General features: G+C 70.5%; 48 protein-coding genes (2 of these 48 cut by a window edge). 22 read left to right on the top strand and 26 right to left on the bottom strand.

The features are described from left to right. The 4 genes in view from GC203_RS12365 to GC203_RS12350 are tightly spaced (each overlapping or abutting the next) and all read left to right on the top strand, a layout consistent with a single transcriptional unit that may run on beyond the window. On the top strand, positions 1-921 hold the 3' portion of the coding sequence (locus tag GC203_RS12365; protein ID WP_293454736.1) for a VirB4 family type IV secretion/conjugal transfer ATPase. It extends 1,464 nt beyond the left edge of the window; only the last 921 of its 2,385 coding nucleotides appear in the window; its start codon lies beyond the left edge, outside the window; the stop codon is at positions 919-921. Further along, the gene (locus tag GC203_RS12360; protein ID WP_293454735.1) at positions 918-1,619 is read left to right on the top strand and encodes a type IV secretion system protein; all 702 of its coding nucleotides are present in this window, start codon (positions 918-920) and stop codon (positions 1,617-1,619) included. The genes GC203_RS12365 and GC203_RS12360 overlap by 4 nt, the downstream gene beginning before the upstream one ends. After that, entirely contained in the window at positions 1,616-1,834 is a 219-nt protein-coding gene (locus GC203_RS12355) for an EexN family lipoprotein (protein ID WP_293454733.1), read from the top strand. The genes GC203_RS12360 and GC203_RS12355 overlap by 4 nt, the downstream gene beginning before the upstream one ends. Further along, a complete protein-coding gene (locus tag GC203_RS12350; RefSeq protein WP_293454732.1) occupies positions 1,831-2,772 on the top strand; it encodes a type IV secretion system protein in 942 nt (313 codons plus the stop codon). Before GC203_RS12355 ends, GC203_RS12350 begins: the two co-directional genes overlap by 4 nt. A gap of 20 nt (positions 2,773-2,792) precedes the next feature. Here GC203_RS12350 and GC203_RS12345 read toward each other — a convergent pair whose 3' ends face one another. The 8 genes from GC203_RS12345 to GC203_RS12310 all read right to left on the bottom strand — a co-directional run bounded on the left by GC203_RS12345 (position 2,793) and on the right by GC203_RS12310 (position 15,412). Beyond that, positions 2,793-4,013, bottom strand: coding sequence for an aminotransferase class V-fold PLP-dependent enzyme (locus GC203_RS12345; protein WP_293454730.1), 1,221 nt, complete (start codon positions 4,011-4,013; stop codon positions 2,793-2,795). A 3-nt stretch (positions 4,014-4,016) separates the two neighbouring features. Continuing rightward, on the bottom strand, positions 4,017-5,930 hold the full coding sequence (locus GC203_RS12340) for a CocE/NonD family hydrolase (protein ID WP_293454728.1): 1,914 nt from the start codon (positions 5,928-5,930) through the stop codon (positions 4,017-4,019). Continuing rightward, positions 5,927-7,123 (bottom strand): MFS transporter, encoded by a 1,197-nt coding sequence (locus GC203_RS12335; protein WP_293454846.1) that lies wholly within the window; start codon positions 7,121-7,123, stop codon positions 5,927-5,929. Before GC203_RS12335 ends, GC203_RS12340 begins: the two co-directional genes overlap by 4 nt. Before the next feature lie 125 nt (positions 7,124-7,248). Next, a complete protein-coding gene (locus GC203_RS12330; protein WP_293454727.1) occupies positions 7,249-10,467 on the bottom strand; it encodes a TonB-dependent receptor plug domain-containing protein in 3,219 nt (1,072 codons plus the stop codon). Positions 10,468-10,550: 83 nt separating this feature from the next. Further along, positions 10,551-11,624: a FecR domain-containing protein gene (locus tag GC203_RS12325; RefSeq protein ID WP_293454725.1), complete on the bottom strand. Its 1,074-nt coding sequence runs from the start codon at positions 11,622-11,624 to the stop codon at positions 10,551-10,553. Then, a complete protein-coding gene (locus GC203_RS12320; RefSeq protein WP_293454723.1) occupies positions 11,621-12,097 on the bottom strand; it encodes a sigma-70 family RNA polymerase sigma factor in 477 nt (158 codons plus the stop codon). Before GC203_RS12320 ends, GC203_RS12325 begins: the two co-directional genes overlap by 4 nt. A gap of 187 nt (positions 12,098-12,284) precedes the next feature. After that, entirely contained in the window at positions 12,285-13,718 is a 1,434-nt protein-coding gene (locus tag GC203_RS12315) for a CapA family protein (RefSeq protein ID WP_293454722.1), read from the bottom strand. A gap of 11 nt (positions 13,719-13,729) precedes the next feature. Further along, complete coding sequence (locus tag GC203_RS12310) at positions 13,730-15,412, bottom strand: hypothetical protein (protein WP_293454720.1); 1,683 nt, start codon at positions 15,410-15,412, stop codon at positions 13,730-13,732. Between the two features lie 127 nt (positions 15,413-15,539). Here GC203_RS12310 and GC203_RS12305 point away from each other — a divergent pair, with 127 nt between their 5' ends. Next, complete coding sequence (locus GC203_RS12305) at positions 15,540-17,039, top strand: hypothetical protein (protein WP_293454718.1); 1,500 nt, start codon at positions 15,540-15,542, stop codon at positions 17,037-17,039. 28 nt (positions 17,040-17,067) lie between these two features. Here GC203_RS12305 and GC203_RS12300 read toward each other — a convergent pair whose 3' ends face one another. Together GC203_RS12300 and GC203_RS12295 are read right to left on the bottom strand one after the other, a co-directional pair. Further along, on the bottom strand, positions 17,068-18,471 hold the full coding sequence (locus GC203_RS12300; RefSeq protein WP_293454716.1) for a CapA family protein: 1,404 nt from the start codon (positions 18,469-18,471) through the stop codon (positions 17,068-17,070). Next, positions 18,468-20,123 carry a hypothetical protein gene (locus tag GC203_RS12295; RefSeq protein ID WP_293454715.1) on the bottom strand — a complete coding sequence of 552 codons (1,656 nt, stop codon included), beginning with the start codon at positions 20,121-20,123 and terminating at the stop codon, positions 18,468-18,470. Before GC203_RS12295 ends, GC203_RS12300 begins: the two co-directional genes overlap by 4 nt. Before the next feature lie 313 nt (positions 20,124-20,436). Between GC203_RS12295 and GC203_RS12290 the strand changes: the two genes are divergently transcribed. From GC203_RS12290 to GC203_RS12255, 8 genes are all read left to right on the top strand, one after another. Then, positions 20,437-20,646: a hypothetical protein gene (locus GC203_RS12290; protein ID WP_293454713.1), complete on the top strand. Its 210-nt coding sequence runs from the start codon at positions 20,437-20,439 to the stop codon at positions 20,644-20,646. Next, positions 20,643-21,323 (top strand): VirB8/TrbF family protein, encoded by a 681-nt coding sequence (locus tag GC203_RS12285; RefSeq protein WP_293454712.1) that lies wholly within the window; start codon positions 20,643-20,645, stop codon positions 21,321-21,323. The genes GC203_RS12290 and GC203_RS12285 overlap by 4 nt, the downstream gene beginning before the upstream one ends. Beyond that, entirely contained in the window at positions 21,320-22,168 is an 849-nt protein-coding gene (locus GC203_RS12280) for a TrbG/VirB9 family P-type conjugative transfer protein (RefSeq protein WP_293454710.1), read from the top strand. Before GC203_RS12285 ends, GC203_RS12280 begins: the two co-directional genes overlap by 4 nt. Further along, positions 22,165-23,331, top strand: a complete 1,167-nt coding sequence (locus GC203_RS12275; protein WP_293454708.1) for a TrbI/VirB10 family protein — start codon at positions 22,165-22,167, stop codon at positions 23,329-23,331. The genes GC203_RS12280 and GC203_RS12275 overlap by 4 nt, the downstream gene beginning before the upstream one ends. Further along, positions 23,328-24,329, top strand: a complete 1,002-nt coding sequence (virB11, locus tag GC203_RS12270; protein WP_293454706.1) for a P-type DNA transfer ATPase VirB11 — start codon at positions 23,328-23,330, stop codon at positions 24,327-24,329. The genes GC203_RS12275 and virB11 overlap by 4 nt, the downstream gene beginning before the upstream one ends. Then, the gene (locus tag GC203_RS12265) at positions 24,295-26,163 is read left to right on the top strand and encodes a type IV secretory system conjugative DNA transfer family protein (protein WP_293454704.1); all 1,869 of its coding nucleotides are present in this window, start codon (positions 24,295-24,297) and stop codon (positions 26,161-26,163) included. The genes virB11 and GC203_RS12265 overlap by 35 nt, the downstream gene beginning before the upstream one ends. Beyond that, positions 26,156-26,719, top strand: coding sequence for an LPD7 domain-containing protein (locus GC203_RS12260; protein ID WP_293454702.1), 564 nt, complete (start codon positions 26,156-26,158; stop codon positions 26,717-26,719). The genes GC203_RS12265 and GC203_RS12260 overlap by 8 nt, the downstream gene beginning before the upstream one ends. Before the next feature lie 267 nt (positions 26,720-26,986). Next, complete coding sequence (locus GC203_RS12255; RefSeq protein WP_293454699.1) at positions 26,987-27,973, top strand: hypothetical protein; 987 nt, start codon at positions 26,987-26,989, stop codon at positions 27,971-27,973. 110 nt (positions 27,974-28,083) lie between these two features. Here GC203_RS12255 and GC203_RS12250 read toward each other — a convergent pair whose 3' ends face one another. Next, positions 28,084-29,118: an alpha/beta hydrolase fold domain-containing protein gene (locus GC203_RS12250; RefSeq protein WP_293454697.1), complete on the bottom strand. Its 1,035-nt coding sequence runs from the start codon at positions 29,116-29,118 to the stop codon at positions 28,084-28,086. 42 nt (positions 29,119-29,160) lie between these two features. Continuing rightward, complete coding sequence (locus tag GC203_RS12245) at positions 29,161-31,407, bottom strand: TonB-dependent receptor plug domain-containing protein (RefSeq protein ID WP_293454695.1); 2,247 nt, start codon at positions 31,405-31,407, stop codon at positions 29,161-29,163. 429 nt (positions 31,408-31,836) lie between these two features. Here GC203_RS12245 and GC203_RS12240 point away from each other — a divergent pair, with 429 nt between their 5' ends. From GC203_RS12240 to GC203_RS12230, 3 genes are read left to right on the top strand one after another with little or no spacing between them, the layout of a single operon-like run. Continuing rightward, on the top strand, positions 31,837-33,018 hold the full coding sequence (locus GC203_RS12240) for a Gfo/Idh/MocA family oxidoreductase (protein ID WP_293454693.1): 1,182 nt from the start codon (positions 31,837-31,839) through the stop codon (positions 33,016-33,018). After that, positions 33,015-33,893: a BadF/BadG/BcrA/BcrD ATPase family protein gene (locus GC203_RS12235; RefSeq protein ID WP_293454691.1), complete on the top strand. Its 879-nt coding sequence runs from the start codon at positions 33,015-33,017 to the stop codon at positions 33,891-33,893. Before GC203_RS12240 ends, GC203_RS12235 begins: the two co-directional genes overlap by 4 nt. Next, entirely contained in the window at positions 33,883-35,334 is a 1,452-nt protein-coding gene (locus GC203_RS12230) for an MFS transporter (protein ID WP_293454689.1), read from the top strand. The genes GC203_RS12235 and GC203_RS12230 overlap by 11 nt, the downstream gene beginning before the upstream one ends. A 15-nt stretch (positions 35,335-35,349) precedes the next feature. On the opposite strand, the gene nagA is transcribed toward GC203_RS12230, so the two are convergent. The 7 genes from nagA to GC203_RS12195 are packed head-to-tail and all read right to left on the bottom strand — an operon-like array spanning position 35,350 to position 43,722. Beyond that, positions 35,350-36,459, bottom strand: coding sequence for an N-acetylglucosamine-6-phosphate deacetylase (gene nagA / locus GC203_RS12225; protein WP_293454687.1), 1,110 nt, complete (start codon positions 36,457-36,459; stop codon positions 35,350-35,352). Then, a complete protein-coding gene (locus GC203_RS12220) occupies positions 36,456-37,502 on the bottom strand; it encodes an SIS domain-containing protein (protein ID WP_366501753.1) in 1,047 nt (348 codons plus the stop codon). Before GC203_RS12220 ends, nagA begins: the two co-directional genes overlap by 4 nt. After that, positions 37,499-39,187 (bottom strand): carboxylesterase family protein, encoded by a 1,689-nt coding sequence (locus GC203_RS12215; RefSeq protein WP_293454685.1) that lies wholly within the window; start codon positions 39,185-39,187, stop codon positions 37,499-37,501. The genes GC203_RS12220 and GC203_RS12215 overlap by 4 nt, the downstream gene beginning before the upstream one ends. Beyond that, positions 39,184-40,767: a tannase/feruloyl esterase family alpha/beta hydrolase gene (locus tag GC203_RS12210; RefSeq protein ID WP_293454682.1), complete on the bottom strand. Its 1,584-nt coding sequence runs from the start codon at positions 40,765-40,767 to the stop codon at positions 39,184-39,186. Before GC203_RS12210 ends, GC203_RS12215 begins: the two co-directional genes overlap by 4 nt. Further along, positions 40,767-41,102 carry a hypothetical protein gene (locus GC203_RS12205; RefSeq protein WP_293454680.1) on the bottom strand — a complete coding sequence of 112 codons (336 nt, stop codon included), beginning with the start codon at positions 41,100-41,102 and terminating at the stop codon, positions 40,767-40,769. Before GC203_RS12205 ends, GC203_RS12210 begins: the two co-directional genes overlap by 1 nt. Beyond that, positions 41,099-42,442, bottom strand: coding sequence for an acyclic terpene utilization AtuA family protein (locus GC203_RS12200; RefSeq protein ID WP_293454678.1), 1,344 nt, complete (start codon positions 42,440-42,442; stop codon positions 41,099-41,101). Before GC203_RS12200 ends, GC203_RS12205 begins: the two co-directional genes overlap by 4 nt. Further along, positions 42,439-43,722, bottom strand: coding sequence for a citrate:proton symporter (locus tag GC203_RS12195; protein WP_293454676.1), 1,284 nt, complete (start codon positions 43,720-43,722; stop codon positions 42,439-42,441). The genes GC203_RS12200 and GC203_RS12195 overlap by 4 nt, the downstream gene beginning before the upstream one ends. 93 nt (positions 43,723-43,815) lie before the next feature. Between GC203_RS12195 and GC203_RS12190 the strand changes: the two genes are divergently transcribed. Next, a complete protein-coding gene (locus GC203_RS12190; protein WP_293454674.1) occupies positions 43,816-44,745 on the top strand; it encodes a LysR family transcriptional regulator in 930 nt (309 codons plus the stop codon). Positions 44,746-44,942: 197 nt separating this feature from the next. On the opposite strand, the gene GC203_RS12185 is transcribed toward GC203_RS12190, so the two are convergent. Beyond that, on the bottom strand, positions 44,943-46,922 hold the full coding sequence (locus GC203_RS12185) for a PQQ-binding-like beta-propeller repeat protein (RefSeq protein WP_293454671.1): 1,980 nt from the start codon (positions 46,920-46,922) through the stop codon (positions 44,943-44,945). Between the two features lie 248 nt (positions 46,923-47,170). On the opposite strand from GC203_RS12185, the gene GC203_RS12180 reads away from it, so the two are divergent. Then, complete coding sequence (locus GC203_RS12180; protein WP_293454669.1) at positions 47,171-49,474, top strand: TonB-dependent receptor; 2,304 nt, start codon at positions 47,171-47,173, stop codon at positions 49,472-49,474. A gap of 34 nt (positions 49,475-49,508) precedes the next feature. Here GC203_RS12180 and GC203_RS12175 read toward each other — a convergent pair whose 3' ends face one another. Next, a complete protein-coding gene (locus tag GC203_RS12175) occupies positions 49,509-50,192 on the bottom strand; it encodes a TetR/AcrR family transcriptional regulator (protein WP_293454666.1) in 684 nt (227 codons plus the stop codon). A gap of 113 nt (positions 50,193-50,305) precedes the next feature. Here GC203_RS12175 and GC203_RS12170 point away from each other — a divergent pair, with 113 nt between their 5' ends. From GC203_RS12170 to GC203_RS12160, 3 genes are all read left to right on the top strand, one after another. Further along, on the top strand, positions 50,306-51,142 hold the full coding sequence (locus tag GC203_RS12170) for a phytanoyl-CoA dioxygenase family protein (RefSeq protein WP_293454664.1): 837 nt from the start codon (positions 50,306-50,308) through the stop codon (positions 51,140-51,142). Positions 51,143-51,156: 14 nt separating this feature from the next. Next, a complete protein-coding gene (locus tag GC203_RS12165) occupies positions 51,157-51,570 on the top strand; it encodes a RidA family protein (RefSeq protein ID WP_293454662.1) in 414 nt (137 codons plus the stop codon). 109 nt (positions 51,571-51,679) lie between these two features. Then, positions 51,680-52,636, top strand: a complete 957-nt coding sequence (locus GC203_RS12160) for a fatty acid desaturase (RefSeq protein ID WP_293454661.1) — start codon at positions 51,680-51,682, stop codon at positions 52,634-52,636. Positions 52,637-52,812: 176 nt separating this feature from the next. On the opposite strand, the gene GC203_RS12155 is transcribed toward GC203_RS12160, so the two are convergent. Further along, positions 52,813-53,427: a TIGR00730 family Rossman fold protein gene (locus tag GC203_RS12155; protein ID WP_293454659.1), complete on the bottom strand. Its 615-nt coding sequence runs from the start codon at positions 53,425-53,427 to the stop codon at positions 52,813-52,815. 359 nt (positions 53,428-53,786) lie between these two features. On the opposite strand from GC203_RS12155, the gene GC203_RS12150 reads away from it, so the two are divergent. Further along, entirely contained in the window at positions 53,787-54,386 is a 600-nt protein-coding gene (locus tag GC203_RS12150; protein WP_293454656.1) for a TMEM175 family protein, read from the top strand. Positions 54,387-54,443: 57 nt separating this feature from the next. On the opposite strand, the gene GC203_RS12145 is transcribed toward GC203_RS12150, so the two are convergent. The 4 genes in view from GC203_RS12145 to GC203_RS12130 are tightly spaced (at most 17 nt apart) and all read right to left on the bottom strand, a layout consistent with a single transcriptional unit that may run on beyond the window. Continuing rightward, positions 54,444-55,133 (bottom strand): response regulator transcription factor, encoded by a 690-nt coding sequence (locus GC203_RS12145; RefSeq protein WP_293454654.1) that lies wholly within the window; start codon positions 55,131-55,133, stop codon positions 54,444-54,446. A 17-nt stretch (positions 55,134-55,150) separates the two neighbouring features. After that, complete coding sequence (locus GC203_RS12140) at positions 55,151-55,519, bottom strand: response regulator (RefSeq protein WP_293454652.1); 369 nt, start codon at positions 55,517-55,519, stop codon at positions 55,151-55,153. Beyond that, on the bottom strand, positions 55,516-56,160 hold the full coding sequence (locus GC203_RS12135) for a response regulator (RefSeq protein ID WP_293454650.1): 645 nt from the start codon (positions 56,158-56,160) through the stop codon (positions 55,516-55,518). The genes GC203_RS12140 and GC203_RS12135 overlap by 4 nt, the downstream gene beginning before the upstream one ends. After that, a protein-coding gene (locus tag GC203_RS12130; RefSeq protein ID WP_293454647.1) for a PAS domain-containing protein crosses the window boundary here: on the bottom strand, positions 56,157-57,054 show its 3' end. 1,748 nt of this gene lie beyond the right edge of the window; the window shows 898 of its 2,646 coding nt (coding positions 1,749-2,646); the start codon falls outside the window, past its right edge — the gene reads right to left on this strand; it ends in the stop codon at positions 56,157-56,159. The genes GC203_RS12135 and GC203_RS12130 overlap by 4 nt, the downstream gene beginning before the upstream one ends.

Genomic DNA, 57,054 nt, shown 5'->3' with positions numbered 1-57,054 from the left:
CTCGCCCTCGCTCCCGGACAGCCCACGGGCTTCGCGCCGCTGAAGGCGCTGGCCGACACGCCGGCGGATCGCGCCTTCCTCGGCGCCCTCGTCCGCCAGATGGTGCGCCACGGTGAGGTCCCGCCGAACCCCCGGGACGAGGCGGCGATCGACGGGGCGGTCGCCGCGCTCCTGCCGCTGCCGCCGGCGCACCGGTCCGTGGCCGCGCTGCGCGCGCTGCTGGGCCAGCGCGACTCCGGCGGCGTCGGCGCCCGGCTCGACCGGTGGCGCGCCGGCCAGGCGCTCGGATGGGCGCTGGACGGGGAAGCCGACATCCTGCCGCTCGACGCGCGGCTCCTGGGAGTCGACATGACCCACGTCCTGGATGCGCCTCAGGTGCGCACGCCGCTGATGATGTACCTGTTCCATCGGCTGCAGGGCCTGGTCGACGGGCGCCGGCTGGTCGTCGACGTCGACGAGTTCTGGAAGGCGCTGGGCGACGAGGCCTTCCGCGGGCTCGCGCAGGACGGGCTGAAGACCTTCCGCAAGCAGAACGCGCTGCTGGTGCTCGGCACCCAGTCGCCGGCCGACGTCCTGGGCTCGCCGATCGCCCACACCATCGTCGAGCAATGCGCGACGAAGATCTTCCTGCCGAACCCACAGGCGGCGGAACGCGACTATGTGGACGGCTTCGGACTCTCGGCGCGGGAGTTCGCGCTCGTCCGCGAGGAGCTGGCGTCCGGCCGGCGCCGCTTCCTGGTCAAGCAGGGGCTCGATTCCGTGGTCGCCGAGCTCGATCTCTCCGGGCTCGACGACGCGCTCGCCGTGCTCTCGGGCCGCGCCGAGACGGTGGCGCTCCTCGACCGGCTCCGCGCCCGGCACGGCGACGATCCCGCCGGCTGGATGGCGCCCTTTCAATCCGCCCGGAGGCTGCTCCCATGAAACCCCTCGTCGCCCTCGCCGTCGCCGGCGCGCTCGCCTTCGCCCCGCCGGCGACCGCCCAGATCATGGTCCACGACGTGGCCAGCTACGGCAGCCTGCTGCGGCAGGCGACCACGGCCCTCGACCAGCTCCGGGAGCTGCAGGCGCAGGTGGTCGAAGCCCGGCGGCTCTACGACGGCTTCAACACCGCCTCCGGCGCCGGGGCGCTCGCCGGCCTCCTGCAGGCCCCGGAGCTGCGCGCCCTGGCGCCCGACATCGACAGCTATCTCGCCGCCGCCCGGGGCGACTTCACCGCCCTGGGCGAGCTCGGACGCGCGGCGAGCGCCATCCGCGCGGAGGCGCGGCTCTACACGGCGCCGCCGGACGACCTCCCGGGCCAGGATCTCGAACGGGCCGGCGACCGCGCGGCCCGGGACCTGGCGCTCGGCCGGGCGGTGGCCGACGCCGGCGCCCGGCGGCTGGGCGGCCTGAACGAGCTCCTCGCCGCGCTCGACGCGGCGCCGAACGCCCGCGCGGTCATGGACCTGCAGGCCCGGATCGCCGCCGAACAGGCGCTGGCGGCCAACGACCGGATGCGGCTGCAGGGGTTCGCGATGGCGCAGGACGCCGAGGCCCGCCTGCAGGCCCAGCGGGACCGGGAACGCGCCGCGGCGCGGGCCGACGCCCGCCTCGCGCTCTTCCGTCGCGCCTTCCCATGACCTGGCTGCTGGCGGTCGCCCTGGCGCTGGCGGCGTGCCGCCCCGAGCCGCGGTCCGCCGCCTTCTTCGAGGCCCATCCCGAGGTCGCCAGGCGGGTGGCGGACGCTTGCCGAGGCGGGGCGCGTCGCGACGCCGAATGCCAGCCCGCCGAGGCCGGACTCGCGGCGCGCCAGGCGGCCGACCGGTTGGCGCTCTTCAAGAAGAGCCTTCGATGATGGACGGCGATTTCGGTGTCTTCTCGGCGGCCTATCTGTTCATCGACGGTAGGCTCGACGGGTTCCTCGACGCCGGCGCCGACCGGATGCTGGCCGAGGTCGCGGGTCCGCTCCGGATCGCGCTCGTGCTCTACGTCCTCCTCTACGGCTTCGCGATCCTGCGGGGCGCGATCGCCGAACCGATGATGGACTTCGCCCTCCGCGCGACGAAGCTGGCGCTCATCACCCTGCTCGCGACCACGACGGGCTACGGCGAATGGGTCGCCCAGCCGCTCTTCCATGTCCTGCCCGAGACCCTGGCCCGGGGGATATCCGGGGCGTCGTCGGGCGACGCGGGCGCGGCCTTCGACCAGTTCTTCGCGCGCGCCGCCTACCTCGGCCAGAAGACCGCGATGGAAACCTCGCCGATGAACTGGCTCCCCCTGCTCATCGGCGCCTGTGTCTTCGTGATCGGGGCGCTCGCCGCGGCCCTGGGGTTCGGGATCACCGTGCTGAGCCAGGCGGCCCTGGCGCTGCTGATCGCGCTCGGCCCCGCCTTCATCGGCTGCGCCCTCTTCGAAGCCACGCGCCGCTATTTCTTCGGCTGGCTCGGGCAGGCGGTGAACTATCTGGTCCTCTACGCCCTGATGCTGGCGATCTTCCAGCTCGTGCTGGCCCTGGTGGGCGACCAGTGGGCGCGGATCGACGGGCAGGACCCCGTGGTGGGCAGCCTGATCTTCATCGCCCTCAGTCTGCTCGGCGCGATCTTCTTCCTCCAGGCCCCCGCGATCGCGGCCGGCGTCGCCGGCGGCGCCAGCATCGGCCTGGCCGACTTCGGCCACGCCGCCCGCGTGGGACTGCGCATCCAACGCTCCGAACCGCAATCCGGCGCACAAGGCGGTCGAACGCGGGCGCCGCCGCCCGGAGGCATGATCGCGCCCACGCGAACACCGACCTGATCCACCGGTGTCAGGCGGGATCAGAGCTCGGTGGCAAGCAGCTCCACCAGATGCGCGACGTCCTCGGCGGTGTTGTAGACGGACGGCGAAACGCGGATTCGATGTTCGAAGGTCGAGATCGTGACCCCGGCCGCCTTCAGCTTGGCGTCGAAGCGCCTGGCGGCGTCCCGCGCGGCGAAGGCCACGATCGGTCCTGCGGAATCCCTGGGCGTCAGAGGCTGCAATCCCAGGTCCGTCAGCGCCGCCTGGAGATACTCAATCAGCGGCTGGCGTTGACGCGCGATGTCTTCGACGCCCCGGGCGAGAATTGCGTCGAGCGATGCCTGCGCGACCGCCAGCGCGCCCCACGCCGGCGTGCTGACCTCGAATAGGCCCTCCGCGCCGCCGGCCAGTTCATACGCTCCCAGCGCCGGTCCTGGAGACTCGAACGGCAGGACGTGACTCTCCTGGCGCGTCACTTGTCGCCATCCCACTTCGACGCGCCGCAGGCGATCGACCCGATCCGGGCGCACATAGAGAAACGCCGTACCGAAATCGCCCATCAGCCACTTGTAGGTCCCGCAAGCGGCGAAATCGACGCCGGCCGCCTTGACGTCGACGGGCATGGCGCCCGCCGCCTGGATGATGTCGGCGTAGACCAGCGCCCCACGCGCGTGAGCCACCTCGCACAGTTCGGCGAGGTCGTAGGTGAAGCCGGTCACGCCGGACACCAGGGACACCGCGACCAGGCGGGTCTGCGGGGTGATCGCGGCCCGCACGTCGGCCAGGTCGATGCGGTTGTCGCGCGGCCGCACCACCGCGACCGGGGCGCCGCGACGGCGCAACTCGCCATAGAGCGCCAGCGCCCCATCGTAGTGCAGGGCGTCGGTCACGACGCCTGCGCCGGGCCCGGTCCCCAGAGCCGCGTTCAGCAGGTTCTCGCCGACCAGCGTGCTGGGCACGACCGCAACGTCAGCAGGCTCGGCGTTGATCAGGCGCGCGAACCTCTCCACGGCCCCGCGCCTCGGATTGCCGCGCGGCCCCACGGCCTGAGGGTCGCGCCGCCGCGCCTCGACGTAGCGGTCCGCAGCCTCCTGCGCGAAACGTCCCACGGGGTGGGTGAAGGCCGCATCCAGGTAGACGCCCCGGACCGTGAAGCCGTCTCGACCTGAAAGCGCGGGCTCGCTCCCCTCCGCGACCCCCGCCACGGGAAGCAGGCTGCCCGCGCCCCCGATGAGGCCCCGCCGCGACAGCCCGCGCACCGCCTATTCGCCCGCGATCGGAAGGCGGACCATGCTGGCCTGGGTGGGGGTGTGCATCACGCTCATGGTCGCCTTCCGATAGTCGTCGGGGCTCGCGTCGAAGATGCTGGGCGCGAAGGTCTGCGGGTTTCGATCGTAGACGGGAAACCAGGTGGACTGCACCTGGACCATGATCCGATGCCCCTTGGCCACGAGGTGGTCCGCCATGGGCAGGGCAAAGCGCCACGTCTCGACCTCGCCGGGCGTCAGCCGCGTCGGGCGATCGGAGGCGTGAAGGTAGCGACCGCGGAAGATCTCCATGGCGATCGGCTGCTGGTAGCCGGCCATGGCCAGGTCCTCGGCCTCGTCCGGCCAGACGTCGATCAGTTTGACGACGAGGTCGGCATCCTCGCCGGTCGTGGCGAACCGGATTTCGGCTTGCGCATGGCCGAAGATATGGACCGGCCGCTCGAGCGGCGGGGTCGCATAGGTCAGCACGTCTGGCCGACGGCCGGCGAAGCGCTGATCGGCGACCAGCGAGGTTCGCCAGCTGTCCGAACGGCTGGTGAAGAGGAAGGCGCCCGGCAGCACACCGACCGGCTTGGCCGGATCCGACACATAGTCGTCGCGCGCCGCCTCGCCGGCTGTCGGAGGCGTCCAGGCCAGGCGCCCGCCGGCGCGCAGGTACAGCGCGGCAGACGGTTCAGGGATGCCGTCCGCGGTGCGCCAGCCTCCGCCCGGCCCGACCGAATAGCTGGTCACCGGCGGCGGCGTGAACGACGGCGCTCCGTCTTTCAGACGAGCATCGAGGAAGGGCTTGATGACGTCGCGTCGCGCGCGGGCCGCGGTGTCCTCTCCGAACTTCAGCGCGCCCAGCGAAGACCCGTCGCCGAAGACGCCCATGTGCGCCCAGGGCCCGACCAGCAGCGAGACCAGGTGGTTCGCGTCGCGCGCATGCAGGGCGCTGAACACGGCGGGCGCGCCGTACTGGTCTTGCTCGTCATAGAGCCCGGCCACCAGCAGCAAAGGCGTGGTGATGGGGCGTTCGGCCAGCAGCCTGTCCAGGGCCTGGCCCTGCCACCAGGCGTCATACGCCGGATGCTGGACGAAGCGTCTGGCGGCCGCGAACTGGTCGAGGCCGTAGCGGCGCATGTATCCGCCGGCCGAACCCGCCTCCAGCATGCGCGCATAGAGGTCGACCGCCCCGGTCGGCGGCGGGACCCCGCCGGATTTCCCGGACATGATGATCGGCAGCACGTTCAGGGTGATCTGCCGGAAGGCCCCGTTGTGGAACCAGTCGTCGCCCTTCCAGACGTCGACCATCGGATTGACCGCCACGACCGCCTTCAGCGCCGGATGGCCGCTGGCCGAGGCCATCAGTGCGGTGAAGCCGTCGTAGGACCCGCCGATGACGCCGACCTTGCCATTCGACTCCGGGATGTTCTTCACCAGCCATTCGAGGGTGTCGTAGGTGTCGGTGGCATGGTCGAGGCCGGTCGGATTCAGCGGCCCGCTGAGCGGCCTGTTGGTGACGTAGGTTCCCTCCGAGCGATTGCGGCCGCGCACGTCCTCCCACACCCGGATGTAGCCATCCTCGAGGATGGCCGCCTCGGCGGGCGACACCAGCTGCGACAGGTGTTGACTCCCGCGGCCCAGCGCGCCATCGGCGCCGTAGGGCGTCCGCTCGAGCAGGATCGGGGCATGATCCAGGCCCTTCTTCATGACGACGAGCGCATAGAGCCGCACGCCGTCGCGCATCGGGATCATCACTCCGCGCCGAACGTAGTCGGCTTCGGCGTCGACGGGCCGGTAGGCGGGCGTCAGGTCGGACGGAAGGGTGTCTACGGGCGGCGCGGCCCAGCCCGCGGACGCGACCGCCAGGCCGGCCAGCGCCAGGGCCGCCGCCACGCCGAGGATCGTGCGGCGCGCCCGGCTCATGCCGCGGGCGGATGTTCGTGCGCCGCCGGCGGGCGACAAGCGACGGCCAGGGCCGCGACCCCCGCGAGCACGGCGCAGGGCGTCGCCGCCAACAGGACGCCGGCCGGCGCAAGCCCCAGGGCCATCAGCCTACCCGCCGCCAGGGGGCCCGCGATCCCGCCAAGGCGGCCGAACGAAACCGCCGCCCCCACCCCCGTGGCGCGGCTGAGCGTCGGGTAGTAGGCCGGCGCAAGCGTGTAGAGCACCAGTTGTCCGCCGATGGCGAAGAAGCCGACGACGATCCCTGCGCCCACCACCGGCCAGAAGCCCTGCGCCGCGCCAAGTCCCGCCAGGGAGAGGGCGATGGCCATATAGCTGACGGCCAGCACGGCCCTGAGCCATCCGCGATCGGCCACCATCGCCAGGACGATGCAGCCGGCGGCCGCGCCCGCATTCTCGAAGGCCGAGATCAGCCCGCTCTGCGACGGAGAAAACCCCTTGGCCACCATCAGCGTGGGGAGCCAGTTGTTGATCAAGTAGACCACAACCTGGGTGAAACCGTAGCTCGTCCAAAGCAAGCCGGTGACCGCCGCCCGCCCTTCGCCGAACAATGCGACGGCCACGGGTGCGCGGACCGCGGAAGGCGCGTGCTGGGCCTCGCGGAAGGCGCGGGATTCCGGAAGCGCGAACGCCAGCAGGGGCAGGAGCAGGAGTGGCAGCACGCCGCCGAGGTGGAAGATGGTCCGCCAGTCCAGCCCCCCGCCCTGGCTGGCCACGAACAGGCCGAGCGACGACCCGCCGACAGGCTGGCCGCAGAACATCAGCCCGACCCCCGTGCTGCGACGCTCCGGCGGCGAGGCTTCCGACGCCAGGGCGATCAGATTGGGGAACGCCGCGCCAAGGCCGAGGCCGCACAGCAGCCGCACGACGATGAACTGGTCCAGGTCCGTGGCAAGCGAGGTCAGCAGCGAGAACACGGCCAGCGTCAGGAAGGCGACCAGCAGCACGCGTTTGCGGCCGAAGTGGTCCCCGGCCCGGCCACCGACCACAGCGCCGGCCATCAAGCCGACGATGGTGGCCGTCAGGATGTAGGACATCTGTTCGGGCCGGAACCCGAACTGCCCGGCGACCGAGGGGGCCGCCAAGCCCATCGAAACGATGTCCGCACCTTCCAGCAGCGCTGCAAGGAAGCAGATGAAGACCGTCACGACGATGTCCGAAGGGCTAGGAGCACGTTCGGATCAGGCGACGTCACCTGATCCCTGAACCGTGCCCGTCCATCAACGGCCTGAAACGGGCTGCGGGCGGAAGGCCGCATCACACCTTTCCCCGACCCGCTCTAGTAACGCGCCGTCACGCCCAGGAAATACCGTCGCCCGTAGAGGTCGCCGTAGATCCGCGAGTTGAAGGAAGGCCCTTCGTCGGTGAGGTTCACCACGCCGCCGCGAATGGTGATGTTGTTGCCGAGGTCATACTGGGCCGAGATCGTATGCTGGTAGTTCGCCTTGATCACCGGCACCGGCGTGGACTCGATCGTCGCGGTGGCGTTCGCCCGCACCGACGGCAGATAGTACAACGAATAAAACAGCTTCAGCGGACCTTTGGAGTACCGCAGGTCGTAGCGGATCCGCCAATCGGGGGCGGACGGCGTGTCCTGGCTCCTCGTCAGATCGAAGCCGGTGACCGAGGTCTCCTGACGTGAGGTGTGCGTCGCTTCGGCGGCCACCTCAAGCGAGCCGAGGTCGGCGTCGCCGAAGAAGCGGCCGATCGGGAAGCGGTAGCTGAAATTGTAGATCTCGCCACGATACAGCACCGACCCGGCGTTGAAGGTCGTCTCGCGTCCCGTTTGCAGGAAGCCGCGGGAATCGCGGGTGAAGGTGTCGCAGAACGACGTCTGCTGCGGCTGGGTGTCGTAGCAGACGCTGAGGAAGTTGTTGATCGTGAAGGACGAAAGGCCGTTGGTCAGGTCGATCTCGATGCGGTCGGCGCTGAGCGTCAGGCCGGGCACGTACCGCGGCGCATACACGAGGCCGTACGTCCAGGTCTTCGACACTTCGTTCTTCAGGTTGGGGTTTCCCCCGACGGTCAGAGCGACGAGACCGGTGTTGATCGCCGGGTCGTTGAACGAAGCGAGCGGACCGTACTCCGGGTGCGCCGCAAACAGCGCCTGGCAGTTCGCCAGGCGGACCGCCGGATTGGGCCCGCCGTTGATCAGCGTCCGGTCGCAGGGGTCCTGGGCCGGGTTGCCGGGGTTGACGCTGGTCGGTGCGAACTGCTGGCCCAAGGTGGGCGCACTGAAGTTGCGGCTGCGCGAAACACGCAGGCCGAGGCCCCAGCCGATCGTCCAGTTGCCGCCGACGCCCCAGACTTCTTCCTTGCCCGCCAGCGAATTGTCGACGTGGCGGTAGGAGCCGCTGACGTCGAGGGCCTCGATGAGCGGCAGGGTGAAGTCCCCGCCGACGAGGGGGACCAGCAGTTCGCCGGAGAACTCGTCGGTGTTGTACTTGCCGCGCTCGGCGAAGCTCTGCCCTTGTCCGGTGATCCCGGACAGGTTGGCCGCCGACGGGTCGAACCGGGCGCTCTCGGCGCGATGCTCGTAGGCGACGGAGAACTTCGCCTTGCCCGCGGGAAGCGTGACGATGTCGCCGCCGAGGGTGAGCAGGATGTCGTCCTGCTTGTTGCGGGTCGAGCCGCCGACCGGCACCGCGAAATAGGCGACGGCCGCGTCATTGCCCCCGTTGATGAACGGATTGAACGGCACGCAGGCCGGATCGTCGTTGGTGGTGATGGCGTCGGCGTTGACCGCGCAGACGATCTGGCCGGCGGCGTTCCTCGCCGCGCTGAACGACTTGGCCGACTTGGCGAGGTCGAAATCCAGCACCGTCTGGTGTGACTTGGTCTCGCCGTGGCTGGCCGAGACGCTCCAGTAGAAGTCGCGATCCGCCAGCGTGAAGTCGCCGTCCAGAGCGCCCACCAAGCGCCAGACGTCGGTCTTGGTGGTCCGGTTCTGCGGAATGACGTTGTACATCTTCGACAGGACCAGAGGCCCTCCGGCGGCGAATGTGGGGCTCGCCGCGCTGAGGGTCGCGATCTGGGCGGGCGTCAGGAACGGGTTGGTCCGCGTGAAGGATACGGGCCCCTGCCCGCCCGGCGCGAAGCCGCCCACGAACTTGACCATGCCCTGCGTGCCGATCTCGTCGTCGCCGACCTCACGCGAGTAGAGGAACTCGCTCGAGGCCCGGATGCGATCGGTCAGGTCGTAGTGGCCCACCAGCGTGCCGGTGTAGCGTTTCACGCCCGTCGCCAGGGTGGACAGACGGCGTGCGTCGAGCCCATCGCCGCCCGAAGCCGAGCTGGAATTCGGTCCGATCACCCCGGTATCGTAGGGAATGACCGACGACCCGTCGGGCGAGAACTGCAGCGCCTGGCCGGCGCCGTCGCGCAGCAGCCCGGTCGGCGAGGTGGTGTTGGTGGTGAAGATGACGCCGTTGCTGTTGTAGCGCCACAGGTGCCCGTTGAGGATCAGCGCCGTCGGCGGCTGGCCATCCGTGAGCGAGGTATTGGCCAGGTTGGTGACGCTGCGCACGCCGGACTTGAAGAACTCTCGATCGGCCTCGAGCAGCGGATCGGTCTTGGAGTACTCGATGTCGGCCGCGATGTTGCCGCGTCCGCCCGCGAAGTTCTTGCCGAAGGTCACGCGAGCCGCGGGCCGCGGATCGTCGCCGTGCGAGCTGATGCCGTATTGGACGTCGGCCGTGAGCCCTTCGAAGTGGTCCTTCAGGATGTAGTTGACGACCCCGCCGATGGCGTCGGAGCCATAGACCGCCGCGCCGCCGGCCTGCACCACGTCGATCCGCTCGATCAGCCCCGCGGGGATGATGTTCACGTCGACGCCCCGAGAGCCGAAGTTGTCGCTGGAGGTGGCGACCATCCGTCGGCCGTTGATCAGCGTCAGGGTGCGCCCCGCGCCGAGGTTCAGCAGGTTTGGGAAGGTCTGGCCCGAGCCGGCCGGGATGCCGGAGAACGGCGGTTGGGCGAACGACGGGGTGTTGGAGGTCAGCTGGTTCAGCATGTCGCCGACCTGGGTGAAGCCGCGTTCGGTCAGGTCGTCGGCGGTCACCATGGTGACGGGCGAGGCGCTAGAGGTGTCCGTTCGGCGAATCCGCGAACCCGTCACCTGGACCTCGGTCAGATCGCTGGAGGCCGGGGCGCCCGAGGCGGTCGCGCTCGGGGCCGGCTCTCGCCCCACATAGAGCACTCCGGCGGCGGTGCGGCGGACCGACAGGCCGCTGCCCGCCAGAAGGCGGTTCAAGCCCTCATCGGCGGTGAACGATCCCTGCAGGGCGGGGCTCGTCTTTCCGCGAACGTCGTCCTCCGCGAAGATGATCTGCTGTCGCGACGTCTGCCCGAACGCCCGCAGGGCGCCGCCCAGGCTCTGGGCCGGCAGGTCGAACTTGAATGTCTGAGTCTGCGCCTGCGCCGCGACCGGCGCCGCCATCATCATCAGCGCAGCCGCCGCCGTCGAACCCCAAAGGCCCGCCACCCGAAGTCCCGTCATTTCAAGAGCCCCCTCTTTTGGATCGGCGAACCCGAATCCGCCGTCTGGAGGGTGATACGCACGAGCTTCGGAAAGCCGAATGCTCAGGCTGGAGGATCGGCCGTTTCACCCCTGAAAAGCACGATCCCGTTGGCCCCCGCGCGGGCCTGGACGTCGAACGCGGCCGTCAGGCCCTGGACGAGGGCGTCGGTGTCGCCAGCCCGGAACACGCCGGAGACCCGGAGCCTCGCCGCCCCGGCGTCGCCGATCAGCAAGGGCCGTTCGGCGTAGCGGTTCATCCGCTCGACGACCGCCGCCAGACTCTCGTCCTCGAAGACCAGCTGGCCCCCTTCCCAAGACAGCGAACGCACCGGATCGGACGGGGTCACCACCGCCGGCACGACGGCCGCCTGAGTCGGAAGGTGCGCGGGGATGATCAGTTCGCGGCCGGGGGCCAGGAGCTGATCGGCGGGTAGCGTCCTTTCGCCGACCGCCACGGTCCGCCGCGCACCATCGCCGGTGCGGTCCAGAAGCATCACATGGCCTTCGTAGAGCACCACGTGGACCTGCTTCTGCAGCAGTTCGACGCTGAAGGCGGTGCCGGTGGCCACCACCACCTCGTCACCGGCGGTCACCGAGAACGGCCGTAGCGGGTTTTTGGCCACCTCGAAGCGCGCGCGGCCGCGCTCCAACCAGAGCTTCCGGTTGTCATGGGTGTAGGCGACCTTCACGATGGTGTCGGCGTCCAGCGACAGCTTGGAGCCATCGCTCAGGGCCACCACCTGCCGCTCGCCGACCCCCGTCTGATAGGTCCTCGGCGTCAGCCAGATCCAGGCGCCCGCGCCTGCCATCGACACCACGAGCAACAGGGCCGCCGCGGCAGCCCAGACGACCCGCAATCGCGGCCAGCGGCCAGTGCGCCTATGCATTGTGCGACGGGCCGACGCCAGGGACGCTTCGCGCAGCGCCATGACCTCGGCGCTGGTCGCATAGTGCTCAACCTCTTCCCAGGCCCCGATGATCTCACGCAACGCCGGCGCGTTGGCCGGATCGGCCTCGAGCCAGGCCTGGAATTCCTGCTGTTGGCCCGGCGACAGCGGGCCGTCTCCCAGGCGCGCGGCCCAGATGGCGGCGCGTTCCACGCGTTCGTGGCCGAAGGACAGCGGCGCGCGCATCATCGCTCGTCTCCGAAGCAATCGCGCAGGTGCAGGCTGGCGCGCACCACGTGCTGCTCGACGGTGCGGACCGACAGGCCCAGCATGTCGGCGATCTCCCGCTGCTTCATGTGCTCCAGACGGAACAGCACGAAGATCGTGCGCGTCCGCTCCGGAAGCTGGCGCAACGCCTCGAGCACCGTGGTCAGCGATTGCTTGGCCTGCAGCACGCGATCCGGATCGCGCTCCTCGACCCGATTGGCTTCGGCCCCCAGCGCGGCCTGATAGGCGTTGCGCACGCTCTGGCGGCGACCGCGGTCGCGCAGCAGGTTGGCGGCGATCTGGAACACGTAGGCGTCGGGGCGAGAGGCGTCGATCGTCGCGCCCTTCTGCGTCACGCGCAGCAGCACCTCCTGGGTCAGATCCTCGGCCTCCGCGGCATTGCGAATGCGCCGCGTGAAGAACGCGATAAGCGCCGGGCGAAATCGCTCGCTCATCGCGCTGACGGCCGCGTTCGCCTCAGATCGCACCGGGTCTGCTCCAGTCCATCGGCCAGGACTCCACCGCCGGTAATACGCGCGACACGCGGATTTCCCTTCTGAACAATCTGCGATCACCCTAACCGATCGACGCGACTTGTCTGCGACAGGCCTGTCATACGGCGCCGAACGCCGCCGCCGCGCTTCAAGGAATGCGGATCACGCCCACATCGCCGTCGATCTCGATCTTCGTGCCGAAGGGCGCGGAATCCTCCTGCAGGTCGGCCAGGATCCGGCGCGCGTTGGCCGGGTCCGCGAAATGCGGAATGCCGCGACGCGAGCGATCGTAGGTGTTGCCCAGGTCCAGCGGATAGAGGCGCACGGCCGTGGCCTTGGGCCCGTCGAATTCGGTGATCGCGACCACGCCATCGTACCAGCTTGCCGGATTGCCGCCCGGGCGCACCGAGCGTTCCTCGGGCTTCGGCGGCGGCGCGTGGCCGGTGGCGTCGGGGAACACGCGCAGCGCGCTCTCCTGCAGCCCTTTGATCTCGCCGTTGATGAAGAAGACGCCCATTCCGTAGAGCACGACCTTGCCCTTGTAGATCTCGACGCCCCGCAGCGAATGCGGCCCGCCGCCCAGGATGACGTCGGCGCCGGCGTCGACACAGTCGTGGAACAGCTTCACGAGGAAGTCCGGGGGGGCCGGCGTATCGTCGTCCACGCCCGTCGGGCTTTCGTGGGCGTGGATGGTGAAGACCACGAGGTCGGCGTTGTCCTTCGCCTCTCGCACCGCCTTCAGCAGGCCCGCATGGTCGTACAGCTCCATCTCGTATTTGAGGCCGGGCTTGTCGGCGGGCCGGTAGGTCTCGCCCTCGTAGACGATCTCGGTGGCGTCGACCGCCGGCGCGGGCTTGAGCGGCGAGGCAAGCTCGGTCGCCAGGGTCCGGATCGTGGCGAACTGAGCCGCCGTCACGAGATGGATGGTGCGGGTGCGCAGGAGGCTGATGCCCGGCCGCGCTCCCACCTCGCCGAACGCGTCGTTGGCGCCCGCATTGGCCTTGAACGTCGAGGCCGTGGAGACCAGGGCGACCCGGCCTTTGGGCGTCGCGAGTATGCCGGCCCGCCGCGCGGCCTGCAGGTTGGCGCCCCCGCCGGCGGTGACCACGCCGGCCTGCTCGTGCAGCCGGATGGTCTCCAGCATCCCCTCGCCGCCCCAATCGGTGGAGTGGTTGTTGGCGATGGAGACCATGTCGATCCCCATGGCCTTCTCGTCCTGGGCCAGCGAGGGCTCGGCCCACAGCAGGCCATCGCCGTAGCCGGTGCGACGGCCGTCGCTGATGTCGAGCGTCGGGCCCTCGCGGTTGGCGATCGTCACGTCGCCCGAACGGATCAGCTCGATCACCTTCTGCAACGCCGGGTCGTCCCGCTCGGCCATCGGATGCGAGTAGAGCAGGTCGCCGACCGTCACGAGGCTGAAGCGGCCTTTCAGGCTCGCCGGCTTCGGCGGCGCCTTGAGGAAATCCTCCGGCTCATTCGAGGGCTTGGCAGGCAGGGACTGAGCCGTCGCCGAGGCCGCGGCGGCCAAGAGCAGGGCTGTCAGGGCGCCGGCGGCGGTGCGGCGCAGGTGGGCGCGGTTCATGCTCACGTTCCTCAGAAGACCTTGCAGCTCGCATCGTCGGGCGCGCCGGGTTTGCGCTCCCACTGATAGGCGTCCACCGCGGCGCCGCGCGGGACGTAGCTGAGCGGGAACGTCTTGCCGTCCCGCGTGACCGTCAGCTCCAGCTTGCGGTCGAGGTCGCCCTGGACGGCGTCGAGCGCCACCGCGTAGGCGATCACGTCGCCGTCCCGCAGCCCGGCCCGCGCCGCCTCGGAATCGGGTTTGAGGCCCTTGATCACCTTGGGGTCGGAGGTGATCGACGCATTGTCGAAGCCCAGGTCGAACTGGCGCATCTTCTTCGTCACCCGCTGGAAGCAGGGCCCGAAGTCGTCGGACTCAGGAAGGACCAGCCCGCCGGACATCATGTTGCGATGGGCCGCCGGCCCCTCGGGCCCGATCTCCTTCTGCAGCAGGTCGACCCAGGTCTGCTCGCTGAGCGGTTCGCCCCTCCTCGCCTTGTCGATCATGATCAGCACCAGATCGTCGATCCCGCGCTTTCCGCCCGACTCGCGGCGCAACATGCCGTTGAGCCTCGCGAAGTACATGGCGCCGCGGTCGTAGGGCAGCACGCGGATCCGCGTGTCCTCCCAGAAGCGCGGCGCGACCTGGGCCTCCGGAACGTCGCGCAGGGCGTTGGTGAAATAGCGGTACGCGGTGCCGTTCAGGTCTTCGAGGTATTTGTCGGTGCTGATCAGGCCGGCGCGCCAGGGGATCAGGGCCTGATAGTAGACGGCGTCGCCCTCGTCGTACCAGTTGCCGATGTCGTTGGCGGTCCAGGTGTGGGTCATTTCATGACCCAGGATGCTCTTGAAGTTCTCGCCGGTGACGCCCTTGCCATAGGTGATGATGAAGGAATGTGTCAGCGCCGCGCCGCCGCCGGCGTTCATCGGATTGAAGCGCATGAACACGCGATAGGGCGGCTCGGTCCTGTCCTTGAAATAGGCGCTCATCCTGCGGTGAAGGTCGGCCGTCCACTTCATCGGCGGTCGCGGATCGAACGGGGGCTGGCCCTCGGCCCAGACCGCCGAGAACGCCCCGTCGGTTTCGTGACCCAGATGGCCCGCCATATAGACCGCGCGCCCCAGGCGGCCGACAGGCCCCGCCGGCAAGGTGACGTCGCCGTCGCCCCAGCTGGAGACGCCCTCCGCCCCCGCGCCCATCGCCGAAACGTCCCACTTCAGCGCGATCCGATAGTCGCCGGTCACGGCCGGCGAAATCAGCATGGCGTCGCCCACCGCCGAGACCGCGTCGCCATCGACCCTCAGGGCCGTCGGGGGACCGCCCCGGAGCGCCGGGATGTTCTCCGCCAGCAGGCGGTAGGTGACGGTGACCGCGCCGGCGACCGCGCGGTCCGGCGCCCATCGGTGCGCCCCGCCCACGCCCACGGTGGGGGTGAGCGGAACCGGCCCCGAGGCGTCGGCGACCGCAAGCGCCTCCATGACCTGCGGGTGCGCCAGTCCCGGCGTGAACAAGCCCATGGAGAGCAGCGGCTCCCCGCGCGCCGCGCGGACGCTCGGGATGGTCATCACGACGTCGATGTGGCCGCGGGAGGTGGCGGTGTCGACCTTGCCGGGCCGGATCAGCACGGTCATCAGCGGCGCCTGATCGGCGGCGCTGGCAGCGCCCGATGTCGCCAGGATCAGGGCCGCCGCGCCCGCGCCAAAGACCGACCTCATGAAAACCTCCCGCACCCGCCGCCTGTCCAGTAGTACGCCTGACCCCGCGGAATCCCGGCGCCGCGACGGCGGGTCGCGCGCGGCCGCGCGTATTACGGGTGAACAGCCGGGTTGTGGGGGGCGCGCCATGCGGAACATCGGACGCAGGACCTTGACGGGGGCGCTGGCCGCCGCGCTCCTGGCCATCGCCGCGCCGGCCTCGGCGGCGGACCCGGAGCCGGCCGCCGTCATCACGCGCCAGCAGGTGGACCTGGGCGATCGTGTGCTGGCCTATACGGCCGAGGCCGGCCGGCTTCCGATCCGCGACGTCACGACCGGCGAAGCCCTCGCCCACATCTTCTATGTCGCCTACCGCGCGCCGGCCGCGCCGGGCGCCGTACGGCCGATCATCTTCATCTGGAACGGCGGCCCCGGCCTGCCCGCGGCCTCCCTGCATTTCGAGGGCGCCGGGCCCAAGCGGGTCGAGGGCGACCGGCTGGGCGACAACCCCGACACCTGGCTCACCGACGCCGACCTCGTCTTCGTCGATCCCGTCGCGACGGGTTTCTCGCGCGCCGTCACCCCCGCCGCGGAGCAGGCTTTCACCAGCTGGGTCGGCGACGTCATGGCCACCACCGAGTTCGTCCGCGGCTGGGTGCTCACCCACGGCGCCGAGGACGCCCCGCTGGTGATCGCCGGACAGAGCTACGGCTCGGGCCGGGCCGGCAGCGTCGCCTATCAGTTGCTGAAACGGGGCATGAAGGTGCGCGGCCTGGCCCTGATCTCCAACACCACCGGCCTGCCCGACTATCCCGATCGGCCGACGATCGCCCTCGCGATCCACACGGCCGACTACGCGGTGGCGGCCCAGCGGCTGGGGCGGTTGTCGCCCGAATTCGGCGCCACGCCAGATCAGGCCCGCGCCATCGCCGAGCGCTGGGCCCGCGAGACCTACCTGCCCGCCCTCAGGCGCATCGACCGCCTGCCGGCAGCCGAGCGGGCACGGCTGGCCGCGGACCTCGCCCGCCACATCGGCCTGCAGCCCGCCGACATCGATACGAAGACCCTTCGGATCACCCAGGGCGACTTCCTGGAACGCATCGGCGACGGCCGGCGGCTCTACTATTCCGACTATCGCGCCGAAGCGCCCTACGTCGCCCCGCCCCTGCAACGCGGGGTCCGCTATCTGCGCCACGACCTGGGGTATGCGACCGATCTGCCCTATTTCGGCGTCGAGCCGATCACCGACGGCTTCGCCCCCGATGGCGTCTATCCGCAGCCCGTGAACCGGCGGTGGACCCATGCCACCGTCTATGGGGCGAGCGCCGAACAGATCGCCCAGGCCCAGGCCGACTACGAAAAGACCGGCGCCATCGGCATGGGCCATTTCGGCCCCAACCTTCCCGGCGCGGCCGACGCCATGGCGTTGAGCCCCCAGCTCAAGGTGCTCGTCGCGCATGGGGCCTACGATCCGCTGGGGGGCTGTTCGATGGACGCCGAACTCGGTCGGCGTCTCGCCGCGCCGTATCGAAGCCGGATCACGTTCCGCTGCTACCTCGCCGGCCACGCCATCTATCGTGACGCCCAGCCGCGCGCCCAGTTCGCCGACGACATGCGGGCGCTGGCGCGCGCCGCGGCCGAACCCTGACGACGGCGGCGTCGCCCAGGCGCCGCGCTTAGCGCACCTCGATCACGCCAACGCCGTCCTCGATCGCGATCTTCGTTCCGAGCGGCGCCGAGTCGCTCTGGAGGCGCGCCAAGATCTCGGCCGCGCGGGCGCCGGTGGCGAAGTGCGGCAAGCCTCGGGCGGGCTGGGCGTTCGCCAGGTCGATGGGATAGAGCCGCACCTGCTTCAGGCGGGCGCCGTCGAACTCGCTGACCGCCAGCACGCTGTCGTACCAGGCTCGAGGATTGCCGGGACGTGGATCGGGCGGCGGGGGATAGCCGTCGTCGGGCCACTTGCGCGGCCCGCTTTCCGCCGCGCCCATGAGTTGGGGTTTGAAGAAGAACAGCCCCAGCCCGTAGAAGATCGGCTTGCCGTGATAGATCTCGACACCGCGCAGGGAATGAGGTCCGCCTCCCATCACCACATCGGCCCCGGCGTCGACCGCATCGTGGAACAGTTTCACCAGGAAGTCCGGCGGCTCCGGCGTATCGTCGTCCACCCCGGTCGGGGTCTCGTGCGCGTGGATGTGAAAGACCAGCAGATCGGCCGCGGACTTGCCGTCGCGCACGGCCTTCAGCAGGGCCGCGTGGTCGATCTGGTCCATCTGGTAGGACAGTCCGTCCCGGTCGGCGACGCGATAGATCTGGTCGTCGAAGCGAACTTCGCGGGCGTCGGCCGCCGGCGCGGGCTTGAGCGGCGAAGCCAATTCGGTCGCCAGCCGCCTCAGCATCGCGAACTGGCCCGGCGTCACGAGATTGAGGGTCCGGGTGCGGAGCGTACTGATGCCGGATTGGTCGGGCGCCAGCGGGCCTGCGTCGCCGGCCCTCGCATTGGCCTTGAACGTCGACGCCGTGGCGACCAGGCCCACGCGTCCCTTCGGCGTCTCGGCGAAGCCCGCGCGCCGGGCCTCGGCCATGCTGACGCCGCCGCCGGCATAGGCGACACCCGCGTCGTCCAGCAGTTTCAGCGCCGCCAGCAGCCCTACGCCGCCCCAGTCGGTGGAGTGGTTGTTCGCCACCGACATCAGGTCGAAGCCCATGGCCTTGTAGTCGGCCGCCATCCCCGGCTCGCCGATCAGGCCGCCGAACATGCCGAACGTGCCCCGTGGCAGGGCCTTGAGGTCCAGCGCCGGACCCTCCTGGTTGCCGATCGCCACGTCTGCGGCGCGGATCGCATCGAGGACCTTGCGCAGTTCGGGATCGTCGGTCGCGGCCTGGGGACGCGCGAGCATGACGTCGCCCACCGAGACCACGCGGAAGCGGCCCCGCACCCCCGCCGGCCTCGGCGGCGCGGCGAGCAAGGCCGCGGGATCGCTCGGCGGCCGGGCCACGCCAGCCGGCTGCGCCCACGCCGTCTCGGCCGCCCCGAGCAGCAGCGCCGCGGCCAGCGCCGGAACCGCGCGACGGCCCCTCATGGGCGGCCCGGCGCCGGCGGGCGGCACGCGCTGTCGGGTACCCCGGGCGCCCGCTCCCATTGCCAGGCGTCGAACACGGTCCCGGTGCGTGGAAGCCAGGTCACGTCGAAGGTCTTGCCCTCGCGGCTCACCGAGGCGGTCAGGGTCCGTAGCGGATCGCGCTTCACGCCCTCGGTCGTGATCACCGGCATGGTCAGCACGTCGCCGTTCCTCAGGCCCGCCTTCTCGGCCTCCGACCCCGCGACCAGTCCCGTCACCTCGGCTCGCCGATCCGGCAGCGTCCGGGGCGTGAAGCCAAGCTCGTAGCGCCGGATCTTCGCCGGGATTCGCCGGAAGCACGGCCCATAGTCGCCGGACGCCGGTACGATCACCCCACCCGCCATCATCCTGCGATGCAGGGCCACCCCATCCTCGCCGATCTCGCGCCGCACCAGTTGGAGCCAGGCGGCCTCGGTGAGGGTTTCGCCGCCGCGGTCGCGCCGCACCATCTCGCGGATCAGATCGTCGACCGAACGCTTGCCGCCCGACGCGCGCCGGATCTTCCCGTTCAGGATGGCGAAATAGAGCGCCCCGCGATCGTAGCCCAGGGTGTTGAGCCAGGTGTCCTTGAAGAAGTTCGGGATGATCCTGTCTTCGGGCGCGTCGATCTCGGCGTTGGTGTAGTAGCGCGCCGCCGTCAGATTGATGTCCCGCAGGTAGACCTCGGTGGAGACCGTCCCGGCCCGCCATGGCAGCTGCACCTGATAGTAGACGGCGTTGCCCTCGTCGTACCATTTCCCCAGGTCGTGCGCGGTGAAGGTGTGGACCATCTCGTGGCCCAGGATCCCCTTCATGCTTTCACCGGTCACGCCGGGACCGTAGGTGGCGAAAAACGAGTTCGGGAACGCCACCCCGCCCCCTGGATTTCGTCCGCCGTTCGCCCGCAGGAACACCCGGTACGCGGGGTCCCCGGGCGTGTCGAAGAACCGGACCATCCAGGCGTGCAGTGCGCCGGTCCATTGCATGGCGGGCCGCGGGTCGAAGCCGGGCTCTCCCGACCAGGCCGCCGAAAATTTCCCTGCGATCGCCTCCGAAGGCTCACGGCTCAGAATCCCGGCCATGAAGATCGTGCGACCGAGCTTCGAAATCGGCAGCGCCGCAACCTCTACGTCGCCGTCACCGAAACTCGACACCGCCGCAGCCCCGGGTCCCATAGCCGTGAGATCCCAGGTCAGGCGCACGCGATACGGCGTCTTCGCCTCCGGTAGGGCCAGCATGGTCATCCCGGTGGCCGAAAAGGCCCGCCCATCGATGCGCGGCCAGATCGGGGTGGTGCCGCCGCTTTCCGGCGCGTTCTCGACCACGAGGCGATACCGGACGTTCAGGCCGCCTGCGATCGCCCGACCCGGCGCGAATCCGCCATCGCGCAAGACACCTGGCACCGGTCCCTGAGCGTCGGCCACCTCCAGATCGACTCCAGGCGATCGGAAGAGAAGCGCCCCGGCAGGCCATGCGAACGCCGGAATGGTCTCCTCGATGCGGAGTTCGCCACGCCCGATCGCTTCGTCCATGGCGCCCGGCGCGATGCGCACGGTCATGATCGGGGCGTCGGCGGCGAAGGCGGACGGGACCATCAAAACGGACGACGCCGCCACCAGCCAAGCCTGTCTCATCGCCCACTCCCGCCGTCACATCAGTAAGTACGGCCAAGGGCAACAAGCCCACATGACAGGAGGCGTGTTTCGAGCCGCCTCGACGACGCGACCGAGCGGCGCGATCGGTGGCGGCGACCCGCCGCCGATGGGAAGGCGCTCCAGACGCCGCGCCTTCGCGGGCCGGACCTGGCGCGGAAGCCGCAGGCGCAGGATGCGCGCCGGCGCAATTCGGGTCGGCACATACCGTGAATGCGAGGGTTCGCGGGAAGGGTGAGGTTACGTCCTCCCGTCCCGGCGGCGGGACGATCAGGCTGGCGACAAGGAGTTCGCCATGTCGCCGCCGCCACCCCCGATCCGCCAAGCGCTCGTGTGCGTCCTCGCCGCGATCCTGATCCCGGCTTGCGCCTCGTCCGCGGACGACGACGCGCCGGGCTGCTCGGGCGCCCGCCGCCCGGCCAACCCCCAGGGCTCGCTGCTCGCGCCCGGGGCCGCCCCACCGGACGCGCCGCCCGCCGGCGCCTGCCGGGCCGTGCGGCCGTGAACGTCACCGAGCCCAAGGACCTGAAGGCCTACTTCGCCGAGGCGCGGGGCTGGGATCGCGATCGGCTGGCCGCGGCCTACCGCTCGCGGCGCCTGGCCTGGAGCGTGGCCGCCGTCGCCGCCGCCCTTGCCGGCGCGGCGGTCGCCGGCGTGGCGGCGCTGACCCCCCTCAAGACCGTCGAGCCGTACGTGGTCCGCGTCGAACGCACGACGGGCGCCGTCGAGGTGCTGCGCGGCCTCTCCAAGGCCGGGCCGGTCGCCTACGACGAAGCGGTCACCAAGTCCTTCCTGGCCACCTATGTGCGCGCGCGGGAGGGCTGGCTGCCGCAGGCCGCTGAAGCCAACTTCCGGCAGGTGTCGATCATGTCGACGCCGGAGGAGCAGCAACGCTGGGCGAGCGCCTATCGCCCCGCCAACCCGGCCAGTCCGCAGGTGACCTATGGTCCGGACGCCGACGTGCAGGTGGGCGTGCGCGCGATCACCTTCGTGGCCCCGGGCGTGGCCAATGTGCGCTTCCATCGCACGGTCCGCCACGGCGCCCGGGCCGAGGACAGCGATTGGATCGCCACGGCGGCCTTCGCCTACACCCGGGCGCCGATGGGCGAAGGCGACCGGCTGCGCAATCCGCTCGGCTTCCAGGTGTCGTCCTACCGCGCGGACCCGGAGGTGGTCCGATGAGACGTCAGATCGCCCTGCCGCTGGCCGCCCTGGCGCTCTTCGCGGCCGCGCCCGCCCTCGCCGTCGAGACGCCCCGCCCCGGACCTTCGGACCCGCGTATCAGGACCGTCGACTACGACCCGATGCAGGTGGTGCGCATCGTGGGCGTCCTGCGCACCGCCACCCAGATCCGCTTCTCGCCGGACGAGACCATCCTGCACGTGGCCCTCGGCGACAGCTCGGGCTGGGAGGTCGCGGCCGAGACCAGCCTCCTCTTCGCCAAGCCGACCGCGCCGGGCGCGCCCACCAACCTGATCGTGACCACGCGCGCCGCTGGCGGCGAGACCCGGCACTACGCCTTCGAGCTGGCGACGCGCGGGGCGCGGGCGGCGGCGACGGCCGTCTTCGTCCTGCAGTTCCGCTACCCGGCGGCCGAAAAGCGCAGGCTGCAGGCCGACTTGTCGGCGCAAGCTCAGGCGTTGGAGGCGCGCGTGGCGCGGCTCAAGCTGGAACGCGCGGTGCTGGAGGGCCCGCGCAACCTCGCCTACGAGCTGCAGGGCTCCTTCGCCATCGCCCCGTCGGAAGTCAGCGACAACGGACGCTTCACGGTCCTGCGCTTCCCCGGCGCCCAGGCGCTGCCGGCGGTCTACGCCGTCTCGCCCGACGGGACCGAGGCGCTGGTCCCGTTCGACGTGCGCGGCGAGTTCCTGGTCGTCCACCGGACCGCCGCGCAGCTGCGGCTGCGCAAGGGCCGCGAAGCGCTCTGCATCTTCAATCTCGCCTACGCGCCGGCCGGCCGGCCCAGCGGCACGGCGACGGTCGCGCCGGACGTGGACCGCACGCTGCGCCTGGGCGCCCCGAAATGACCGCGGTCCCGCCCCGCCCCGAGGCCGAGGAGGACCCGCCGCTCGACCGGACGATCTCGCCGATCGCGGGGCCGCTGGCCGTCGCCGGCCGGGGCAAGGCCTTGGCCTTCGCCGGCCTCCTGGCGGGTTGCGCCGCCGTGGCGCTCGCCACCTGGAGCGCCGACCGGCCCCGGCCGGCGAAGCCGCGCGAGACGCCGGCGCGGCAGGTGGTGGCGTTCGAGCCGGCCCCTGCCCCGCCGCCCCCCGCGCCGAGCCCCCCCGGCCGGGCGGCGGCCGGCGTCGATGGGCCAGGCGCCTCCGGCTTGCCCGCCGGCGAGGACGTCCCGGCCCTGGATCCCGGCTACGGCCAGGGCGCAGCCCCGGGCGCGGCGTCCCCCGCCCTGCGCCAGGGCCCGCGGGGCTCGCCGCTGATGGCCTATTCGCGGGGCGAGCCCCCCTCCGCCGCGGGGCCGACCGCGCGCGCCACTTCGGCCCGTCCAACTTCGGCAGGCCCATCTTCCGCAGGCCCATCTTCCGCAGGCCCATCTTCCGCAGGCGGGGGCGCGGGCGAGCTCGACGCTCTGCGCCAGGGTTCTGCCATCGGCCGCGCCATGGCCGCGCCGGTGGGCGACCGCAATTTCCTGATCCTGGCCGGGACGACCATTCCCTGCGTGCTGCAGACGGCCATCGACACCGCCACGGCGGGATATGTGACCTGCCTGGTGGACCGCGACGTCTATTCCGACAACGGCGCGGTGGTGCTGCTCGAGAAGGGCGCGCGGGTGCTGGGCGAGTACCGAAGCGGCCTGCGGCAGGGCCGGGACCGGGTGTTCGTCCTGTGGACCCGGGCCGTGACCCCGAACGGCGTGGCGATCTCGCTCGCCTCCCCGGCCAGCGACGCCCTGGGCCGCGCCGGCTTCGGCGGCCGCCTCGACACCCGGTTCTGGGACCGTTTCGGCGCCGCCATCCTGCTCTCGGTGATCGACGCGGGCGCGGCGGCCGCGGGCGACCGCGACGGCGCCGCGGGGGTCGTGCGCCAGCCCTCGGACGCCGCCGGTCTCGCCGTCCGGCAGGGCGCGGACATCGGCCCGACCCTGCGCAAGGCGCAGGGCGGCGAGGTCGCGATCCAGGTCGCCCAGGACCTCGACTTCTCGTCGGTCTACGGGCTGCGGCCGCGGCCATGACCTACGACGCGGCGATCCTCACCCACTACCTGGCGCCGATCCGCGCCGCGCTCGACGCGCCCGGCGTCACCGAGGTGGTGGTGAACCGCCCCGGCGAGATCGGGGTCGAGACCGACTCGGGCTGGCGCTGGATCGAGGCGCCGGAGCTGACCGCGGAGACCCTGGTCCGCATCGCCGTGGCCGCGGCGGCGGCCACGGCGCAGGACGTGGGCGCCGAACAACCGCTCTGCGCGACGGTGCTGCCCACGGGCGAGCGGTGCCAGGTGGTCCTGCCGCCGGCGGCCGAGCAGGTGTCGCTGACCTTCCGGAAGCCCTCGCCGAGCGTGCTGACGCTGGAGGATCTGGCCCGGGCCGGCTTCTTCGACGCCGCCGCGCCGACCGCCGGACCGGCCTTGCGGCCGGGGGCCGGGCCCGAGGCCCCGGACCGGCCCGGCGATTGGCCGGGTTTCCTCCGCGCCGCCGTCGAGGGCCGGCGCAACATCCTGGTGTCGGGGGCGACCGGCTCGGGCAAGACCACCTTCGCCAAGGCGCTGGTCCGGCTGATCCCGCCGACGGAGCGGCTGATCACCATCGAGGACGCCCGCGAGCTGGTCGTGCCGCATCGCAACGCCGTCCACCTGCTCTACGCCAAGGACGGCCAGGGCCTGGCGCGGGTCGGGCCGCGGGAGCTGCTGGAAAGCGCGCTGCGCATGCGGCCCGACCGCATCCTGCTGCAGGAGCTCCGCGACGCCTCGGCCTTCTTCTACCTGCGCAACGTCAATACCGGCCACCCCGGCGCGATCACCACGGTCCACGCCAATTCCGCGGAGCTCGCCTTCGAGCAGCTCACCCTGCTGGTGAAGGAGAGCGTGGCCGGCCGCGACCTGCACCGCGACGACATCCGCCAGCTCCTGATGCGGCTGGTGGACATCGTCGTCCAGGTCGAGCGCCGCGACGGCCGCTTCCGGCTGACGGAGATTTGGCATGAACCGCTTCGCCGCCGCGCCCTGGCCGCTTAGGGCCGCGCTCGTAGCGGCCGCCCTGGCGCTGGCCGCGAGCCTGCTGGCCGCGCTGGCCGCGGCCATCGCCCTGGCCGGCTTGCGACAGCTCCCCGGCGAGCTCGACCCCGCGGCGGTCCTGGCCTGGTTCTGGCGCCACCGGCACGACCCGCAGGTGCGGCGCTGGGCGCAGGTGGGCGGGCTCGCCGCCGCCGGCCTCGGCCTGATCGTGCTCCTGGGCGTCGCCGGCCAGCTGCGCCGCCCCCTGCACGGCGCGGCCCGGTGGGCCGGCGAGGCCGAGATCCGGCGCGCCGGCCTTCGGGCCGCCGTCGGCATCCTCCTGGGGCGCAAGGGCGGTCGGCTCCTAGTCTTCGGCGGCCAGGAGCATGTGATGCTCTACGCCCCCACCCGCGCCGGCAAGGGCGTGGGCGTGGTGATCCCCAACCTCCTGGCCTGGCCGGACTCCGTCGTGGTGCTCGACGTCAAGCGCGAGAACTGGGAGGCCACCGCCGGCTTCCGCGCCGCGCACGGCCAGGCGGCGCACCTCTTCGATCCCCTGGCCCCCGACGGGCGCACGTCCCGCTACAACCCGCTCGGACACATCGACCGGACAGACCCCGCCGGCGTGCTGGACGAGCTGCAGCGCATCGCCGCCATGCTCTTTCCCCACCCGCCGAACGCCGACCCGTTCTGGGCGGAGTCGGCCCGCACGGGCTTCGTGGGGGTGGGCGCCTATCTCGCCGAAACGCCGGAGCGTCCGCTCACCTTCGGCGCGCTCTACGCCGAGCTCACCGCGGGCGACCCCCGCGTCCGCTTCCCCGCCCTGATCGCCCGGCGGCGCCGCGACGGCCGGCCCCTGTCGGCCGGCTGCGTCCGCGCGCTCACCGACTTCACGAGCGCGTCGGAGAACACCTTCGCCTCGGTCCGGCAGAGCCTGACCGCCAAGCTGAACCTCTGGCTGAACCCGCGCGTCTGCGCCGCCACCGACGCCAGCGACTTCGACCTCTCGACCCTGCGCAGCCGGCGCGCCTCGATCTACCTGGCCGCCTCCCCCGACAACCTGATCCGCGTCGCGCCCCTGTACGCCCTGCTGTTCCAGCAGCTCATCGACCGGTCGTGCCGCGAACGGCCGGACCCCGCCCGCCATCCGCACCAGGTGCTGGTGCTGCTGGACGAGTTCGCGCGGCTGGGCCACGCCGAGGTCCTCGCCCGGGCCTTCGCCTATGTCGCCGGCTACGGCCTGCGTCTCCTGCCGGTGCTGCAGTCCCCCGCCCAGTTGCGCGCCGAGTACGGGCCGGACGTGACCGAAGAGATCCTCGCCAACTGCGCCGTGGAGATCGCCTTCGCGCCGAAGGAGCTGCGGCTCGCCCGCGAGCTTTCCGAGCGCCTCGGCGACACCACCGTGCGCAGCCCGTCGCGCAGCCGGCCCACCGGGCTCAGCCGCGGCCACCGCAGCGTCAGCGAGTCCGAGCAGCGCCGCCCGCTGCTGCTGCCCCAGGAGCTCAGCCGGATGCCGGACCAGGACCTCATCGTGCTGAAGGCGGGCATGGCCCCGATCCGCGGACGGAAGCTGCGCTACTACCGCGAGCCGGCCTTTCGTCGCCGCCTGCGACCGCCGCCCCCCGTCGCGCCCCTGGACGCCGTCGCGGCGCAGGCGGCGGAGCCGGACCCGTCCATCCTCTCCGCCGAGTCCGGCGATCCGCTGACCCTGGAGGCCATCGTCCCGATGCTCGCCGCGGCGGACCTGGAGCCGCTGCCCGCCGGGGGCGTCCCTCCGGCCGAGATCGAGGCCTGGGTGGACCGCTTCCTCGACGCCACCGACCCCGCGCCGCGCCAGGAGCCCCGCCATGGCTGAGGACCTCAACATCGTCACGCCCGAAGGCCGTCCGAAGTCGGCGATCGCCGGAGACGTCCCCGAGGGCGTCCGACGCCGCTACCTCACCGAACGCCGCGGCGGACCCGGGCTCGGCTACTACGCCGACGCCCGCACCGGCGCGGCCGCCTTCCGCGACCAGGGCCGGCGGCTCACCACGGACCGCAACGACCCCCACGTGGTGCGCGACCTGGTGGCCATCGCCCAGCATCGCGGCTGGAACGCCCTCACCGTCCGCGGCCACACGGAGTTCCGCCGCGAGGTCTGGCTCATGGCCCGGGCCGCGGGCCTCGAGGTCCGCGGGTATCGCCCGACCGAGCGGGACCTTCAGCAGGCGGACCGCCGCCGAGGCCCGCCGGCGGCCCGCGCGACGGCGCTCGACGGCCGCGACCGGCTCCGCGTCGTGGAGGCGGTCGTGCGCAACCGCGTGGTCGAACCCGCCGAACAGGCCCGCATCCTCGCCGCAGCCCGCGCCCGCCTGGCCCGATGGCTGGAACGCGGGGCGTCCAGGAACCGGCCCGGCGAACGTTCGCGCTGACCCGGACGCCCGGGCCCCCGAGCCGGAACCGGACGTTCATCGGATCGACGCCGCACTGGCCGCGGGCCTGCGCCTGGGCGCGGCGAATGGCGATCAGGCCACCACGGCGCCCGCGGCTTGCGCGCGGCGGACGCCTCGCTAGGGTCCGGGACATTCGTCAGGGACCACGCCCCCCCGGGAATGGGCCTGTCGCGACGGGCGGGATGCGGCCCCCGACGGCGGCGCGGCGGTTGGCCTGGCCAGCGGGGGAGAAATCGGGTGAAGCCAATGACGCGCCTGGCGACCACGGCGGACCTACCGCAACTGACGAACCTGCTGCTTCGGGGAAGTGAAGAGCGGCGCTCGCGCGATTCAGCGCTGTGGTCTGTCGCACTCGACGCGAGGGTTCAGGTCGAGACGGCGCTCGCGGGCAAGCTTGCGGCGACCGCACCGGCTTCGATGGAATTCTGGATGGTGATGGAAGACGCTGGCCGACTTCTCGGCGCGGTCCACGCCATGCTGGTTCCCGCCCCACCGATCTACGCCGCCCCCGGCCATGCGGGCCTTCTGCAGAACGACGCGGTGATGTCGCCACAGGCGCCTCCCCCAACGCTGCGGACGCTCCTGACGGCGACGGAGCGGGAGTTGCGACAGCGTGGGGCCTCAATCCTGATCGCCGCCTGCAATGAGGGAGATCCATCGAGATCGGCGCTTGCCGCGGCGGACTACCGGCCGGTGACAACCTACCTCGCCAAGGCTGGCTTCGCCGAGCGGGCGTGGCCCGCATCCGTGCGACGTGCGGACGCCCACGACGTGCCGGAAATCGTGCGACTGAGCGCGTGTCACAGATCCACATTGCGGGACCTCAACCCGCGCTTCTGGGCGACCCATCCGGAGGCGGACGATCGCTTCGAACGTTGGATGCGGTACAGTCTCGAGCTCGCCGATCGCGACATGATCGTGGTCGCGCGGGGCGGCGAGGTCGCCGGCTATGCGATCGCCCAGCCGGTGAGTCACCTCCACATGCCGGTCGGTCACAACCTGTCGCAAGTCGGGATCATCGACGACTTCTACGCCGCTGACTTCGCGGAGGCGCCGGCGCCAGCCGTCGACGCGCGCGACGCCGCCGATCTCCTGACTGTGGCGGAGGACCTCTTCGCCCGGCGTGGCGTCACCGCAGCCTTCGCGGTCTGTCCCGCGGCCTGGTCGTCCAAGCTCGCGACACTCGAGCGAAACGGCTATCGGCCCGCCCTGTCCTGGTTGTTGAAAGCTTAGGCGCCTCCGGCGACGCAGGGGCGACAGCTCCAGAAGGCGTCGCGCTCCCAAGCAAGCTCGGCTTCCGCTTGCGCCAAATGCGAGGCCCGTTGGCGTGCGCCTGTGGCCCGTCACTTAAGCGCCTCGGCAAAGAACGTTGAGATGTCGTTCAGGGCGGTTGCGGTTTCCGGCGCCTCGACGCCGGCCAGATAGGCGCTGTGACTTTGTCCTTCGTATACGATCAGTTCGCTGCGACGCCCTGCGTCCCTCAGTTTCCGGTCCACTCTCACGGTGTTCGACAGAAAGATGTCCCGCGTCCCGGCCAGCAGCAAGGTTGGCGGAAAGCCGGCGAAACTGCCGTAGACGGGCGAGAGCCGCGAATCCTTCAGATCGAGGCCGTCCGCGTACTGGGCGGCGGCGACGCTGAGCATCCCTTGGTAGACGATCGGATCGGCGTATCGGTTGGTGAAATAGCTGTCGCCTGTCTCGGAAAGGTCGGACCATGGCGTCCCCGCCATGATCGCGTCGGGAACCCGCAGGCCGGCCGCGATTGCGCGCTGGGTCAAGGCTAGTACCATGCCGCCGCCCGACGATGTGCCGAAGACGCCCAGCCGATACGCTGGATATCGCTGGCCGAGCCACGTCCAGACAGCCGTCGCGTCGTCCATCGCCGCCGGGAACGGGTGCGACGGAGCCATCCGGTAGTCGACGGACACCGTTTCGATGCGGGCGGTCCCCGCCACCAGCACCGCTTCGAGGAGTCCGCTTTGGCCCGCACCGCCGACGTGGGCGCCGCCGTGCAGGTGCACCAGCAGCCGTCCCGGCTGCGCGGGCCGCTCCGAGGGCGTGATCCGGTAGCAATGCACGCCGGCGATCGTCTCTTCCGCCATCGCGAGCCGATACGTCGCCAGCAGCCGCGCAATCCTCGCCTGGGTCGCGGCGGGATCGGGATCGAAGAAGCGCGCCCATCCCGCATTGGTGGCCGGCATGGCCGGCGGCGCCGCGGACGGCGGCGCATTCGCCATGCGGGCCTGAAGTTCGGGACTCACGGTCGATGGCGTCGGCAGGTCGTAGGCCGGCACATGGCGGGCCGTGTCCGGCAACGCCACGCCCGGGACGGCCATCGTCGCAACCAGGACGCCGACGACCCATCGCCGCAAGATCATCGTTCGGGTCTCCTCTGCCCGCGACCCTGGCTCCGGCCGGTCCTAGAACACGGCGTCGAGCCTGACGCCCACCGTCCGTGGGCGCGCCAAGGCGACCTGGCCAGCTCCGGTCACGGCCACGTCGGTGGCGAGCGCGGAGATCTGTGCGCGGCTGTCGCCGATGTTGTTGATGAAGACGGTCGCCGTGTAGCGGTCGTTCTGCACCCCGGCGCGGACATCGGCGAGGACGTAGGACGGCAGCCGGTAGTTCGGCAGCCCCTTCGCCGCGGCGTTCGGGAACGACACGTTGCGCGCGCTGTTGGCGCGGGCGGTCCCCCCTACGAAGCCGCTCCACTCGCCGCTCAGCGGGAAGACGTAGCTGCCGAACACCGCGCCGCTCCATTTGGCCGAAAGCGGCAGCGGATCGCCGGCCTCGCCCCCCACCGAGGGGACGTCCTCGTCGAGCTTCGCTTTCGCGTAGGCGATGTTCCCGCCGAGGGTGAGCCCCGGGATCGGGCGGAAGGTGGTCTGGGCTTCGGCGCCGCGGCTGGAGGCCGCCCCGCCATTGGTTTCGCCGGTGATGCCGTTCACCGAGGCGCGGAGCTGGATGTCGTCCCACTTGATGTAGAACACGTTGGCGTCGAACTGCAGGCGGCCGTCCAGGAAGGCGCCCTTGTAGCCCGCCTCGTAGTCGGTCAGCCGGTCGGCCTTGAAGCTGGCGGGAAGGCCCACGACCACGACGTTCGGGCCGCCTGGGCGAAAGCCGTCGGCGACGCGGGCGTAGAGGTTGCTGCGCGGCGTGAGCGCGAAGCGCGCGTTGACCAGGTAGTTCGTCTCGTGCTGCGTCCCCGAGATCTTTCCGGTCGTGCCCAGGATGCGGAGCGCGAGCAGCCCGGCGCGGTAGGGGCCGGCAAGCGTCTGCTGGAATGTCTGGTCGATGCTCGTGTAGCGCAGGCCGCCGGTCACGGTCAGGCGATCCCACGTGTAGCTCGCCTGTGCGTAGCCCGCGTACTCCTTGTAGACCGACGGGATGCCGGCATCGACGCCCGGGTTCATGTTGGCGAGCGGCGTGCCGCCGGCGTCCGTTCCGATGAAGAGCGAGTTGCCGTCGCTCTTCTCGTGCGCCGTGTAGAACCCGGCCACGTACTGCAGCGGTCCATCGCCATTCGAGGTGACCTTCAGCTCCTCCGTCAGCTTGCTCGTGTGGTTGCGGAAGTTGAACAGCACGTTGGTGGCCGGAGGCCCGGCGACGCCGACCAGGGCCAGGAACCCCGGCGACGTGAACAGCGGCGCGGTCGTGGTGTCGGTGAAATAGGTGATGCGGTCGTTCTTCAGGTACTGGTAGCTGCTCGTCGAGGTCAGCGTCACCGGCCCGAAGTCGTACGACATGTTGAGGGCGGCGAGGTCGTAGACGAACTTGGCCGGGTCCAGCAGCGAGTGCAGTTGGTCGAGCGACCCGCGCACCGGCTTCTGGGTGGTCGCGAGGTAGGCGGCCGCGTCGCTCGCCTCGCGCCGGTTCAATTGGTAGATTCCGATCAGGCTGGCCTCGAAGCGGTCGTTCGGCCGCCAGAGCAGGTTGCCCCGGACGCCTTCCGAGGTCCGCCGGTTGATATCCTTCTCGCCGCGCGTCGGATCGTCGAGATAGCCGCCCTCCCGATCTCCGAAGGCGGTGACGCGAAGCGCGAGCTGGTCCTCGACGATCGGGACATTGACCAGTCCCCGCACCACGTAGGTGGCCTCGCCATGCTCGGTCGCGGCCGCCTCGGCCTCGAGGGCGCCCCCGAAGCTGCGAAGGTCCGGCTTGTTGTAGATGAATGAAATGAGGCCGCTCATACCCGATGCGCCGTAAAGCGTGCCCTGCGGTCCGCGCAGCACTTCGACGCGATCCACGTCCCACAGGCTGGAGTCGAGGGCGCTGGCGCCGCCGAGCGCATAGGTCGAGGACGAGCCGACCGGAATGCCGTCGATGATCTCGCCGACGAGCGCCGAGTCGGTCTGGACGCCGGTCGCGAGGCCGCGCAGCACCAGCTGCTGCCCGACGCCGCCGCCCTGGCTGGCGAACTGCAGGCCGGGCACCAGGGCGGCGTAGTCCGCCAAGGTCTTTGCGCCGATTTCCTGCAGCGCATCGCCCTGCAGGGCCGTCACGGCCGCCGGCACGTCGACCAGCCGTTCCTCCCGCTTCTGCGCGGTGACGATCAGTTCGTCCACGGTGGAGACCGACCCTCCGTTGGCGGCGGTCTGGGCGTCGGCGCCGGTGGCGACTCCAAGGGCGATCGCGGAGACCGCGCCCAGCCAGATCATCTTGTGCATTTTGAGTTTCCCCTCGACCGTTCTTGTCTTCTGCGGCGCGAACCGGTTGCCGAAGATCGCCGCGCCTGTGCCTTCCGCCCGGCGAGATCGGCGAGCCCGCCGACACCCCTTCCGGACGCCATCGATGTCTTTTTGGCGGCCCGACGCGCCGTCCAGCGCGCCGCCACCTTGGCAATGTGGCCGAGGGTCTGTTCGATCAGAAATACAATTATCGGATCGACTTATCAGCTTGGAGAATAGATTGGCGCGGGAGACTTTTGCGCAGATCGCATAAGTCTATCCGATCATTGTCTTTGTGCGGCATTCGCCGCGCTCACATAGTTCGAGGAAGCGGCGTGCGCTGAAAACCTGCGCGACCCGCGCTGCGGACGCGTCGCGCCGTCGCTGGCCCAGACGGGGCCGGGCGCCCATCGAGAAGGATCGAAACTCATGACCCGCCATCGGATCGGCGTGATCGGCCTTGGCCAGCGCAGCGCCCGGATCCTCGTGGCCATGCGGGAGATCGGCTGGGACTTCGAGGTCACGGGCTTCGTCGACGACGCGCCGGCCGGCGCCCCGACGCTGGAGGCGGCGGGCGTGGCCCTTGGGCGGCCGCACGCCTTCGTGGAAGACCTGCTGGCCAGCGGCCCCTATGACCTCGTGATCGTCGGCTCGCCCAATCACCTGCATCTCGAGCATCTGAAGGCGACGCTGCCCGCCGGCTATCCGATCCTCTGCGAGAAGCCCGTCGTGCGGACGCAGGCCGAGAGCCTCGAGCTGGCGCGGCTGCTGGCCGCGCGCCCGCAGGGCGCCGCGCCGCTGTTCGTCGGCCTGGTGCTGCGCTCGGCGCCGATCGTGCGCGCCGTGGTCGAGCGCGTGGACTCCGGGGCCCTGGGCAAGCTCGTCTCGATCGACGCGACCGAACACCTTTCCCCGGAGCACGGCGCCTACATCGCGCGCAACTGGCGCCGGCGCGCCATGTGGGGCGGCTCCTATCTCCTCGACAAGACCTGCCACGACTTCGATATGTTCAACCGGCTGATCGGCGCGCGCGCCGCGAAGGTCGCGAGCTTCGGCGGCCAGGCCATTTTCTCGACCAGCGCGCCGAAGGCCACCCCCACCTACGACGATGGCGCGCCGGCCTACCAGGCGGTGGGTGCCGGCTGGCAGGGCGCCAGCGACCCGTTCCAGCCCGACATGGACTTGGCAGACCACCAGCTTGCGCTGATCGAATACGCCAATGGCGTGCGACTGTCGTTCCACTCCAACAGCCATGCGGCGATGACGGAGCGTCGCTGGAACATCATCGGCACGCAGGGCCAGCTCACGGCCGACCTGTCCAAGAACCGCATCCTGTTTCGGCCCGCCCTCAGCCGGGGCGAGGCCGAGGAGATCGACTTCGGCGGCCTCTCCGCGGAGTCGCACAACGGAGCGGACCACGCGATGGCGCGCGACCTGCTCGCGGCGCTCCGCGGCGCCGACGCCTTCCGGGTCACGCCCTGGGAAGGCCTCGAAGCAGGCCTGACCGTCATGGCCGTCGATCAGGCGATGGCCCGCGGTGCAATGGTCGACTGCCGGCCCATGTGGGCCGAATACGACGCGGCGCGCCGACCGCACCCCGCCATGGCATGAGCCAGCTCCTGCTGCTGGGCGTGGACGCGGGCGGCACGCGATGCCGGGCGCGCCTGGCGGACGCCGCCGGGCGGGTCCTGGCCGAAGGCCACGGCGGTCCCGCCAACCTCCTGAGCGATCCGACGGGCGCCTGGTCCTCGATCGAGCGCGCGATCGCCGGGGCGCTTGACAGTGCAGGACTGACGGGCGCCTCCCCCGACCGGATCGCCGCGGTGATGGGGCTGGCCGGCCTTGATCCGGCGCGGCCGCAGGCGCCCGCGGACTGGCCGCTGGCCCGCTTCCAGGCCTGCCGGGTCGAAACCGACGCCTATGTCGCGCAGGTGGGCGCCTTTGGCGGCGGCGACGGCGCCATCCTGATCGTCGGCACGGGCTCGGTCGGTCTGCTGGTCCTCCGCGGCCAGCAGACCTCCGTTGGGGGCTATGGCGCGGCGGTCTCCGACGAGGGCAGCGGCGCCTGGATCGGGCTCGAAGCGGTGCGGCGCGCCCTGTGGGCGTTCGACCGCCGCCGTCCGGGCTCGCACATGACGGCGCAGGTCCTTGCGGCCGTCGGGTCGCCGCCAATCACCCAGGCGTGGGCCAACGCCGCGCGGCCCGCGGATTTCGCCGCCCTGGCGCCCCTCGTCGTCGCCGCCGCCGAAGCGGGAGATCGGCAGGCCGCCGACATCCTCGAGGAGGCGGCCTGCCACCTTGACCGCATCCTGGCGCGCCTGGCCGACGCCGGCGCGCGCCAGGTCGTCCTTGCGGGCGGCCTGGCGGAGGCCTTGCGGCCACGGCTGAAGACCGAGGCCCTCGAGTTCGTCGAGCCCCAGGGCGCGGCGCTCGACGGCGCGCTCCGGCTGGCCCAGGGCCTGATGGAAACGCAGCATGACGGATGATCGGGGCCGGGCCCGGCTGGACCTCGGCGCGGTCTCCTGGTCGCTCTACCAAGGCGCCCGCGACCCGTACGTGAACCTCATCGTCATCTACGTCTTCTTCCCCTACTTCGCGACGACGGTGGTGGGCGACCCCGTCAGGGGGCAGGCGCTGGTGGCGGACATCGCCACGGCCTGCGGGGTCGCCGTGGCGCTGACGGCGCCGCTCCTCGGCGCATCGATCGATCGGATCGGCCGCCGCAAGCCGCTGCTGCTGCTGGTGACGGCGCTGATGCTGCCGCTGCTGGCCGGCCTGTGGTTCATCCGGCCCGGCCTGCACGGCCCCGGCCTCGCCCTCGCCTCGGCCATGCTGGGTCTGCAGGGCCTGCTGTTCGCCTACTCGGAGGTCCTGCACAACTCGATGCTGGGCCGCGCGGCGAGCCCGCGCCAGGCGCCCTACGCCTCGGGGCTGGCGCTGTCGCTCGGCAACTTCTTCTCCGTCTTCATGCTGGTGTTCGTGCTTTGGGCGTTCGCCCTGCCCGGCAAGGTCGCGACGCCCTTCGTTCCCAGCCAGCCGCTCTTCGGCCTCGATCCCGCCGCCCACGAGACAGACCGCATCGTCGGGCCACTGGTCGCGGCATGCTTCGCGATCCTGGCGGTCCCGCTCTTCCTGTTCACCCCCGACGCGGCGCCGGGCGGGACCCGCGCCCTCGCCGCCCTGTGGCAGGGCTGGACCGGGCTCAAGGCGACCGTGAGAAGCCTCAAGGGCCATACCTCGGCCGCCGTCTTCCTGGGCTCGCGCATGCTCTACACCGACGGCATGAGCGCGCTCCTGGTCTTCATGGGGGTCTTCGCCGCGGGCGTGATGCGCTGGGGGCTGCTGGAGCTCCTGGCCTACGGGGTGCTGCTTTCGGTCTTCGCCGTCCTCGGCGGGCAGGTCGGCGCGATCCTCGACGCCCGGCTCGGGTCGCGCCGCGCCGTGCAGGTCTCGATCCTCGCCGCCGCCTGCGGTCTGGTCGTCCTGCTGGGCGCGGGCGCCGACCGTATCCTGTTCATGTCCTACGATCCCGCCGCCCACCCGCCGCTGTGGGACGGTCCGATCTACCGCACCCTGCCGGAGGCCGTCTTCCTGGGGATCGGATGCTGGAACGCCGTCTTCATCACGGCGCAGATCTCCTCCAGCCGCACGTTCATGATGCGGCTCGCCCCGCCCGGACAGTCCGCCGCGTTCTTCGGCCTCTATGCGCTTTCCGGCACCGTGACGACCTGGCTGGGCTCGGCGCTGGTGCGCATCTTCACGGGACTGTTCAACAGCCAGCAGGCCGGCTTCGTGCCCGTCGCCGGACTTCTGGTCCTGGGCTTCGTCGGCCTGCTCTTCGTCAGGCACGACGGCCGCGAGGCCAAGGGGCTTCCTGGCGCGACGGCGCGGCCAGACGTGCTCGGGCCTCGGCCACGGACCGAATAGCGCGGCGACCCGCCCTCAGACGACCCGTCGGCCTCCGATCCACACGCCCCGCACATGGCGCGCGGCGTCGAGCCAGACGAGGTCGGCGCGCGCGCCGGGGGCCAGCACGCCGCGATCAGCCAGTCCGAGGAATGCGGCTGGCGCCGCCGAGGCCATGACCGACGCCTCCTCCAGGGTGACGCCAGCCATCGCCACCATGTTCCGCAGCGCCGTGGCCATGTCGAGGTTCGATCCGGCGAGGACGCCGTCGTCGTCCACGCAGACGCCGTCGAGAACCCGGATCTGCCTGCCCTGCAGCGTGAAGCTCTTGCTGGCCGAGCCGACGCCGGGCATGGCGTCCGTCACCAGCATGAAGCGGTCCCGCGGCCGCGCATTGACCGCGACCCGCAAGGCCGCCGGATCGACGTGGCGGCCGTCTGCGATCAGGCCGCAATAGACCGACCGGTTCTCCAGGGCCGCGCCCGCCACGCCGGGCGCGCGATGCGAAAAGGGCGACATCGCGTTGAACAGGTGGGTGACGCCGGTGACGCCACCGGCGAAGGCTTCGACGGCTTGGCGATAGGTCGCATCGGTATGGCCGGCCGCGACGACGACGCCGGCCCGGACCAACGCGGCGATGTCCGCGGCCTCGCACGTCTCCGGCGCCAAGGTCACCAGGGTCTTGCCGACCCTCAGGCTGGACAGCAGCGCGATGGCGGCGGCGTCGAGGCGCCGGAACTTGGACGCGTCGTGAGCCCCCCGGCGGGGCGCATTGAGGAAGGGGCCTTCCAGATGGATTCCGACGACGCCCGGCGCGCCCGCCTCGATGGCCGCCTCGACGGCCCGCATCGCCATATCCACGCGATCCAGGTCGTCGGAGATCAGAGTGGGGAGGAACGCCGTCGTGCCGAACCGGCGATGCGCCGCGCCGATCGCCACGATCGCCTCGACCGTGGGATCGTCGTTGAAGAGGACGCCGCCGCCGCCGTTCACCTGCGTGTCGATGAAACCCGGCAGCAGGAAGCCGCCTTCGAGGTCGAACGTCGGCGCGTCCCGGCCGGACGGCGCGGCGACGCGACCGTCGACGATGAGCAGGCCCTCGCCGCCGCCCACCACCACGCCGCCCACGAAGCGGAGGCTCGTCATGTGGTCGTCGTAACCTTCCTCAGATGAGGCGGCGCATCCGGATCGAACCCCCGGGCGATGGAGAGCGCGTTGACCAGCCGGTAGAAGCCCTGGATCTGGACGATCGGCTCCAGCATCGGGCGTACGGGCGACGCCGGCAAAAGGCCGCCGACGTCGGAGACCGCCACCCGCGCGCCCCGTCCGCGGAACTCGTCGGCCACCGCGCGGACGTCGTCGCCGGCCGGGTCCGACGAGGCGAAGGCGAGGACGGGAAAGTCCGGCCCGACGAGCGCCATCGGGCCGTGCCGCACCTCGGCGCTCGAGAACGCCTCCGCGTGCAGGCCGCAGGCCTCCTTCAACTTCAGCGCCGCTTCCTGCGCGGCCGCCAAGCCGTAGCCGCGCCCCAGGACGAACGCGCTGGCGGCGGGCCGCAGCATCTCGCGCACCTCGGGCCAGTCGCGGGCGAAGGCCTGCCGCAGCGCGTCAGGCAGCGCCTGCAGGCCGCGCTGGAGATCCGGACGATCCGACCAGGCCGCAAGGAGCGCGGCGAGCAGCGCCAAGGACGCGATGAAGGACTTTGTGGCGGCGACCGAGCGCTCGGGCGCCGCCTCCATCGCCAGCAGCTCGTCCGCCAGGTCCGCGAGTGGCGAGGCCGTGTCGTTGACCAGGGCCACCACATAGCCGCCGGCGTCCTTGTGCGCCTGCACGCTCCGCAGCAGATCGGGGCTGCGGCCCGATTGCGAGATCGCCAGGCAGAGCCGGTGGGCCGGCCGGACCGGCGCCGAATAGACCGACGCCACCGACGGCGCGGCCGAAGAGGTTGGCGCGCCGATCAAGGTCTCCACCAGGTATTTGGCGTAGGTGGCGGCGGCGTCCGACGATCCCCGGGCGCAGGTCGTCACCGACAGGGGCGAATGCGAACGCAGGCGCCCGGCGATGCGCGCGAGCGTCGGCGCGTTGCGCTCGAGCGCACGCGCGACCGCATCCGCGGCTTCGCCGGCCTCCACGTACATGCGGGTGGCCTCTGCGGACCGGTCGGCCGGTGCTGCGCCGGCGCCGCTCACGGCGCCGGATCGCGCGCGGCGGATGTCGCCTCGGCGCCGTTCGCCCCCGACCGTTGCGCGCAGGCCTCGATCGGCGGCGGCAGGGGTAAGGACCCCGCGCCGGTGTTCACGATCCAGGATTGGTCGCCCGCCGCACGCCGGCGGCACATGGCTTCTTCGTGGAGCGGGTACGCCCCCCGCAGGGCGTCGGCGATGGAGACCGGTCCGGCGTCGAATTCCAGCGCTTCGCGCCCGGGGCCAAAGCGCGGCCAGGCGACGCCTCTGCTGGCTCCGGGCGCGCCGTCGCGGGCGAACTGGGTCCAGTAGTCGAGCATGGCCCCCTGAAGGTCGCGCTCGGCAGGCGTGTCGGGCGCGGCGGGCCATGCGGCTGGAACCTGCTTGCCGACGCGGCCGAAGACGTACGGAACCTCGATGCCGTGAAACGCTCCGTAGGGCGCCGCGGCCGGATAGGTGTGCCGGAAGACATAGAGATAGGCGGGAACGCCCGCGGCGGCCTGCTTGGCGGCCAGCCGCACCATGCCCCATCCGAAGGTCCCGTCGCGCATCGCGTCCTGGGTGCTCGAGTCCAGATCGCTCGCAGGGTACAGTCGCAGGAAGGCCTCGGCGAGATCGCCGTATCGCCCGCGGATAGCCGCCTCGTAGGTCCTGGCGTCCGGCGGGACCGGGACCTTGAACAAGGCGCGAATCTCGTCGCCGTTGAAGCCGGCCAGGGTGGGCACGCGGGCCTGCTCCCCGCGATCGAAGGTGTCGACCGTCTGGCGCTTCAGCACCCAGCCGTCCACCGTCGACCAGACTTGGTAGTGGGCCGCATACGCAGCCTTGGTGAGCGTCTCGGGGTCCATCGCGCGCAGGGCCGCCAAGCCGTCCGCCTTCGCCGCCGCAGCCACCGCCAGTCCCATGCCTTCGGCTGACGGAAGGCCATGCGCGGCCGCCTTCAGCTCAGGCAGGGTCGGCATGCCGCCGCTCTCGGCGATCGCGCGCTGGAACAGGCCGCGGGCCAGGGGACTGGCCAGCATCTGCACGACACTCATGGCGCCCGCCGACTCGCCGAAGATGGTCACGTTCGTCGGGTCGCCGCCAAACGCCGCTATGTTCCGCCGAACCCATCGCAGCGCCTCAATCTGGTCGAGCAGTCCGTAGTTGCCCGAAACCCCCCGCGGCGACTCGGCGCTCAACTCGGGATGCGCGAGGTAGCCGAGCACGCCCAGCCGATAGTTGACGGTCACCACAACCACGCCTCGCGCGGCGAGTGTGGCGCCGTCGTAGAGCGGGCTTCCCGTGTAGCCGAAGGTCTGCGACCCGCCGTGGATCCAGACCATCACCGGCGCCTTCCGCGCGTCCTTGGGCCGCCACACGTTCAGGGACAGACAGTCCTCGCTCATCCGGGGCGGCGGGTCCGCATAGAGGCTGTCGGCCGGGAGGCTGGGCTGCACGCAGCCGGGGCCGAACGCCGTGGCGTCGCGCACGCCCCGCCACGCCGCGGCCGGCTTGGGCGGACGCCATCGATCGGGCCCGACGGGCGGACGCGCATAGGGCACGCCCTTGAATGCCTCCACGCCATCGGCCGTCACGGCGCCGCGCAGGGCGCCCTGATCGATCGTCACCCTGGGCGCCGGCGCCGCGCCTGCCCCCAGCGCGGTCGCCGCGGCCCAGATCCACGACACTGCGGCAAGCACTGGCTTCATGGCCGTCCTCCTCGGGACGCGCCCGTCCCGCGGACGCATCTGAAACTCGACGGGTCGGCGGGCGAGCCAGCGCCCACGTAGCGGGCCAGCCCGGGATAGGCGCAGATCGGCCGCACCTCGGGCGTCGTCCCGCTCGCCGACGGCCGCGACGCCAGGAGCCGGTCCGGCGCGCGGCCGGTCTCAACCCACGCCTGCACGGCCGAAAGGGCGTCGAAGTCCGCAAACCCCGGCCCTCCGGCGCAATGCCCCATCCCCGGCGCCATGAACACCCGCATGAAGCCGTCCACCGCAGCCTCCGCATGTCCGCGTCCGCCCGTTTCCGCGAAGGCGTCGATCACCCGGCGCCGATATTCGATCGGCAGGTCCTGGCCGTTGAACTGGTCGCCCCAGCCCTGGTGGATCAGCAGCTTGCCGCCGCGGGCCCGGAAGCGCTCGAGATCGGGGCTGAGGGCCGTGATGTCGCCGCCCACCCGGCGATCGACCTCGGCCACGTCGCGATCCCAGTCGAACGTGCGCCAGTCCCAATCCGGATCGCCATAGACCATCGTCCGCAGCAACGGGATCGCGAAGTACTGCGCCAGCGGCCCCTGGATCGCGCCCCAACCGTAGGCGGCCAGCGACGCGCCGGCGGCCGCGTCGGCCTCGGAACCGTACGCGAAGCCGGGATAGATCGAAGCGCCCGTACGGCGGTTCCTGGGGCCCGAGTAGATCAGCCGCGCGGTCCGCGCCTCGGCCGGCGTGAGACAGGCGTTCCTCGCCGCATCCTCGGGACCGCAGATGATCGACGCCACGTCGAAGCGGCACGTCTCGGGGTCCGAGATCAGGCCGTCCCGCAGTCCATCGTCGTGGTCACAGGCCGCCAGCACCGCAGCATGCAGCACCTGGAGTTTGTCGGGCGGGATCGGCGCGCCTGGGGGTTCGGTAGCCTTGAGCCCCCAGAGAAAGCTCAGCATCAGGTGGGCGTAGGACATCCCGGGCGCGCCCGCGACGAGGCCGTCGTAGTCGTCGGGATAGGCCTGCGCCTCGGTCATCGCCTGCGCCCCGCCGGTGGAGCAGCCTTCGAAGTACGCCCAACGCGCCGGCGCGCCATAGTAGGCCGCGACCAGGGCCTTGGAGGGCGCCGTGACGAGGTGGGTCGCGCTGTGTCCCCAAAGCCTGACCTTGACCGGATCCCGCATCCAGGACGGGTCCGCGCCCTGGTGGCCCGTATCGTTGCCGGTGACGGCGAAGCCCTTCTGCAGGCCGACGGCCAGGGCGTTCAGCGGCAGGTCGCCGCCAAACCCGCCGCTGCCCACGGAAAGCAGGCGGTTGTTCCAGCCGTCCAGCGGCAGCCACACCTCGAAGCCGATCGACCCGGCGGCGATCGCCTTCACCCGGCAGAACGCCGGTAGGTCCAGGGTCGCGGGCGCCGCCAGCGGGACCGGCGTGGTCATCGGTCCGGCCGGCGCGACCTCGGCGCTGACGACACGCGCGCCCTCGATCGCGCGGCCGGTCAGGGCCTGACAGTCGCCCGCCAGGGCCGGCGCGGCGTGAAGCGCCGCCAGCATCAGGACGGCGCAGGCGAGCCAGCGGACCAGCATCACGCCCCCTCCGTCTTGGCCGTCGGCCAGTCGACCTCGAACGCCAACAGCGAAGAGCTCAGCGTCTTGCCATGTGCGTCGAGGGCCAGCGAGCGGGTGACGCCGCCGCCCAGCGCGCCGTACAGGACGAAGTTCAGCGCCCCGAGCGCCGGCAGCTCGAAGCGCTCTACGCGCTGCAACCCGAGGGCTTCGAAGACCCTGGCCACGACCTCGGCCGTCAGGGCCACGGCCAAGGGCCCATAGTCCTCCGCCCGGTAGGCGATGACGGAGATCATCGAGACGTCGCCCTTGTCTCCGGCGCGCGCGTGCGCGACCTCGTGCAGGCGCATCTTCATGCGACCTCCAGCTCGACCTGGGGCCGGATCCGAGCCCGCGGCAGCAGGGCGGAGGCGATGGCGACGATGGGACTGGCGGAGCGCGTCACGCCGCCCCCGCCGGCCGGCCCGTTGGTGTAGAGCGCTTCGACCTCGGCGCCGATGGCCTGGGCCGCCTGCAGGGTGGCGCAACGCGCGGCGATCCGCGCCCGCACCTCGCCGGGAGTCGAAAGGGCGTGGCCCGGCGCGCCCACAAGGATGGCGTCGACCCCGATCAGCTCGCGGCGCAGCTCGTCCACCGCCACCCCCGTCAGCGCCAGGCGCTGCTCTACGATTTCGAGCGCGAGCCGCCCCCGCTCCACGGCCTGCGCGCCGGCATAGGCGATCTGCCCCTCGCCCGCGAAGCCGTCCAGGTAGCCCACCGACACCTTCAGGCGGTCCGGCGCGGCGCGGCCGCGGGCTCCGCTCAGCGCGACGGCGTCCGGCCCCACCTGTTCCATCCGGACGGCCGAGAAGTCGGCCGTCACATCGGGCGTGAGATAGGACGAGGGATCGGCAAGCTCGTAGAGCAGTTGCTCCTTGACCGTACGCAGGTCGATCCGGCCGCCCGACCCCGCCGCCTTGCCCACCACCGCCGAGCCGTCCGCCGAGACCTGCGCAAAGGGGAATCCGAGGCGTGCGAGGTCGGCCACCGGCTTGACGCCAGGGTCGGCGAAATAGCCGCCGCTCAATTGCCCGGCGCATTCCAGCAGGTGACCTACGAGCACGCCCGCCGCGAGCATCGCCCAATCGTCGCGGGCCCAGCCGAACTCGTGGACGAGGGGCCCGAGGAACAGGGCCGGATCGGCGACGCGCCCGGCGATCACCACGTCCGCGCCGTTCGCGAGCGCCTCGACGACGCCGTCCGCGCCGAGATAGGCGTTCGCCGACAGGATGCGGTCCGTCCCAAGGTCGCAAAGCCGGCCGGTCCCCGCCAGGAGGGGCGGGTTTTCCGCAAGCGCCAGCTCGAGCACGTCGTCGCCGGTCACGGCCGCGACCTTCAACCCCTGCTGGCCGAGTTCGCGGGCGATCTGCGCGACGCGGCGCGCGGCCGCGCGCGGGTTGGCGGCGCCCATGTTGCTGACGATGCGCACCCCGCGATCCCGGCACGCCGGCAGCACCGCGCGCATCCGCGCCTCGAGCAGGGTGTCGTAGCCGGCGGACGGATCCTGCCGCCGCGCCAGCTGCGCGAGCGCGATGGTGCGCTCCGCCAGGCACTCGAACACGAGGTAGTCGAGGCTGCCTTTTTCCGCCAGCTCGACGGCCGGCTCGATCCGGTCGCCGGAGAAGCCCGCGCCCGCGCCGATGCGGATCGCCCTCATAGCGGCAGCACGCCGAGAATGACCGCCACGGCGGTCATGACCAGGGTGGCGCCGAACAGGTAGGGCGCCGCGAAGCGCTGGTGGACGCCCAGCTCCACGCGCGAGAGGCCCGACACCAGGAAGGTCGCCGGCGTCAGCGGGCTGACCGGAAAGCCAGTGGTCATCTGGCCCAGCAGCGCGGCTTGCGCCACGTGGATCGGCTCCCCGCCGAACCGGCCGTTCACGTCGGCCAACACCGGCAGGACGCCGAAATAGAAGGAGTCCGGATCGAAGAAGAGACTGAGCGGCATGGAGAGCACGGCGAGTCCGACGGGAAGGTGCCGCGCGACGCCGGCGGGAAAGCCTGCGGCCGCCCCTTCCGCCATGGCCTTCAGCATGCCGCTGCCGCTCATGACGCCGGAGAACACGCCGGCCGCAAGCAGCACACCCGCCATGGTCAGCGCGGCCCGCGCGTGAGCGTCCAGCCGGTCGCGCTGGGCCTTCGGGCCGGGATAGTTGATCACCAGCGCGAGTGCGGTCCCCAGCATGAACACAACGGCCGGCGGCGCGCCCGCGATCACGGCGCCGAGGACGACGAAGGTGAGGCCGAGGTTCGGCCAGAACCGGCCCGGCCGGCGCAGGGCCGCCGCCGCATCGTCCAACACGTAGGCCGGCGCCGCGACCGAGCCGGCCGGCAGCTTGCGCTGGGCGTCCCGCCCCATCCAGGCGCAAGCGGCGAAGACGAAGACAAGGCCGGCCAGCTGCACCGGCATCATCGGCAGGAAGATCTCGGTCGGCGACAGGCGCAAGGCCGCGCCGGCCCGCAAGGTGGGTCCCGTCCACGGAAGGAAATTGACCCCCGCCGCCAGCGAGGCGGCGCAGGCCAGGATGCGCCGGTCGATACCCAGGGCGTCGTAGAGCGGCAGCATGGCCGGGATGACCACGAGGAAGCAGACCGCCCCGGATCCGTCGAGGTGCACCAGGAGCGACAGCAGGGCGGTGCCGACCACGATCCGGACCGGATGGCTTCCGACCGACCGCATGACCAGGCGGATGGCCGGATCCAGCAGGCCCGCGTCGGTCATCACGCCGAAGAACAGGATCGCAAACACGAACATCGCCACCACCGGCGCGATCTGGGCGATCCCCGCCAGCATGAAGCCGCTGGTCGCAAATCCTTGACCCGCCACGAGCGAGGCCGCCACCGGGACGACGATCAAAGCGACGATCGGGGAGCACAGGTTGAAGGCGATCAAGGTCACCAGGGCGAGGACTGCGCCCAGTCCGATCAATGCGAGCATGTCCCCTCCGCCCGTGTGGCCTCGGGCTTGGCGGACACTATGTCGGCGCGCTAATGGGGTCGCAAAGACAAAGATCGAATGGACTTATGCGATATGCGCAACAATGTCAGTCTCCACACCCTGAGGCTGTTCCTGCGGGTCGCGGAGACGCGAAGCTTCAGCGAAGCTTCACGGACCGAGAACGTGTCGCAGCCCGCGCTCAGCCGCAGCATCCGCATGCTGGAGGACCAGCTCCGTGTCCGGCTCTTCGACCGCGACACCCGCAATGTCGCCCTCACCGACGCCGGCCTCATGCTGCAACCCATCGCCGAGCGGTTGATCAGCGACTACGACGCGGCCTTCACCGATCTCGCCCAGTCGATCGCGGGCGAGCGCGGACACGTGACGGTCGGGGTCCTGCCGTCGATCGCCGCGGGCCTGCTGCCCGGCGTGCTGGCGCGCTTTCGCGATGAGCGGCCCAATGTCGAGGTGAAGGTCGAGGACACCCTCTCCGATTCCCTCAGCGAGCTCTTGCAGCAAAGACGGATCGATTTCGCGATCGACATCGAGCCCGAAGCCGACCGTCGCCTGGCGTTCCAGCCGCTCCTCTCCGAAGAGTTCGTGCTGGTCCTGCGCCGGGGAGACCCGCTCGACCGGCCCGGGCCGCTTCCCTGGGGCGAACTCAAGGGACAGCGGTTCATCGACATGGCGGCGGCCTCGAGCGTTCGCCGGGCCACCGAAACGGCCTTTGCGCGCGCGGACGTCACCCGTCGGCCGCTTTACGAATGCGCATATATCTCCACGGTCGGCGGCCTGATCAGCGCGGGGTTGGGGGTCAGCGCCCTCCCCGCGAGCACTCTGCCCATGATGGGATCGACCGACGTCGTCACGCGGCCTCTGATCAACCCGACGGTCAGCCGGACGATCGGCATTGTGACATTGCGGTCGCGCAGCCTGTCGCCATCGGCGGAAGCCCTGGTCGCGCGCCTTTGCGACGCCAATTGGTCCGACGCCGCCACGCTCAACGAGGTGCTGCAGAGGTGACTGGAGCCTGGTCTTCGGTCTCGACTCCGAGTCTGGCTGGCGCCCTCACATGCCGAGCCGTGAATGCTCTGACAGCGATCGGGTTCGGCGCCAGTGACCCGAGCATCACCCCTCGCGAAGGTCTTACCGGCGCACCCGGGCCCGGAGTCGGCCTTGCGCCTGGAGCGGACATTGGGACCGGTGCGAAGAGCGGACCCTCAGTGCGCCCCGAAGCTGACAGACCGCCCTGCCTTGCCGTCGTGGGCGTCCCAGGCGGCGTTGATGATGTAGGCGTAGAGCGCCGCCGCCTCGGCGTCCGACATGGTCTTGAACTGCGGCATGCCGTTGGCCTTGCGATCCCCGCCCTGGACGATGCCCTTGAAGACTGGAAGATCGACCTGGGTGCGGTTGAGGTTGGCCACGCCGCCGCCCACCGAGGCCCCGCCGTCGGTCCCATGGCAATACTCGCACTGATAGGCCGCGAACAGCATCTCGCCTGTCTTCGCCAAATTCGAATTCTGACGTGGAGCTGGCGGCGTGGGTATCGGCTCGGGCGTCGCCAGCGACGGATAGGCCGCCGTGCCGCCCAGCTTGAAAGCCAGCAGGCGCGGCGGCGTGCGGCTCTGGGGCGTCGAGCTGTAGCGGCTGACCAGCGAGGCGGAGGCCGAAGCGGCCCCGTTGCCGGTGGCCACGACAAGGTACTGCTCGCCATCCAGCATCACGGTGGACGGCGCCGCGCGGATCGCGCCGCCTGTCTGATGGCTCCAGACCACCTTGCCGGTCGTCTCATCGAATGCGAGCAGCCGCCCGTCGGCCAGGCCCTGGAAGACAAGGCCGCCCGCGGTGTGGAGGAGTCCGCCGTTGACGGGCAGGCGACCCGTCCTTGCCCGCCACTTCACCTTGTGGCTGGCCAGGTCGATCGCCACCACCTCGCCGCTCGGCTTGACCTTGGCGTCGGGTCGGTCGCCGTAGAGCCAGTCATAGGCTCCCTCGGCGGTGATCTGCACCGGCAGGATCATCGTGGGGACGAAGAGGACGTCCGTCTTCGGATTGAACGCCAGCGCTTCCCAGCCATGGGCCCCCATGCCGCCCGGCAGCATAAGCGTGTCCTGCCCCGGCCGGTTCCAGTATTGGGCTTCGGGCTTGTAGATCGGCCGGCCATCTCCATCGAGGCCCTTGGCCCAGGCGATGTCCACGTACTGCGTGCCTGACAGGAACTTGCCCGTGGCGGCGTCATAGACGTAGGCGAAGCCCTGTTTGGGCACCGACACCACGACGTGCCGCGGCTTTCCGTCGACCGGCACGTCGGCGATCATCAGGCCGACGGCGGCCTCATAGTTCCAGCCGTCATGGGGCACCTGCTTGGCGTGCCAGCGGTATTTTCCGGTGCGCGCATCCACCGCGACCACCGAATTGGTGAACAACTCGTCGCCGGCATCGGGGGCCCGCGCCGTCGGCTCCGCCGGTCCCAGGGCGCCGGTCCCGATGATCACCTGCCCAAGCTTCTCGTCGTAGGTGATCGCATCCCACGGCGCGCCCGGCCCATGTGTCTTGCCATACCATCCGGTCCCCCAGGTCTTGGCGATCTTCCTGTAGAAGGGGTCGGTCTCCGTCGCGGGATCGCCTGGCACTGTATAGAAGCGCCACCGGCGCTTCCCCGTCTCGGCGTCGAACGCATCGACGAAGCCGCGTTGCGTGCCGAGTTCCTGGTTCGAGTTTCCAATGAACACCATGCCGCCGCCGACCCGCGGCGCGCCGGCGATCCCATAGTCCAGGCTGGGATCGCAGCTCTGCGCCTCCCACACCTGCTTGCCGGTCTTCTGGTCCACCGCCACCAGCCGGCAGTCGCCTGTGGCGATGATCACCTTGCCCTTGTAGAGCGCCACGCCGCGGTTGAACTGACGCGCCCAGAAGACACCGAAGCCCTGATGGTCCGCGGCGTCGTCCGGATAGGTCGCCTCGAACCGCCAAAGCAGCCTTCCGGTCTTCAGGTCATTGGCGAAGATGCGCCCGCCGGGACCGCCCTGGAACACCACGCCGCCTTCGATCAGCGGGTTGCCGACCAGCCCGTAGGTTGTCGGCATGTCCGCCGCCCAGGCCAGGCCGAGCTTGCCGATAGTCTTGGCGTCGATCTGCCTGAGCTCGGCATGGTGCTGCATCTGCGAGCTGTTGCCGAGCAGCGCCCAGTCGGTGTTCATCGGATCCGCTTGGGATCGCGAACAGCCAGCCAAGCCGCCCGCGAGGAGGGTCCCGATCAACGCCACGGCGAACGCCGGCGTGCGGGCGGCGCGGCGCGACCATCCCGTCCGACCCAGGCGCCCGACTTTCGACCGTCCATGGTTTCGCGACCCCATCCTCGCCTCCGCACTTGTCAAATCGTATTTTTCATGACGACGTTACGATAATTAGCGCCCAGTTGTGGGGCGACGCAAGCGGAGATCGATCCATGCAATTCGAGGGGGATACGGCGCGCCGGTCGGGCGGCGGCGTCGAAGGGCTTCTGCGCGCCGGACGGTGGGCCGCCGTGGGCTCGACCGCGCTCGCGGCCGTGCTGGCCGCGGGCCAGGCGAGCGCCCAGGACGCGACGGCGGCGAGCGTCGACGAGGTGGTCGTCACCGCCCAGAAGCGGGCGGAGAAGCTGCAGGACGTCCCCGTCGCCGTCTCAGCGCTGGCCGGCAAGCAACTGGCCGCCCAGCGGCTAAACAAGGTGGACGACATCGTTTCGTTCGCGCCGTCGCTCCAGGTGCAGTCCCCAGGCGGGGACGGCCTGCCGATCTTCTCGCTGCGCGGCGTCTCGATGGCCGACTTCAGCGCCAACCAGAACGGGCCGGTGGCGACCTATTTCGACGAGGTCTACAGGGGCGCCTCCGCCCTCCTGGGCGTGAGCATGTTCGACCTCGAGCGCGTCGAGGTGCTACGCGGCCCGCAGGGGACGCTCTACGGCAAGAACACCACCGGCGGCGCGGTCAACATCATCTCCCGCAAGCCGGCCTTCGAGACCGGCGGAGAGCTGACGGTCGGCTACGGCAATTTCAAACGCCGCGAGGCCTCCGGCGCCGTCAACCTGGCCCTCTCCGACCGCATGGCCACACGGTTCGCCTTCACCGGCGAGAAGGCCGATGGATGGATGACCAATCTGACGCCCGGCGTGTCCCGCAAGCTCTACGCAAGCGACGCCTACGCGGGTCGCCTAAGCGTGCTGGCGCGCCCGACCGACCGGTCGGAGTTCGTCCTGCGCGTCTCCGCCAGCTACCAGGATCCGATCAACTACGGGGTGAAGGCCGAGCCGGAAGACGGCCTCGGGATCGGCGGCGCGATCTACAATCTGTTCGGTCGGCCGGGCTATTTCCCAACGGGCCTCGGCAAGGACGAGGTGGAGAACAACAGGACACTTCACCGCAAGCTTCGGAACTGGGCGGTGTCCCTCCACGGCGAGGTCGGGCTGCCCAACGATCTGACGCTGACATCGGTGAGTTCCTGGGATTGGGGCAAGTCGTTCATTCCGGAGGACAGCGACGGCAGCCCGAACCCGGCGCTGGAGGTCGACTATGCGGCCCGAGCCCGCCAGATCGCGCAGGACCTTCGCCTGACCTCGGACTTCGCCGGCCCCTTCAACTTCATCGTCGGGACCTACCTGGGGCGGGAGCGGATCTACAACGCCACCACGCTGTCGTTCTTCACCGACGTCGATGTCGACGGGAACGGGGTGGTCGACGCCCAGGACTGTCTGGCCAATTTCTTCGTCGCCTGTCGGTTCGCCAACAGCTTCACCCAGACCAAGACGAGCGCCGCCCTCTATACCGACCTGAAGTTCGCGCTGACCGATCAGCTGACCCTGCGCGGCGGACTCCGCTACACCCACGACACGGGCAAGCTCGCCGGGTATCGATCACGGATCCTGGACGTCGGCGGGGCGGTTCTTGGCGACGTGATCGTCCCGGCCGACCTGGCCGCGAGCGGCGTCGACCGCTTCCGGAAGAACAACCTCTCCGGAAAGATCGGCCTCGACTACAAGACCGACGCCGGCCAGCTGTTCTACGTGAGCCTGAGCCGCGGCTACCGCGGGAACGCCTTCAACGCCCAAGCCTTCTTCGATCCGTCAGAAGCCACGGTGGTCAAGCCCGAGACGCTCACCGACCTCGAGGGCGGCGCCAAGCTGGAGCTCCTCGACCGGCGCCTGACGCTCAACCTCGCCGCCTTCTACTACGACTACAGGAACACTCAGTTCCTCAACCTCGACAACGGCCTGCAGAAGCTGGTCAACGTTCCGAAAGCTCGAATCTACGGTGGCGAAGTCGAGCTCAACGCCAGGCCGTGGCAGGCGCTCGGTTTGCGGCTGGGGCTCGGCCTGCTGGACTCGGAGATCCGTAACGGGTCCCTCAACGGGATCGACCTGCGCGGCAATCCGCTGCCCACCTCGCCGCACGTCAGCCTGTCGGTCGGCGTGGACTGGACGCTCGCCGACCTGACCGCCGGAACCGTCTCCCTGCACGCCGACGGCAAGGTCACCTCGAAGCAGTACTTCGATGTCTTCAAGACCCAGGCGCAGTCCCAGAAGGCCTATGGTCTGGTCAACGGGAGCCTGCGGTTCGACGCGGCCGACCATCGCTGGGGCGCGTCCGTCTGGGCCAAGAACCTGCTCGATCAGGACTATTACGCCTACCGCGTCTCCGTCGACACGACCGCCGAGAACTACGAACATCCCGGTGCGCCACGGACATTCGGGGCCACCATCAACGTGGCGTTCTGAGACCCGCAGGTCGACGCTCGGAGGGCCGGCGTCGTTAGGCGCCGGCCCTGCCCGTTGCGCCGGCGGCCGGCGCGATCAGCGCCATCGTCGCATCCAACAGCACCTGCACGCGCTCCGGACTGAAGCGCTCCGGCTCGATCGGCAGCAGCATCATCCAGCCGTCGCCCATGGCGCAGAGCTGGTCCGACAGCACGTCTGCGGCGATGTCCGTCCGCACGCGGCCTTCGGCCTGCCGGCGCGCCAGGATCGACGTCAGGCCGTCGCGATAGCGGCCGTAGCGCCGTTGATAGACCGCCGCGAGCGCCGGCTCGTGCCGGGCGCTCGCCAGGAGTTGCAGGTCGCCTGTGCGCGTGCTGGACTGCTCGTCGCTCATCAGGTCGAGCCAAAGGCGGAAGCCCGCCCGGATATCGATCTTCTCCTGGACCTCCAGGATGGTGTCGAAGACGTCGAAGCGGCTCTCGATCAGCGCCGCCATCATCTCTTCCTTGCTGGCGAAGTAGTAGGTGACCGCGCCCGTCGTGCAGCCGGCGCGCTGCGCCACCCTGCGAAGCGACGCGCCGGCATAGCCCTCCTCGGCGATGACGGCGAGGGCCGCGGCCAGGAGCTCGGCCCGTTTCGCTTCGCGATCGCCAACAGGCCGTCCCCGCCCGCGCGCATCGGGTCGGGCTTTGCGGGGGCTCGAGGCGCGCCGGGCGGTCGCGGAGAGATCGTCGGCCATTCCCTGAAGATAGAGGGTTCGATCCACGCTTCAATTCTCATAACACTGTTGCGATAAATGGAGTTGGGCGCTAGGGTCCCGGGGTCGGACAAACCCCAGGGAGGAGACACCCCATGGATGAAGCACTGCGGACGGCCTATCGCGAGGACGGCGCCGTCCTCATCAGGGGCCTGCTGGACAAGGACGCGTTGGCCCGGTGCCGCGCCGCCTTCGACTGGGCGATCGAGAACCCTGGCCCGAACGCCTCAGCTATGTACGACGGGACCGAGCAGCGGTCGCACGTCGACAACTGCAACCCGCTCGCCAAAGCCCGCCTCGACGACCTGGTGTCGTCCCTGCCGCTGGGGCGCACCTTCGCCGACCTTTGGGGCTCCGAGCACGCCTGGTACTTCGCCGAGGAGATCTTCCTGAAGACCGGCGGAGTGGGCGCCCGCACTCAATGGCACCAGGACACCTCCTACCTGCCCTGGGACGGCGCGCACTGGGGCAACGCCTGGATCAGCTTCGAGGCCGTGCCCAAGGCGAACGCCCTGGAGATCGTCCGCGGTTCGCACCGCGGGGCCCGCTATGACGGTCCGACCTTCGTCGACCCCGGCGACCCCACCCAGCCGCTGCACAACGTCGCCGCCCTGCCCCGCCTTCCGGACATCGAGGCCGAACGTGCGCGCGATCCCGCATCCTGGGACATCCTCTCCTGGGCGACGGAGCCGGGCGACGTGGTGATCCTGCACCCCAACAGCCTGCACGGCGGCGCACCGGTCGACCCTTCATTCCCGGATCGTCACACCCTGGTCCTGCGGTTCTTCGGCGACGACGCCACCTTCTACCCGCTGCCCGAGGACAGCCAGATGGCGGACTTCGCGCGCAATGGCATCCTCTTCCAGGAGGAGATGGCGGCCCTCAACCCCGGAGACCCCTTCCGCGCCCCCGTGTTCCGGCAGGTCGCGTGATGGGATCCGAACCGATGAGCGCGCCCAAGACCCGCCAGACGATCATCCCGCCCGCGACCCAGCCGATGTACGACGCCTATCACTTCGCGCCCGCCACCCGGGTCGGCGACATGATCTGGGTGTCCGGGCAGGTGGGGATCGACGCGACGATGGCGCCCGGCGTCGGCATGGAGGCCCAGGCGAAGCTGGCCTTCGAAGCCCTCAAGGCCGTGCTCGAGGCGGCCGGCGCGAACCTTTCCGACGTGGTCGAGCTGATGACCTTTCACACGGACCTGCGCGGTGACATGTCCGCCTTCAGCCAGGTGAAGGACCAATACTTCCCCGGCCCCTATCCCTCGTGGACGGCCGTCGGTGTCACCCAACTCGCGATGCCGGAACTCCTCGTCGAGATCCGCGCCGTGGCGGTCGCCGGTTGCCGCGGCGCCTGACGCGGCGCGCGCCCCGGCCGCGTTCGCCATCCCGGCCTCTCGAACCTCTCCCCGCGAGAGGCCGGGACAAGCGCCGAAGACCAGGTTCGCGGGAGCAAGGACACTTCACATGACCTTGAGCGAGCACAGTCCGGGTTCGACCCGCGGCCCGGACATCCTATCGCGGGCCGAAGAGAAGCACGCCGCCCGGGCGCTCTCACCAGCCGTCGCCTGGCCCACCCTCGCGATGGCCGTGGCCCTACCGGTCGCCCATTGGACGATTGTCGGCCTGGGCTTGGCGCGTGTGCTGCCGCTCTGGGCCTGCTTGGCGACGCTCACCTTCACTGCCTACGCGCACTACACCCTGGTCCACGAAGCCATCCATGGGAACCTCGTCCCCGGACATCCGCGGCTGCGTTGGCTCAATCCGCTGGTCGGCTGGCTGGGCGCCCTGGCGCTTGGCTACAACTGGCCAAGCCTGTTGCGTACTCATGTGCTCCATCACGCCCACACGAACTCGGAAGAAGATCCGGACGCGCAACTCAAGGGCTCGCTCGCCGCATTGGTGCTGAAATGGTGGGTTGGCGTGGTCTGCGTGGCCACAATCCCGCCCATCCTGCTGAAGCGCATCTCGCCGGGCCTCTACCAGAAGCTCGCCGGAAACCTCGTCGGCTCTGAAGTCTGGCAGGCCTCTGGCGTCGCGGCCGCCACGCTCGCCCTGCTCGCGGCCGCCATGGCCACAGGCCGAACTCTCGACTGGCTCTGTCTGCTGTTCATCCCGACCCGCCTGGCGAGCCTCATCCTCAACATCTTCTTCTCGTGGCTGCCGCACCATCCGTTCGACCAGACCCAGCGCTACCGGAACACGCGGGTCAGCCTCTGGCCCGGCGGCGGCGTCCTGCTGCTGCAGCAGAACCTGCACTTGATTCATCACCTCTGGCCCGGGATTCCGTTCTACAACTACGGCCAACTCTATCGCCGACTGCGCTCAAAACTCATCGCCGAGGGCGCGCCGATCCAGGGCCTGTTGGTCGGCCGCCACGCCCGCGATCTGTCGCGACAAGAGGCCGGTCTGCCCAACATCTGAGAAACGCCAGAAGCGCGCTGAGATCGGACCGAAGGGCGGTCCTTCAGATGCATTCCCCACGCAGGTTTGTATTCGTCCCCTGGTGGAAATTGAAGCGGCGGCGCCAAGTGGCCAACCGCTTGGAAGACCAGAGAGCCCTGGAGTTCAAACCTGGACGCAGCGCTTGGACGCACCGCTCAAGTTACGTTGGCGATCGCCCATTTTGACATTCGAGGTGGGCTGTAGGTCTGAAACGCGGTCAGAAGCGCATCGACTGTGTCGCAAGCGATAAGCATTTCGCGGTGAGCCTGCTTCAGGAAGCCCGCGTCAACGAGCCGATCGAGAAAGCCAAGCAGACCGTCAAAGAAACCCGCGGCATTGTAGAAGGCGCAAGGCTTGTCGTGGTGACCGAGCTGAGCCCAGGTCCAGACTTCGAGCGCTTCCTCAAGCGTGCCGATCCCGCCTGGAAGCGCGACGAACGCATCGGAGAGCTCGGCCATCAGCGCCTTGCGTTCGTGCATCGAGCCGACCACACGAAGGTCCCGAAGTCCCAGATGCGCGACTTCCTTGTCCCGCAAAGCCTGCGGAATGACGCCAACAACTTCGCCGCCGCCTTCAAGCGCGGCGTCGGCGAGGGCGCCCATAAGCCCGACGGAGGCGCCACCGTAGACAACGGTGATCCCCCGAGAGGCGAGGCTTCGTCCAAGGTCTCGAGCGGCCGCCAGGAACCGCGGGTCACGTCCCGCATTCGATCCGCAGAAAACACAGACGCGGCTTATCGAGGTCTTTGGGGTTCCGGGGCGCGTGTCCATGGCTCTGAATTCGCCCGGAGCATGGGTTGCGGCAACCTATGGAATTCCATGGGGTGTCTGCGATGGGAAGGAAGGACGCCAGACGGCGTCCCATAGGGCCCAACCCGGAACGGCGCCGTCGAACTCGTCCAAGGGCGAAGGTGTTCACGTCCAGGGACGGCCTTGCGACGTCGAAACACCTCATGCGGCCGCGCCAATGGCCAGGTTTGCCGGCCGCCCGGCTGGATAGCGTCGGGTCACCATGTTCGCCAGAAAAGCCATCAGGTCATCGCCTTGCGCCGCCACCCCGCGCGCGATGCGGCGAGGGCCAGGCGGACGCCTGCCTCGCACCGCTTCGTCTCAACATCGGGGTCACGATCATGTCTTCCGACCGACTGAAGGCCCTGACGGATGGCGTTGTGGCGATCATCATCACCATCATGGTGCTCGAGATGAGACCGCCGGCGAGCGACACGCCGCAGGCGTTGCTGGCGATCCTGCCGACGTTCCTGAGCTACGGGCTGAGCTTCATCTTCATCGCGATCTACTGGAACAACCACCACCACTTCTTCCTGCTGGCGCCGAGGGTGACCGGGACCGTTCTCTGGGCGAACCTGAACCTGTTGTTCTGGATGTCCCTGGTTCCGTTCTCGACCGCTTGGATGGGTGAGCACCCGCAGAGCCCCTGGCCTGCGGCCACTTACGGGATCACCCTGCTGAGCTGCGCCCTAGCCTGGCGCATCATGCAGGCTGCGATCATCAGCTCTCAGGGCGCCAGGTCTCTCCTCCGTCGCGCCGTCGGCGGCGACTGGAAGGGCAAGGCGTCCGCGGCCGGATATCTGCTCGGGATCGGCGCATCCTTCCTGAGCCCAACCGCGGGCGCGTCGATGTATGCAGGCGCCGCGTCCTTGTGGCTGATCCCGGACCGTCGAGTGCGTCGCGTGTTCCTGGTTCCCGACCTGGACGACGGGGAAACCTGACCGCGCTAGGCGCGCGCTCCTCGCCGCGGATCCGGGTCCGCCGCGGCGCGCCGCCCGCTAGGCCGGCAATCGCGTTTCAACACCACGCAAGTGCTCGGGCAGCGTTTCCCAGGTGCGGATCAACGCCCCGACCGTGGTCACCCGCATCTTGCGCAGCCCATTGCTCCTATGGAGTTTGACGGTCACTTCGCTGATACCGAGGTCGTAGGCGACCTGCTTGTTGAGCCGTCCCCGGACCACGTGGGCCAGCACGTCACGCTCACGTGGCGTCAGGGTCTCGTAGAGTTCGGAGTTGCAGCGCGCCACCTGAGCGCGCTCGCGTTGGGACCGATCACGCTCGAGCGCGGTGGCGACCGCGTCCAGGAGCGCCTGATCCCGCACCGGCTTTGTCAGAAAGTCGACAGCGCCCGCCTTCATGGCCTGCACGGTCATGGGGATATCGCCGTGACCGGTGAGGAAGACGATGGGCTTGGCGTTTCCGCCCGCCGCCAGCCGCTGCTGAAGGTCGAGCCCGCTCGACCCGGGAAGCCGCACGTCCAGTACGAGGCATCCCGGTTGTTCCAGGGCGCCGGAGCCCAGCAGCTCTCGCGTCGTCGCGAAGCATTTCGGGACGAGGCCCACAGACAACAAGAGCTCGGCGAGCCCTTCGCGCACCGCCAGGTCGTCGTCCACGACCAGGACGACGCCCTGATCCGTCGCGGTGTCGTGCGGCGCCGGATTCGCCGCCAGAGGTGTCTGATGCAGCATGCTCGCGTCTCCCATCTTCAGTCCTCGAGAGTCTGCTCGATGGCCGCCAGCAGCAGCCGGCCATCGATCGGCTTGCGGAAAAGCCCTGACGAGGCGGCGACCTCCGCAGGGCGCTGCGCCCCGATCTCGTGCCGCCCGGTCACCAGGAATACCGGCATCTTCGGATGCGTCCGGCCCACGGCCTCCCGCAGCTGGAACCCGTCCATCCCGGGCATTCCGATGTCGGTGATGAGGCAGTCGAGATCGTTCAGTCCAGCTTCGAGAAGCGCATGCGCCGAGGCGAAGGTCCTGACGACATAGCCTGCGGACTCGAACAGGTTCTCCAACGACTCCAGGAGCCGCGCATCGTCGTCGACGACCGCAATTGTACGCTTGGCGCTACTCACGCTTGCCTCTCTCCGCGACGCGAATGGGTGATGGGGATTTCCAGGCGCTGGGCCATCCGGACGAGATCGGCCAGCGAGTCGGCTCCCATCTTCCGCAGCACGCTGCGCCTGTGGACCTGGAGGGTGACTTCGCTCAGTCCCAGCTCGGCGGCGGCCTGCTTGTTCAGCAGGCCGCTGACGATCAGCGGCAGCACCTCGCGCTCGCGCCGGGTGAGGCTCCCGTATCGGCCCTGGAGGCCGCGCAACTCCGCGCGTTCCGCCCGGGCGCGGTCGTCCTGCGCGAGCGCGGCCTGGACGGCGGCCAGGAGCTCCGCCTCGCCGAACGGCTTCGTCAGGAAGTCGACTGCGCCGTGCTTGATGGCGCGGACCGAGGAGGGAATATCGCCATGGCCGGTGATGAAGACGATCGGCGGGTGGTCGCCCCCGGCCAGCTGGGCTTGAAGGTCGAGGCCGTTGATATCCGGGAGCTCGACGTCGAGCAGCAGGCAGGCGGCGCCCTCGGGCATCGCCGCTCGCGCGTAGTCGCCCGCCGAGCCATAGGTTGCGACGGCCAGTCCGTGGGCTTCGAGCAACTCGCGCAGAGCTTCGCGGACCCGAACGTCGTCATCCACGATCAGGACCAGAGGCTGGAGAGACGTCATGACGGCGCCGTCGCCTCGATCGGCAGGGTGAACGCGAAGGTCGCGCCGCCGCTCGCCGCCTTCGGCTCCGCCCACAGGCGTCCGCCGTGGGACTCGACGATCGAGCGGCAGATCGCGAGCCCCATGCCCATGCCGCTGGGCTTCGTCGTGAAGAAGGCGTCGAACACCTTTTCTGTCTCCGGCACGCCCGGGCCGTTGTCGCTCACCTCGACCTGGACCACCCCGCCGTTGCGGAAGGCGCGAACGGCCAATCGGGGGCGGTCGGCGGCCCCGTCCTCCAGGGCGTCGATGGCGTTGCGGATGAGATTGGCCAGCACCTGCTGGATCTGGACCACATCGAACAGGAGGGTCGGCAAGTCCTCTGCGACGTCCGCCGTCATCTCCACGCGCGTACGGGACGCCCGATCCGCGATCAGCCGCCCCACGTCGGCGATGAGGTCCCCGATGGACGCGTGGGTGCGGGGTCCGGCCGCCTGGCTGAACAGGGCCCGGATTCGGCTCACCACATCCGCGGCGGCGTTCGCATCGCGGATGATCCGTTCGATGGTGGTCTGCGCCCGCTCCAGGTTTGGCGGCGACGCCGTGAGCCAGCGCTGGCAGGCCTGGGAGTTCAGGACCACCGCCGCCAGGGGCTGGTTCACCTCATGGGCGATCGAGGCGGAGAGTTCGGCCAGACTGGCGGCCTGGCTCGCCCGTGCGAGACGCTCCTGAGCGAGCCGCAGATCCTCCTGCGCGCGCATCTCCCCGTCGATGTCGAGACAGATGACGTTCCACTGTACGATTGCGCCGTGCGCGTCTCGCATGGCGGCCGCCCGCGTCTCGACCCAGCGATACGCGCCGTCGAACCGCCGCAGCCGGTGTCGACGCGCATAGGGCTCGCCCGTCCGCAGCGCG

Source organism: Phenylobacterium sp. (assembly GCF_016124325.1).
In the GTDB taxonomy this organism is placed as follows: domain Bacteria; phylum Pseudomonadota; class Alphaproteobacteria; order Caulobacterales; family Caulobacteraceae; genus Phenylobacterium.
The sequence above is the reverse complement of the archived record's forward strand: the minus strand, read 5'-3'. Positions and strand labels throughout refer to the sequence as shown.

Bases quoted from the DNA above. Each gene is read 5' to 3' on its own strand.
- GC203_RS12360 (WP_293454735.1), top strand. From the start codon at position 918: ATGAAACCCCTCGTCGCCCTCGCCGTCGCCGGCGCGCTCGCCTTCGCC.
- GC203_RS12355 (WP_293454733.1), top strand. From the start codon at position 1,616: ATGACCTGGCTGCTGGCGGTCGCCCTGGCGCTGGCGGCGTGCCGCCCC.
- GC203_RS12350 (WP_293454732.1), top strand. From the start codon at position 1,831: ATGATGGACGGCGATTTCGGTGTCTTCTCGGCGGCCTATCTGTTCATC.
- GC203_RS12340 (WP_293454728.1), bottom strand. From the start codon at position 5,930: ATGAGCCGGGCGCGCCGCACGATCCTCGGCGTGGCGGCGGCCCTGGCG.
- GC203_RS12330 (WP_293454727.1), bottom strand. From the start codon at position 10,467: ATGACGGGACTTCGGGTGGCGGGCCTTTGGGGTTCGACGGCGGCGGCT.
- GC203_RS12325 (WP_293454725.1), bottom strand. From the start codon at position 11,624: ATGATGCGCGCGCCGCTGTCCTTCGGCCACGAACGCGTGGAACGCGCC.
- GC203_RS12320 (WP_293454723.1), bottom strand. From the start codon at position 12,097: ATGAGCGAGCGATTTCGCCCGGCGCTTATCGCGTTCTTCACGCGGCGC.
- GC203_RS12315 (WP_293454722.1), bottom strand. From the start codon at position 13,718: ATGAACCGCGCCCACCTGCGCCGCACCGCCGCCGGCGCCCTGACAGCC.
- GC203_RS12310 (WP_293454720.1), bottom strand. From the start codon at position 15,412: ATGAGGTCGGTCTTTGGCGCGGGCGCGGCGGCCCTGATCCTGGCGACA.
- GC203_RS12305 (WP_293454718.1), top strand. From the start codon at position 15,540: ATGCGGAACATCGGACGCAGGACCTTGACGGGGGCGCTGGCCGCCGCG.
- GC203_RS12300 (WP_293454716.1), bottom strand. From the start codon at position 18,471: ATGAGGGGCCGTCGCGCGGTTCCGGCGCTGGCCGCGGCGCTGCTGCTC.
- GC203_RS12295 (WP_293454715.1), bottom strand. From the start codon at position 20,123: ATGAGACAGGCTTGGCTGGTGGCGGCGTCGTCCGTTTTGATGGTCCCG.
- GC203_RS12290 (WP_293454713.1), top strand. From the start codon at position 20,437: ATGTCGCCGCCGCCACCCCCGATCCGCCAAGCGCTCGTGTGCGTCCTC.
- GC203_RS12280 (WP_293454710.1), top strand. From the start codon at position 21,320: ATGAGACGTCAGATCGCCCTGCCGCTGGCCGCCCTGGCGCTCTTCGCG.
- GC203_RS12275 (WP_293454708.1), top strand. From the start codon at position 22,165: ATGACCGCGGTCCCGCCCCGCCCCGAGGCCGAGGAGGACCCGCCGCTC.
- virB11 (WP_293454706.1), top strand. From the start codon at position 23,328: ATGACCTACGACGCGGCGATCCTCACCCACTACCTGGCGCCGATCCGC.
- GC203_RS12265 (WP_293454704.1), top strand. From the start codon at position 24,295: ATGAACCGCTTCGCCGCCGCGCCCTGGCCGCTTAGGGCCGCGCTCGTA.
- GC203_RS12260 (WP_293454702.1), top strand. From the start codon at position 26,156: ATGGCTGAGGACCTCAACATCGTCACGCCCGAAGGCCGTCCGAAGTCG.
- GC203_RS12255 (WP_293454699.1), top strand. From the start codon at position 26,987: ATGACGCGCCTGGCGACCACGGCGGACCTACCGCAACTGACGAACCTG.
- GC203_RS12250 (WP_293454697.1), bottom strand. From the start codon at position 29,118: ATGATCTTGCGGCGATGGGTCGTCGGCGTCCTGGTTGCGACGATGGCC.
- GC203_RS12245 (WP_293454695.1), bottom strand. From the start codon at position 31,407: ATGCACAAGATGATCTGGCTGGGCGCGGTCTCCGCGATCGCCCTTGGA.
- GC203_RS12240 (WP_293454693.1), top strand. From the start codon at position 31,837: ATGACCCGCCATCGGATCGGCGTGATCGGCCTTGGCCAGCGCAGCGCC.
- GC203_RS12235 (WP_293454691.1), top strand. From the start codon at position 33,015: ATGAGCCAGCTCCTGCTGCTGGGCGTGGACGCGGGCGGCACGCGATGC.
- GC203_RS12230 (WP_293454689.1), top strand. From the start codon at position 33,883: ATGACGGATGATCGGGGCCGGGCCCGGCTGGACCTCGGCGCGGTCTCC.
- nagA (WP_293454687.1), bottom strand. From the start codon at position 36,459: ATGACGAGCCTCCGCTTCGTGGGCGGCGTGGTGGTGGGCGGCGGCGAG.
- GC203_RS12215 (WP_293454685.1), bottom strand. From the start codon at position 39,187: ATGAAGCCAGTGCTTGCCGCAGTGTCGTGGATCTGGGCCGCGGCGACC.
- GC203_RS12210 (WP_293454682.1), bottom strand. From the start codon at position 40,767: ATGCTGGTCCGCTGGCTCGCCTGCGCCGTCCTGATGCTGGCGGCGCTT.
- GC203_RS12205 (WP_293454680.1), bottom strand. From the start codon at position 41,102: ATGAAGATGCGCCTGCACGAGGTCGCGCACGCGCGCGCCGGAGACAAG.
- GC203_RS12200 (WP_293454678.1), bottom strand. From the start codon at position 42,442: ATGAGGGCGATCCGCATCGGCGCGGGCGCGGGCTTCTCCGGCGACCGG.
- GC203_RS12195 (WP_293454676.1), bottom strand. From the start codon at position 43,722: ATGCTCGCATTGATCGGACTGGGCGCAGTCCTCGCCCTGGTGACCTTG.
- GC203_RS12190 (WP_293454674.1), top strand. From the start codon at position 43,816: ATGCGCAACAATGTCAGTCTCCACACCCTGAGGCTGTTCCTGCGGGTC.
- GC203_RS12185 (WP_293454671.1), bottom strand. From the start codon at position 46,922: ATGAACACCGACTGGGCGCTGCTCGGCAACAGCTCGCAGATGCAGCAC.
- GC203_RS12180 (WP_293454669.1), top strand. From the start codon at position 47,171: ATGCAATTCGAGGGGGATACGGCGCGCCGGTCGGGCGGCGGCGTCGAA.
- GC203_RS12175 (WP_293454666.1), bottom strand. From the start codon at position 50,192: ATGGCCGACGATCTCTCCGCGACCGCCCGGCGCGCCTCGAGCCCCCGC.
- GC203_RS12170 (WP_293454664.1), top strand. From the start codon at position 50,306: ATGGATGAAGCACTGCGGACGGCCTATCGCGAGGACGGCGCCGTCCTC.
- GC203_RS12165 (WP_293454662.1), top strand. From the start codon at position 51,157: ATGAGCGCGCCCAAGACCCGCCAGACGATCATCCCGCCCGCGACCCAG.
- GC203_RS12160 (WP_293454661.1), top strand. From the start codon at position 51,680: ATGACCTTGAGCGAGCACAGTCCGGGTTCGACCCGCGGCCCGGACATC.
- GC203_RS12155 (WP_293454659.1), bottom strand. From the start codon at position 53,427: ATGGACACGCGCCCCGGAACCCCAAAGACCTCGATAAGCCGCGTCTGT.
- GC203_RS12150 (WP_293454656.1), top strand. From the start codon at position 53,787: ATGTCTTCCGACCGACTGAAGGCCCTGACGGATGGCGTTGTGGCGATC.
- GC203_RS12145 (WP_293454654.1), bottom strand. From the start codon at position 55,133: ATGCTGCATCAGACACCTCTGGCGGCGAATCCGGCGCCGCACGACACC.
- GC203_RS12135 (WP_293454650.1), bottom strand. From the start codon at position 56,160: ATGACGTCTCTCCAGCCTCTGGTCCTGATCGTGGATGACGACGTTCGG.